The organism is Streptomyces sp. NPDC087845 (assembly GCF_044742755.1).
GTDB lineage: Bacteria > Actinomycetota > Actinomycetes > Streptomycetales > Streptomycetaceae > Streptomyces.
Window position 1 is genome coordinate 57155 of record NZ_JBIUVC010000011.1, and the last position, 56978, is coordinate 114132.

A 56978-nucleotide genomic window follows, 5' to 3' on the forward strand; every position below is an offset into this window, starting at 1 on the left:
TCGTCCGGTCCGAGACCGGCCGCAGCGACCGCCTCGCGGTAGCCGTCGAGGCGGCGCCGCGCACCGTAGACGTCAAGGCGCCCGGTGATCGTCGCGATGGAGCGGCGGCCCCGGGAGATCAGATGGCCGACCGCGGCACGGGCACCCCCGAAATTGTCGGAGTCGACGGCGGCGAGCGGCTCGGAGGCGGACCTGCGGCCGCTCATCACGGCCGGCATGCCGAGCTGCTCCAGCAGGTCCGGCAGCGGGTCGTCGGCATGGACGGAGACCAGCAGCACGCCGTCGACGCGGTGCGCGGTCAGGTACTGGGCCAGCCGCCGGCGCTCGCGGTCGCTGCCGACGAGAGTAAGCAGCAGCTGCATGTCGGTGTCGGCGAGCGCCGCGCCGACACCGCGGACGATGTCGGAGAAGTACGGCTCGGCGAAGAAGCGGGTCTCCGGCTCGGGCACGACCAGGGCTACGGCGTCGGTGCGGTTCCCGGCGAGCGCGCGGGCCGCGCGATTGGGTACGTAACCCAGTTCGGCGACGGCCGCCTCCACCGCTTCACGGGTCTGCGCGCTGACCCGCGGGGATCCGTTGATGACCCGCGAGGCCGTACCGCGCCCCACCCCCGCCCGTGCCGCGACCTCTTCGAGCGTGGGCCGCCCGCCGCTCCGTACTCGCGCTGCCGTCATGGCTGCCTCCCGTTCGCGGTCAATTTCTCACAGTCGGATAACCGAACCAAGTCCTGGTGTGGGATCCCCCGACCCTCGTCCGGGCCCGGCGGCCTCGCCGGGTCCATAGTATGGGAGCGCTCCCAAACCGTGAGGTGCCGGCCCTCGGTTCCGTGGGCCGCGGCCCGGACGGGGACGACGGAGACCCGGCGCGACGGGCGGCCGGGTCTCAGGGGTCGTACAGGGGGGCGTACAGGACCGTGCGGGGTGTGCGGGGTTCAGGCGGGGTCGGTGACCGGGGGCAGTGCGTGGCGGCGGATGACGTCGGCGTACCAGTGGGCGCTCGCCTTGGGGATACGGCGCTGGGTGGCGTAGTCGACGTAGACGGCACCGAAGCGCTTCGAGTACCCGTACGCCCACTCGAAGTTGTCCATCAGGGACCAGAGGAAGTAGCCGCGCACGTCCGCGCCGTCGGCCACGGCCCGCTGGACGGCTTCGAGGTGGCCACGCAGGTACTCGACCCGCTCGGGGTCCTCCACCAGGCCCTCGGGCGAGACGTAGTCGTCGAAGGCCGCACCGTTCTCGGTGACCATCAGCGGCAGGTCCGGGTGGTCCCGGGAGACGTCGAGGAGCAGGTTGTACAGCCCGTCGGGGTCGATCGCCCAGTTCATCGCGGTGCGCTTCCTGCCCTCGGCGAGGTGGAAGGCGACGTGCTCGGAGCCGGGCCACGGGGAGTGGTCGCTGTTGCCGTGGCCGTCGTCGCGCGAGTCGCCGGAACCGTCCGCGGGCGTGGAGACCAGCGTCGGCGTGTAGTAGTTGACGCCCAGGACGTCGATCGGACGGGAGATGGCGGCCAGGTCGCCGTCCTGGACCAGCTCCGACCAGTTCACCAGGTGCGCGGTGTCGGCGATCAGGTCCTCGGGGTACGCGCCGCGCAGCATCGGGCCGGTGAAGATCCGGTTGCCCACCGCGTCGATCCGGCGGGCGGCGTCCGCGTCGGCCGCACTGTCGGTCAGCGGGCGGACCTGGTGGAGGTTGAGGGTGACCGAGGTCTGCGCGGCGGCGGGGAGCCGGTCGCGCAGGATCCCGACCGCCCGGCCGTGGGCGAGGTTGAGGTGGTGGGCCGCGCGCAGGGCGGAGGCCGGCTCGGTGCGGCCGGGGGCGTGCACGCCGGAGCCGTATCCGAGAAAGGCCGAGCACCACGGTTCGTTGAAGGTGGTCCAGGTGGAGACGCGGTCGCCGAGGGCGTCGGCCATGATGGCGGCGTAGTCGGCGAACCGCTCGGCGGTCACCCGCTGGGGCCAGCCGCCGGCGTCCTCCAACTCCTGGGGCAGGTCCCAGTGGTAGAGGGTGGCGACGGGCGCGACACCGGCTTCGAGGAGCTCGTCGACGAGCCTGCGGTAGAAGTCCAGTCCGCGTTCGACGGCGGGGCCGCGGCCGGTGGGCTGCACCCGGGACCAGGAGACGGAGAAGCGGTAGGCCCTCAGGCCGAGTTGCTTCATCAGCGCCACGTCGTCGCGGTAGCGGTGGTAGTGGTCGGCGGCGATGTCTCCGGTGTCACCGTTGCGGACCTTGCCCGGAGTGCGGCTGAAGGTGTCCCAGATGGAGGGGGTGCGGCCGTCCTCGGCCGCGGCGCCCTCGACCTGGTAGGCGGCGGTGGCCGCCCCCCAGACGAAACCGGTCGGAAAGTCCGCTGCCTCGGGCGCCTGCTTCGGGGCGATGTCAGGTCGTACAGCAGTCATGCGGGAGCGCTCCCAGGAATGGACGAACAGGGGCAGGTAGGGGGTGTGGCTCCGGGGCCCGTACGGCCCGCGGTCAGGGAATCAGGCCGTACGGGTGCCCGGGGAACGGCGGGTGACGCGGTGTCACCCCTTGACGGCGCCGGACATGATCCCGCCGACGATCTGCTTGCCGAAGATCACGAAGACGACGAGCAGCGGCAGCGTGCTGATCAAAGCGCCGGCCATCACGATGCTCTGGTCGGGGGTGTAGGAGGCGCTCAGCTGGCCGAGGGCCACCTGGAGCGTGGGATTCTGCTGGTTGAGGGCGAGGTAGGGCCAGAAGAAGTCGTTCCAGGCCTGTACGAAGGTGAGCATTCCCAGCACCATCATCGCGGGGCGGGCCACCGGGAGCACCACGCTCCGCACGATGCGGAAGTTGTTCGCGCCGTCGATCTTGGCGGCCTCGATGAGTTCGTAGGGCAGCGCCTCGGTCAGGTACTGCCGCATGAAGAACACCCCGAACGCGCTCACCAGGGTCGGGAAGATCACCGACTCCAGCTTTCCGCCCCAGCCGATGTCGGACATCATCATGAACAGCGGGACGACGCTGAGCTGCGGCGGGATCGTGAGCGTGGCGATGACCCCGGTCATCAGCGCACCCCGGCCGGTGAAGCGCATCTTGGCGAAGGCGTAGCCGGCCAGGGTGCAGAAGAAGAGCGTCGCCGCCGTGATGCAGCCGGAGACGACGACGCTGTTGACGATCGCCTTGCCGAGGTGCGCCTGGCTCCAGGCCGCGTCGAGGTTGTGCAGCAGCCGCCCGCCCGGCAGGAACGGCGGTGTGGTGGCGAGCACTTCGTCCTGGGTGTGGGACGCGGCCACGAGCGTCCAGTAGAGCGGCAGGAGCGAGCCGATGCCGACGACGGCCAGGGCGATGTAGGCGAACGGGCCGCCCTGCAGTTGCCGGCCCGCGCCCGGCCTGAAGCGGCTCGGGCGCCGCGCCGCCCGGTGGGGCGTGCTCGGGAGGCCGAGTTCCGGGGCTTTGGTGGGGCTGGTCATGGTCATGGAATTCGCTCCCGGTCAGACCGCGGATGTGCGTACGAAACGGCCGATGAGCCAGTTGACCGCGGCGATGATCAGCAGGAGGGCGAGCATCGCCCAGGCCACTGCGGCGGCCGGACCGAGGTGCCCGAGATTCCAGCCGTAGTTGTAGAGGTAGACGCTGAGCGTCTCGTACTGATTCTCGTTGCCGCCGGTGGCTCCTAGGGTGCCGCCCTCCAGCAGCAGCGGCTCACCGAACAGCTGCATGGAGCCGATGGTCGATATGACGATCGTGAAGAGGATCGTGGGCCGCAGCGAGGGGATGGTCACCTTGCGGAACTGCTGCCAGCGCGAGGCGCCGTCCAGCGAGGCGGCCTCGTACAGATCGGTCGGTACGGCCTGCATGGCGGCCAGGTAGATCAGGGTGTTGTAGCCCGTCCAGCGCCAGATCACGATGACGGAGATCGCGATCTTCGACGTCCAGTGGCCGTTGGCCCAGTTGGTGTCGCCGAGGCCGATGAAGTGCAGCGCCCAGTTCAGCAGGCCGCCGTCGGCCCGGAACACCAGGGCGAAGACGAGGGCCGCGGAGGCCACGGAGGTGGCGTACGGGGTGAGGACGACCGTCCTCCAGAACGTGCTGGCGCGCAACCGGTAGTTCAGCAGATGGGCCAGACCGAGCGCGACCAGCAGCTGCGGGACGGTGGACATGACCCCGATCAGGAAGGTGTTGCCGAGGGCCGTCCAGAACTCGGAGTCGTGCAGGATCTTGTCGAAGTTGTCCCAGCCGACCCACTCCATCCGGTCCAGGCCGGTCATCTCCACCCGGTGCAGGGCGATCCAACCGGTGTACAGCAGCGGATAGAGCCCGAAGGCACCGAAGACGAGGAAGAACGGGGCTATGTAGGCGTACGGCGATGCCTTGTCGTCGAACCGCCACAGCCGGCTCCGCCAGTTCTGCCGACGGGACCGGGCCGTCGTCTGCTGGGAACCGTCGGGCGGCGGGGCGTATGCGTCCCGGGTGGGAGTCGAGGTGGCCACGGGCGGGAGTCCTTCCCTGCGTTGCTGAGTTGGCCTGCACGAGGGGTGCGGGGGGATACGGGCCGGGGCGGTCGTCCGGGCGCGGGCCGGTGCGGGGGTACGGGCCGGGGCGGTCGTCCGGGCGCGGGCCGGTGCGGGAGGCTCCTGGGGGCCGCCCGCACCGGCGACGATCTACCCGATCGCCTTGTCGATCGCGTTGGCCGCCGCCTTCCACGCGTCGTCGGGGCTCGTGCCGCGCTGCTCCATGTTGTTGATCTGGGTGGAGATGGTGTCCTTGATGACGCCGTCCTTCGCGCCGAGGACCGTCTCGGGGATGGACTTGGCCTCGTCGGCGTAGATCTGCCCGATCGGCGCGTCGTTGAAGTAGGGGAGCTTCGCGTTCTTCACGTCCGGCAGGTCGTACGCGCCCTTGTTGGACGGGAAGACACCGATCGCCTTGAACACGGCGGCCTGCTGCTCGGGAGCGGTCAGCCACTTGACGAGCTTGGTGGCCTCGTCGACGTTCTTGCCCGACTTGGGCACGGCGACGAAGGAGCCGCCCCAGTTGGCGGCGGTCGAACCGGGTGCGGTGGTGATGTCCCACTTGCCCTTGTTGGCCTCACCGGCGTTGGTCGAGATCTGACCGGCCATCCACGCGGGGCAGGCCACGGTGGCGACGGTGCCCTTGCGCAGAGCGGCGACCCACGGGTCGTTGAACTGGGCGAGACCCTGGGTCAGCTTCTTCGACGCGGCCTCGGCGGCCAGGTTCCAGCCCTGCTGGACGCTGGGGCTGTCCTTGTAGACCGGCTTGCCGCTCTCGTCGTAGTACTGCTTCGCGTTCGAGCTCACCACGGCGTTGAACATGGCGCTCGCGGAGTCCATGAAGTACGTGCCCTCGGGGGCCTTCTTCTTGTACTCCTCACCGAGCTTGAGGTAGTCCTCCCAGCCCCCGGCGACCTTCTTGGCGACCTCCGCGCGGTCGGTCGGCAGACCTGCCTTCCCGAACAGGTCGGTGTTGTAGCAGAGGGACATCGGACCGATGTCGGTGCCCGCGCCGATCACCTGACCGCCGGACGTGGTGGCCTGCTTCTCCTTCCAGGACACCCACTCGTCGACGTCGATCACCTTGCTGAGATCGGCGAAGGAGTCCGCCTTGGTGTCGACGATCTCCTTGATCCGGCCGACCTCGATGCCCTGGACGTCGGCGAGGCCGCTGCCCGAGTTCAGCTGCTGGAGCAGCTTGGGGTAGTAGACCTTCTCGTCGGCGGTGACGTCCTCCTTGACCGTGATGTTCGGGTGCAGCTCGTGGTACTTGGCGAAAAGGCCGGCCTCCTTGTAGCCGAACTGCCCGTAGTCGGCGACGGTCAGCGTGATCTTCCCGTTCGCGCCGGAGCCCGTGTCGTCCGACGAGTCCGAGTCGCTGCTGCAGCCGGCCAGCAACAGGGCCGAGGCTGTCAGGCCCGTGGTGGCCAGAACCGCGGCTCTGCGGCTCCGGCCGGCGACGGTGCGGGTGATGCGCATTCCACTACTCCTTGTTCCAGGGTGGGACTGGCGTTCTGACTGCGCGGCATACGCGCTGGTGGGAGCGGATGCCGGGTGGCTCAGGGGGGAGGACACGGGCAGTGCCGTTCGAGCGGGAATCCCCCGCACGATGTGGGAGCGCTCCCATGCGTCGATGTCGGAAGGTTCCTGCCTGCGAGGGGTGGGTGTCAAGAGTTGAAGGCGCTTCCGTTGCCCGAGTGTGTCCTGCAAGTCACGAGACCGTGTCCCGCCGAAGTCTTGCCATAGCCCGCGGAGACCGGCCGGAGGCTCGGCCCCTTTCCGATGATGCGCAGGTCAAGGGCGCGCCGGGTGGGAACCCGCTACGCCGGTCACCCCGGGGCGGGCCGGCCGGGCCGCATGTCCGCCCGGTCCGGGAGCGGTTCCCGCCCCCCGGTTCACACGCGATCGCGCACCGGAAGGTGAACGGGGCATCGCGCGAGGGGGCCCGCCGGGGGCGGCCCGGGGCGCATCCGCGTTCTTTCCCCGAACCCGACGCGTCGTCACGGGCGCGCCGGGGGGCGGCGGGAGGCGCGTCGGGGACACCGAAGGACGATGCGGGGACGCCGAAGGGCGACGGGTACGCCGGGGGGCGACCAGCGGTGCAACGGGAACGGGCAACAGAAGGCGCGACGGGGACGGGCGGTAGAAACGGCCGGCGGGAGGCGCAACGAGAACAGGCGGCGGGAACGGGCGACAGCAGGCGCACCCGAGAAAGGCGGCGGGAAGAGGCGGGTCGGGGTCGCGGGGCTACACCGCCCGCAGGCGCGCCAGGGTGGATTCCAGTTCGGCCTGTGCGGCGCGGCCCGCCGAGTCCGCGTCGCCGGCCACCACGGCCCGTACCAGCGCGTCATGGGCCGCGTCGCCGTGGTCCGGATCGTCGCGGCGCAGGCCGAACAGCTCCACGAGGTCGATGAGCCCCTGCCGCAACACCGGGGCGAACTCGCCGAAGAGGTCGGTGAGTACGGGGTTGTGGGCGGCGACCACCACGGCCCGGTGCAGGGCGATGTCCGCGTCGACGAACCCCGCGTCTCCCCCGGCCCCCGCCGCCCGCCGCGCGGTGAGCGCCCCGTCGAGGGCGGCCAGGTCCTCGTCCGTACGGCGCCGCGCGGCCAGGCGGGCGGCCTGGACCTCGATCAGCATGCGCACTTCGTAGACATCGGTGACCGAGGCCCTGCGCAGCCGGGCCGGCCAGTCCTCGGTCGCGTGGTCGGCGATGACGAAGACGCCCGCGCCCTGCCGGGACTGGAGCAGCCCGAGCGTGGCCAGTGTGCGTACCGCCTCGCGGACCGTGGAGCGGCCCACACCGAGCGTCTTGGCCAGGGTCGTCTCGCCGGGAATCTTCGTGCCGACCGGCCAGTGCCCCTCGGTGATCTGCTCGCGCAGATGGTGCGTGGCCTGTTCGACCAGGGGGCTGGGGCGGAGCGGACCGAGCGAGGACACGAATTCACCTGTCAGGTTGTCTGAGGACTTGCTTTCTGGCTACTGTACCCGGCATGACGCACAGCGGTCTCCTTCTTCTCGGCTGCCGCGGCGGGGCCTGAAGCGACCGGCACCCCGCCGCGGGATGCCGTGCGGTGCCGGTCGCATCCGGCGATGCGAGAAGAGTCCGCTTCATGTCCGACCGTCTGTCACCGATGCACAGCTTCCCCACGATCTGCACCCCGCGCGGGCCCGTGCCCGCCGACGCGCCCCGCTGGAACCCGCAGCGCGCCAGCTCCATGCCGTCCCACCGCTACCGTTCCGCCTTCGACCGCGTCGAGGTCCCGCTGACCGGCCGCACCTGGCCGCAGGCCCGTATCGAGAAGGCCCCGCTCTGGGTACCCGTGGATCTGCGGGACGGCAACCAGGCGCTGGCCGAACCGATGGACACGCCGCGCAAGCGCCGGATGTTCGATCTGCTGGTCGCCATGGGGTTCAAGGAGATCGAGGTCGGCTATCCGTCCGCGAGCCGCACCGACTTCGACTTCGTCCGGCATCTGGCCGAGAGCGGCGCCGTGCCGGCCGACGTCACCGTGGTCGTCTTCACCCCGGCCAAGCCGGATCTGATCGAGCGGACCTTCGAGTCCATCGAGGGAATGGGCCGCGCGGTCGTCCATCTGTACACCCCGACCGCCCCCGTCTGGCGCGATGTCGTGCTCGGCCGCAGCCGCGCCGAGGTGCACGCCCTGGTGCTGGACGCGGCGGCGCGGATGGAGCGGCTGGCGCGGGCGCGGCCCGGCGCCGACATCCGGTTCGAGTTCTCCCCCGAGGTCTTCATCCTCACCGAGCCGGACTTCGTCCTGGAGCTCTGCAACAGCCTCACCGGCCTGTGGGACGCCTCCCCGGACCGGCCTGTCATCCACAATCTGCCCGCCACGGTGGAGATCGCCACTCCGAACGTGTACGCGGACCAGATCGAGTACATGCACCGTCACCTGGACCGACGGGACGCGGTGATCCTCTCCGTCCATCCGCACAACGACCGCGGCACCGGCACCGCGTGCGCCGAGCTCGCCGTCCTGGCGGGTGCGCAGCGCGTGGAGGGCTGCCTGTTCGGCAACGGGGAGCGCACCGGCAACGTCGACCTGGTCAACCTGGCCCTCAATCTGCATGCCCAGGGCGTCGACCCGATGATCGACTTCTCCGACATCGACGAGATCCGCCGCACGGTCGAGCACTGCAACCGGCTGCCGGTGCCGCCCCGCCACCCGTACGGCGGCGACCTCGTCTACACGGCGTTCTCCGGCACCCACCAGGACGCCATCAGCAAGGGCTTCGCCCATCGCGCGAGCAGTGGTGCCGAGCTGTGGTCGGTGCCGTATCTGCCGATCGACCCGGCGGACGTGGGACGGACGTACGAGGCGGTCATCCGGGTCAACAGCCAGTCGGGGAAGGGCGGCATCGCCCATCTGCTGCAGAGCAACTACGGGATGCACCTGCCGGCCCGGCTGCGCGCGGACTTCTCCCGTACGGTGCAGACGGCGACCGACGACAGCGGCCTGGAGGCCACCCCGAAGGATCTGTGGGAGCTGTTCGAGGCGGCGTACCTGGTCCCCGGACGGGACGGGAACGTGGCCCTGACCTCCTGGTCCACGGACCGGAACCCGGCCGGTGAGCACCGGTTCATCTGCACGCTGCGGGTGGGCGAGCGGGAGGGCGACTACGAGGGCACGGGCAACGGCCCGGTGTCGGCGTTCACGCGTGCGCTGGCAGCCGCGGGGATCGAGGTGGACATCCTCGACTTCACCGAGCACGCGACGGCGGCGGGGCAGGGCAGCCCGGCGATGGCGTACGCGGAGTGCCGGGTCGGCGGGGAGCTGCACTGGGGGGCCGGTCAGGACACGTCCGTCCTGACGGCGTCGATCCTGGCGGTGCTGTCGGCGGTGAACCGGGCCGGATAGCGGGCCGGTTGCCCGGTGGATGGGGCGCACCCCGGCCGGGGGTGGGGGTGGGGGTGGGGGCCGGCCGGGGTGCGGAGGGGGTGGTGGTCTGCGGGGCGGTGGGCCGCGGGGTGACGGCGACGGCCAGGACCACCTTGACCAGGGCCCATCTCATGCGGGCCGCTCCGGGGCGGGTGGCTGGAGCTTCACGCCGACGCCGCGCAGGGTGTGCAGATAGCGCGGCCCGGCGGCCGTCTCGCCCAGCTTCCTGCGCAGCCAGGAGAGATGGACGTCGATGGTCTGGTCGTCACCGTAGGACTGCTGCCAGACCTCGGCGAGGAGTTCCCTGCGCGGGACGACGACCCCGGGCCGCCCGGCGAGCAAGGTCAGCAGGTCGAACTCGCGGCGGGTGAGGTCGAGCGCGGTGCCGTCCAGTTCGGCCCGGCGGCGCAGCGGGTCGATGGAGAGGCCGCCGACCCGGATGACCCGCGGCGCCGGCGCCCCGCCCCCGGCGGCGCGCGAGCGGCGCAGCACGGCGGCCATCCGCGCGGACAGGTGCTCCACCGAGAACGGCTTGGTCAGATAGTCGTCGGCGCCGTCGTTGGGCAGCCGGACAATCTCGCTCTCGTCGTCCCGCGCGGTCGCGATGATCACGGGTACGTCGGTGGTGCCGCGGAGCATCTTCAGCGCCTCGCCGCCGTCGAGATCGGGCAGGCCGAGGTCGAGGATGACCACGTCGAAGCGGAGTGGGCGACCTCGCGCAGCGCTTCGAGCGCGGTGCCGACGCTCCGCACCGTGTGCGACGCCTCGGTCAGGTGCCGGATGAGGGCGGATCGTACGAACTGGTCGTCCGGGGGCCTGCCGCACGCCGATCCACCAGGGACTGCGGGACAGCCCTCAGCCGAACGCCGAAGGCGGCGGAGCCGGTGACGGTCTGGCGTCCGCGTCGCTCACCGCCGCCGCGCCGCCGGTGAAGTCGGCGAGGGCGCGCCCGTGTTCGACGCGTCCGGGGTGCGGGTCGGTCGCGACCCGGCGGGTCAGCTCCGCGACCTTCAGCGGCAGGTCCGAGGCGAGCAGCACCGCGTTGCCGAAGCGGCGGCCGCGCCACACGGTCGGGTCGGCGGCGAGCGCGAGTTCGGGGAAGACCGTGGCCGCGGTGGCGATCTGGCCGCGGAGATGGGTCAGCGGCGGCCCGTCCGCGAGGTTGGCCACGTAACTCCCGCCGGGCTTCAGGACCCGGCGGACCTCGGCGAGGAACTCGGTGCTGGTCAGGTGTGCGGGGGTGCGGGCGCCGCTGAAGACATCCGCGATGACGAGGTCCGCCCAGCCGTCCTGGACCTTCCCGAGCCCGGCGCGGGCGTCGGTGGCCCGGACCCGGATCCTGGCCTGCGGGTCCAGCGGCAGCTCGCGGCGGACCAGTTGGACGAGCGCGGCGTCCACCTCGACGATCTGCTGGGTGGAGCGGGGCCGGGTCGCGGCGATGTAGCGGGCGAGGGTGAACGCGCCGCCGCCCAGGTGCACCACGTGCAGGGGCTGCCCGGCGGGTGCGGCAAGGTCGGCGATGTGGCCGATCCTGCGCTGGTACTCGAAGGACAGGTACGTGGGGTCGTCCAGGTCCACATGGGACTGGGGGGCGCCGTCGAGCGTCAGTGTCCAGGCGTGCGGGCGCTCCCGGTCGGGCACCAGCTCGGCGAGGCCGCCGTCCACCGGCACCGCGACGGGCTCCGCCCGGCGCCCGGTTCCGCGTCCGGCTGCGCGTTCGGCCCTGCCGTCAGCCCTGCTGTCGGTCCTGCTGTCGGGCCTGCTGTCGGCCTTGCGGTCGGACCGCTTACGGGCGCCCGTGCCCCCGCCCGACGCTCCTCGACGTGCCACTGCTGTTCGTGCCTGCTCACTGCTCATCGCTCCGGGCCGGTACGGAACCGGCCGCGCCGGAAGGTCCCGGCCACCGGCCCATTATGGGCACGCGGAAGGACCCGGCGGTCAGCGGCAGCTGTCGGCCGCCTCGATCAGCCGGGCCGCCTGGTCGAGAGCGGCCCGCAGCACGGCCGGGTCGGTGACCGGGGCATCGTCCTCGGGCGGCAGCAGCCAGCCGCTGCCGGTGACGGGAGGTTCGGCGGGGATGCGCAGCCCGCGGCCCGCGGTCTGCGTACAGGCGCTGCCCGGTACGTCCCACGCCGCCGCGGTTCCCGGGGGCACCAGGAAGCCGAGGGTGTCGCAGGCGCCGTCGTGCAGGACCGGCCCGACGGCCTCCTGATCGGCGCCGCGGCGCAGGATGTCCACGGCCTCCAGTCCCTGACGGGCGGGGACGGTCACCAGGTCGCAGGGTTCGGCGCCGTGGTCCACCGGGGGCGCGGTGGGCGCCGTGGCACCCGTTGCGGCCGGGGTCGTCGCAGTCGTCCGCGAGCCGGTCTCCGTGCCGAGATGCAACAAGGGACCTCTCCTCTCATCGCCGGGCGGAGCCGGATTCCGTCTCCACAGCAACCAACGCGCCGACCGCGTCAAGGGCTACGGTGCCACGCCGCCGCAAAGGGTGGCAGTTCATGGCGGATCGTGGGCGAGATGCCCCTTTTGTTGGCAAACACAGAGTGTGTGACCGCTCACAGCAGGTACGTTCTTGCTCCGCCGGGACACCGGAAGCAGGAACCCCGGCTGCAGAAGAGAGGTCCTCGCCCATGGTGTCGACAGGGGCAGTTCCCAACCTCGCCTTCCGGCGGCTGCGCGGTCAGCGCTCCGCCGGGGAGTTCGCTGCCGCGGTACGCAGGTCCGCCCGCGAGATCGGCGAGCAGGTCGCGTGCGACGCCCGGTACATCGGACGCGTGGAGTCCGGCGAGATCCGCTGCCCCAACTACGCGTACGAGCGGGTCTTCCTGCACATGTTCCCCGGGACGACCCTGGCGGACCTGGGCTTCTCGCCGCGCGAAACCGTACGCGGCCGGGGGGCGCGGGCCACCGCCGAAACCCCACCGCCCCCCACGCTCCACAGCGACACCGACGAGGAGAGCGACGTGCTGCGTCGCGTATTCATGACGAGCGGCACCACCACGATGGCGACCGCGACCCTGGCGTTCGGCCTCGGCGGCACGTCCGCCGCCGCCCCCCTGCCCGAGCCGCGCCGGGTCGGCGAGGCCGAAGTGAGCGCCGTCGAGAAGGCGGTACGGCAGATCCGGCTGCTCGACGACCGGCACGGCGGTGACGGCCTGTACCGCAAGGCGTCGCAGCCGCTGCGGGCGGCGTACGCGCTGCTCGACTCCGGAGCCGCCACCAAGCGCTCCACCGCCGACCGGCTGCACACCGGGGCGGGCGAACTGGCCATCTCGGTGGGCTGGCTGGCCCACGACTCGGGCCGGTTCGAGGACGCCCGCTCGCACTACGCGGAGGCGCTCGCCACGGCGCGCGTGGCGGGTGACGCGGCGCTGGAGGCGCACGCGTTCTGCAACGCGTCGTTCCTGGCCAGGGACACGGGGCGGCCCCGCGAGTCCGTACGGGCGGCCGAGGCAGGGCAACGGGTGGCGCGGCCGCTGGGCTCGCCGCGGCTGCTGGCGCTGCTCGCGCTGCGGGAGGCGGGGGGCCGGGCGGGGCTCGGGGACCGTACGGGCTGCGAACGGGCGATCGGCCGGGCGCACACCGCGTTCGGACGCGGTGCGTCCGACGCCGATCCGGAGTGGATGACGTTCTTCCGGGAGGCGGAGCTGGAGATGCTGGAGGCGCAGTGCTGGTCGGCGCTGGGCGACTGGTCGCGGGCGGCCCGCCACGCGCTGCGCGCGACGCGCCTCCAGGATCCGCACTTCACCCGGAACCTGGCGCTCTACCGGGCCGAGCTGACCACGGACCTCGCCAGGGCGGGCCGGGCCCCGGAGGCGGCGTCGGCCGGCCACCAGGTGCTGGACCTGCTGGACCGCGTCCAGTCGTCCCGCATCCGGGCGATGCTGGCGGGCGCGGCGGGGGTGCTGGCGCCGCACCGGGGCGCGGCGGAGGTACGCGGGTTCCTGGAGCGGTACGGGGAGGCCGCGGGGGCGGATGCCCCGGCGGGCGCGTAGGCGGCGCCCTTCGCAGACTCGCGGCGCGGTCTGCAGGCGACGCTCTTCGTAGACCCGCGGCGCGGTCCACCAGCACGGATGCCCGGCGGACGCGTAGGCGACGCTCTTCGTAGACCCGCGGCGCGGTCCACCAGCACGGATGCCCGGCGGGCGCGTAGGCGGCGGACGCGCGGGCGGCGGCCGACAGGACCGCCGCGCCCGGCAGAACCACCGCCCGGCCGGCGGCGGCTACCGGTCCAGGTGGCCCGTGTCGTTCCAGCGTTCCACCGCGGGCGCCCCGTACGCCCACCCCAGTACCGACAGCGACGTCGGGTCGAGCCGGATGCGCGCCGCGAAGGACACGTCCTCGCCCAGCCATCGCGCCCCCAGTGCCCGCAGGATGTGGCCGTGGGCGAAGACCAGGACGTCGCGGTCGGCCGAGCGGGCCCAGTCGACGATCTCGTCGGCGCGGGCGGACAGTTCGGCCAGGGTCTCCCCCTCCGGCACCCCGTCACGCCAGATGAACCAGTCGGGGCGGATCGCCCTGATCTCGGCCGGAGTCATCCCCTCGTACGCCCCGTAGTCCCACTCCAGCAGCGCGTCCCACGGCTCGGCCCGGTCCGCGAAACCCGCGATCTCACAGGTCTCCTTGGCCCGCAGCAGCGGGCTGGTGCGGACTTCGAGGCCCGGCAGGTCCGCCCACGGCCCGCGGTGCAGCCGCTCACCGAGGAGCTTGGCGCCCGCCCGGCCGGTGTCGAGCAGCGGGATGTCCGTCCTGCCGGTGTGATTGCCCTTGACGGACCATTCCGTCTGGCCGTGCCGGGCGAGCAGGATACGCGGTGCCATGACGGCTCTCCCTGAACTGAGATCTGAGGCCGGAGATCGAGACAGAACGGATCGTCCGGTTTTCCCATCATCGCGCACGGGTCCGGGAGGCAACCCCCGGGGCGGAAGCGGCGTCCCTCTCTGCGCGGAGAAATCCGTACACACAGGGGGCAACCGACAAGGACCCCCGGGGGAATCGCGACCGACCCGCACCGTACGGTTGAACGCCCGCCGTCAGTCGCATGAACACATGATGGAGAGCTTCCGGATGCAGCCTGTCAGCACCGCGCCCGTGGCGCACCCGCGGCCCCGTTGGTGGACCGAGCTGCCGCTGCTGGCCCTGGTGTACGCAGCCTACTCGGCGGGCCGACTGGTGGTGCGCGGCGACGTGTCGACGGCCGTCGACCACGGTCTGCGCATCCTGCACCTGGAGAAGACGCTCCACATCAACTTCGAGCACCCGCTCAACCGGCTGTTCACCGCGCACTCCTCGATCGGCATACCCGCCGACTTCGTGTACGCGTCCCTGCACTATCTGATCACCCCGGCCGTTCTGGTCTGGCTCTTCCGCCGCCGGGAGGCCCTGTACCGCAGGGCCCGCACCTGGCTGATGACCTCCACGCTGCTGGGCCTGATCGGCTTCACGCTGCTGCCGACCTGCCCGCCCCGGCTGCTCGACGCCACGCACGGCTTCGTCGACACCATGGCGCAGTACAGCTCGTACGGATGGTGGGGCACCGGGGCGAGTGCCCCGCGCGGCATGAGCGGAATGACCAACCAGTACGCGGCGATGCCGAGCCTGCACGTCGGCTGGGCGCTCTGGTGCGGAATCCTGCTGTGGCGCCACGGCCGGCACCCGCTCGTACGGGCCGCGGGCATCGCGTACCCCCTGCTCACCACGTTCGTGGTGATGGGCACGGCCAACCACTACTTCCTCGACGCGGTCGCGGGCGCCGCGGTGATGGGCGTCGGAGCCCTGCTGGCCGGACCGGTGATGCGGCTCGGCGACCGGGTCAAGGAGCGGCTCGGGGCCCGCTTCCCGCGGCTCGCCCCGACCACGAAGTCCCCGGTTGTCAGTGCCGGATGCAAGACTTCGGCGGGTGAGCGAATCCCTGGCCAGCGGACCACCTCCGCAGACTCCACCGATGCCGCGGCATCGGCCGACGCAGACGCCTCGGCCGGTCGCACACCCCGGGCCGACGCCGCTGCTCCCGCAGACGCGCGAGCAGCGGGGGGCGACGCTCCGGCAGCGGCTCGCTGAGCTGCGGGGCCCGGCCGTCGCACCGCGTCCGCTGGACGCCCGCGCGCTGGCCGCCCTCGCCGCCAACCCCGGCTGCCGGCGCCGCGCCCTGCTGGACGGCGCCGGGGTGGACAAGACCGCGCTGGCCGCGGCACTCGGCTCGCCGGCCCCCTTCGGCCAGTCGCAGTTCGCTCTCGTCCGGGGCAACGCCTTCGAGGCCAAGGTCAAGGCCGACGGCGGTACGGAGCTGATGCGGCTGCTGTACGAGCACCTCGGCGGCGGTGCCGCGGCGCCGCGCGAGGTCCTGGTGCCCGACCTGGCCGCCGCCGGACCCGAGGGCCGCGCGGCGCGTACGGCGCTCGCCCTGCGGGAGGCGACCGAGGCGGGCGGCTGGGCGCTGCTGGACCACCCGATGCTGGCCCTGGAGGTGGCGGGCTCCCCGGCCTATCTGGAGCCGGACGCGGTGGCGGTGCACCCCGACGGCACGTGGACGGTCGTCGAGATCAAGTCCTTCCCCATGGTCGACGGCTCGGCCGACGCGGCGAAGGTCGGTGCGGCGGCCCGGCAGTCCGCCGTCTACGTACTGGCGCTGGAGCGGATCGCGGAGCTGACCGGGGGCGCCCGGGTCGGGCACCGGGTGCTGCTGGTCTGCCCGAAGGACTTCTCCAATCTGCCCACCGCCTCGATCGTGGACGTACGGAAGCAGCGTGCGGTCACCCGACGTCAGCTGACCAGGCTGGCCCGGGTCGAGGACATCGCGGCGGCCCTGCCCGAGGGCACCACCTTCGATCCGGAGTGCCCCCGGGAGCAGCTCGACGCCGCGGTCGAGTCGGTCGGTGCCGCGTACGCCCCGGAGTGCCTGGCCGCGTGCGAGCTGGCCTTCCACTGCCGGGCGAAGGCCCGTGCGGCGGGCGCGGTGGAGGCGCTGGGGCGGAGTGTGCGCGGTGAGCTCGGCGGGCTGACGACGGTGGGTGCGGTGCTGGCCGCCGCCGCGGGCAAGGAGGGCGACCCGGCGGATCCGACGGTCGCGGCCCTGCGGCGGGCGGCGGCGCTGCGCGCCGAGGCGCTGGAGGGCGGTGCGGCATGTCGCTGATCAGCACGCTGGCCCGGCTGGAGGCCGTGGAGAGCGGCCGGGCGCAGCCGATGACGACGGTCCGGCACCGCCATCTCACCGACCGGCCGCTGGTCCTGGTGCCGCTGACCACCGCAGGTGAGGCGGGCGCCCCGCTGGGGGCGCTCGTCGGGACCGACCGGGAGGCGCCCCGGCTGCTGGCGGTGTCGCAGCCGCGCGACCGGGATCTGCGGTTCGCGTTCCTCGCGGAGCTGGCCGAGGCGGTGCTGCCGCACATCGAGGCGTACGAGGACGTCGTCGAGCCCGCCGAGCGCAACGAGACCGATCCGGAGACCGGGAAGAAGGCCAAGGTCGAGGTCGAGCTGTGCGCGGACGCACCGCAGTTGGTCGTGCCGAGCCGTGCGGGCATCGAGTTCGTCCGGCTGCTCGGCCGCTCCATGCGGTTCCGGCGCACCGCGGAGGAAGATCCCGACACCCCCTACCCCGCCCCGGCCCGGGTGCCGCTGCTGGGCCGCTGGCTGACGCACTACGGGGAGCGGGCCAGGGTGCCGGGCTCCTCGCTGCTGCTCGCCGCGACGGACCTGCTGAACCGGCACTGGGCGACCGGGCAGAGCAGCCTGGAGGATCAGCATCTGGGCGCGCTGCTGGCCTGGATCGACGCCCCGGCGGACGAGTCGGGGGCGGCGGCGGCGCTCCGTGCGGAGCTGGACCGGGACGGCGCGGGCCAGCTGCTGTGCCCGCCGGCCGGTCCGGCCACGGACCCGGCGTTCGACAACCGGCTGCTGGCACCCGCCATCGAGAAGTACGACCGGGCGCGCACCTCGCTCGCCGCGGCCGAGGACGGTCTGGCGGCCGATGCCCGGCTCGCCGAGCTGACCGGCGCCGAGCGGGAGATCAGGGCACTCCTGGCCGGGGTGATGCGGCCGACGTGGGACGCGGTGTGGCGGGGGCTCGATCTGCTGAAGGAACTGCCCGAGGGTTCTCGGGCCGAGGACCGCTGGACCAGGGACCGCTGGTCGTTCACCGGCCACCGGGACCGGGTGCGGTCCGGTGAGCCGCCGCAGCCGCGCCGGGACGACGCGGTGACGGCGGCGCAGAAGCTGGCCTCGCGGGAGACGGCGCAGGCGCAGCTGGAGGCGCAGGAGGCGTTGGACGATCCGCTGGTGCTGGCCGGGCGGCGGCTGGCCGGTGAGGCGTTCGTGGGGGAGGTGACGGAGGTGGTGCGGGCATACAGCGAATCGAAGCGCCCGTCCCCGCGCCCGCTGGTCACCGTCCGCACGGACGAGCGCCCGCATCTCGGCGAGCGCACCAAGGTGTACCGCTCGCTGGACGGCAGGCCGCAGACCGCCGAGTTCGTCGGGTACGCCGAGGAGCCGGAGGACGGGGGCGCGCCCGCGCTGGTGCTGCGGATCACCGACCGGATGGGCCGGAGCAAGGAGCCGGCCCCGGGTTCGGTGCCGGAGCCGGGCGACCGGATCTCCTGGACGCTGTTCGAACACGATCAGCGCGGCGGCCCGAAGCTGCCGGATCCGGAGGAGACGCCCTGGACCCATGGCGGGCCGCCGGGCGCGGCCGGTGAGCGCGCCGAGCACCCCGATCCCGTGACCGCGGAGGACCTTCTGTGACGGCCGTATTCGACCCCGGCGCCCAGGCCGCGCGGGCGACCGACGCGATCCTCGCCGACACCCTGGGCGGTACGTCGCGCGGGATCGTGGTGGACTCCCCGCCGGGCGCGGGCAAGTCGACGCTCGTGGTGCGCGCGGCGCTCGAACTCGCGGCGGCCGGGCACCCGTTGATGGTGGTCGCGCAGACCAACGCCCAGGTCGACGACCTGGTGGTGCGGCTGGCCGAGAAGGACCCGGGACTGCCGGTCGGAAGGCTGCACAGCAACGACTCCGACCCGTACGACAAGGTGCTGGACGGCCTGGCCAACGTACGGAAGTCGGCCAAGGCGTCAGATCTCGCCGGGCTCGACGTGGTCATCTCGACAGCCGCCAAGTGGGCGCACGTGAAGAACGTCGAGCCGTGGGGCCACGCGATCGTCGACGAGGCGTACCAGATGCGTTCGGACGCGCTGCTGGCCGTCGCGGGGCTCTTCGAGCGGGCGTTGTTCGTCGGTGATCCGGGCCAGTTGGACCCGTTCTCGATCGTCGGCGCGGACCAGTGGGCGGGGCTGTCGTACGACCCGTCCGCGAGCGCGGTCTCCACCCTGCTCGCGCACAATCCCCGACTGCCGCAGCACCGGCTGCCGGTGTCGTGGCGGCTGCCCGCGTCCGCCGCGCCGCTCGTCTCGGACGCGTTCTATCCGTACACCCCGTTCCGCAGCGGTACGGACCACGGCGACCGCCGGCTGTCGTTCGGCGTCGGGTCCGACGGCTCGGCGCCCGACCGGGTGCTGGACGAGGCCGCGGAGTCCGGCTGGGGCCTGCTCGAACTCCCGGCCCGGCACACCCCGCGCACCGACCCGGAGGCGGTACGGGCCGTGGCCCTGGTCGTCCGCCGGCTCCTCGACCGGGGCGGCGTGGCAACCAGCGAGCGCTCCCCCGACCCGGCCCCGGTGACGGCGGACCGGGTCGCGGTCGGCACCGCCCATCGCGACCAGGCGGCGGCGGTGCGGGCGGCGCTCGCGGAGCTGGGTGTGACGGGCGTGGCGGTGGACACGGCGAACCGGCTCCAGGGCCGCGAGTTCGATGTGACGGTGGTCCTGCACCCGCTCTCCGGCCGGCCGGACGCCACGGCGTTCCATCTGGAGACGGGCCGGCTGTGCGTACTGGCCTCGCGCCACCGGCACGCGTGCGTCGTGGTGTGCCGGGCGGGCGTCGCGAAGCTGCTGGACGAGCACCCGTCGACGGAGCCGGTGCAGCTGGGCGTCACGGTGAAGTTCCCGGACGGCTGGGAGGCGAACCACGCGGTGCTGGCGCATCTGGCCGAGCACCGGGTGCGGTGGGAGGCGTGAGGGCGCCCGGTCCCGGCAGGTCGCAGCATCGTTTCCGGGAATCCGCGGAGCCCCCTTGCGGGACGTTGGACAATGGAGGGTGGCCGTCGGGCTCACCGGAGGCCGGGCCCACCGAAGGAGGAAACACCACATGGCACAACCCGAGCGGAACGAGCGGCAGCGGCTGCGCCCCGCGCCCCTGCTCTTCGAGCCGTCGGCGGCAGTCGCCGATCCCGAGCACTTCTTCGACCTGGAGTCGATGGACGATCCGCAGGAGCTGCTGGCCCGCGCCACCGAGCTGACCCTGGCGTTCCGTGCCGCGACCGACCGTGCGGTCGAGTTCCAGGCCGTCGCGGCCGCCCAGCTCGCCGATCCGCGCCGGTTCGACCGGCTGACGACCGCGGACATCGCGGAGCGCGCGGAGTGGACCGAGGACTATGCCAAGAAGATGGTCGAGTTCGGCCGGAGCCTGCTGGGCGGCTCCGCGCCCTGACGGCTGCGGCGACGGCCGTACCGGCCCGCCTCCCGGTCACCGCACCGGATCGCGCATCGGCCGGACCACCAGCCTCCACCGCGCCCCTGTCCCCCCGGGTACCACCAGTGGCATATGCCCGCGGGCAAGATACTCCCCCGCACCCCCGCGTGTCCCAATTTCCGGCAACTCTCGGAATCCAATTGATCACTCCCGGTAGACATGGGCACATGACCGCATGGCTGCCAGACGAAACGACCCTGCACCACGGCGACGGCTCCCACCACGGCGCCGATCTCTTCGCCCTCCTGCGGGACCGGGCCGCGCATCAGACGGCTCAGGTCACGGCGGCCGGCGCCGCCTGGCTCGCCGGCGCCGCGGCCTATCCGCGCAGCACGCTGGCACAGTGGGAGGCCCATCCCTCCTCACCCGGGGTACTGCCGTGCGGTTCGGCCTTCGACGTGGTGAACGTGCCCACTCTTTTCGGCCGCCGGATGCTGGAGCACCTGTGGGCCGACGGCCCCGGTTCCGGCCCCGTCGCCACGCACCGCGGGCGGATGCTGCTCTTCGCCTCCCCCGGCACCGCCCAGCGGCTGCCGTCGCTGCTCGACTGGGAGGAGTGGGGCGGCGGCCTCGAACCGCGGCGGCGGGAGGACGGCGACACCAGGGTCCCGCCGCTGCTCTGCCACGGCACCGGGGACGCGGTGACCGTGCCGCCGCTGACCTGCACACCGGCCACCCCCGGCCCCCGCTGGGTGGTGGCCCCCGACACCCGCAGCCCCTGGCTGCCGGGCCCGGACGTACTGCTCTGGGCCTGTGTCCGGGTGGCCAGGTCGATGCCCTCGTCGGTGGCCCGGAATTCGATTTTTCCTCCCGCCGATCAGGATGCTAATGTCTACGACGTCAGCAGGCGCCGCTAGCTCAGTTGGTTAGAGCAGCTGACTCTTAATCAGCGGGTCCGGGGTTCGAGTCCCTGGCGGCGCACCGACGGAAGAAGCCCCTCGCGGAAGCGAGGGGCTTCTTCGTGTGCGCGGACGTCTACGTTCCGGTGACGATCCGGACCGTCCAGGCGCCCGACGGTGTCCGGTCGGCGACCTCGACCCTGGAGTGCGCGCCGGGGATGCTGTACGTCTCGCCGACCCGCAGCGGGGCGTCCGCGAGCGGCGCGTAGACGGACCGGTCCCAGCAGGCGTCGGAGCGGGGGTGGGTGTCGATGACCTCGACCGGGCCGCCGCCGGACGGGGTTCCGTTGCGCACCCGGTAGAGCAGGACGCCCTCGGCGCAGGTCGTCCGGTCGTTGCCGGTGGCGCCGCGGGCCTCGACGGCCACGGCGCTGCCCTCACCGGTCCTGATCACCGCGAGCCGGGTGCCGAGGGAGGAGCCGGGCGAGGGCACGGCGGCCATCGGCTCCAGGGTGATGTCCCGGCTGCGCTGGACACAGACCACCTGCCTGCGGTCCAGCCAGCCCAGCTTCCACTTGTGCCAGCCGAAGAAGTCCGGCGCGAGACCGAACTGGCTGCCCATCACGTCCCAGTCGCCGACGTAGGTGTCCCAGTCGCCCTTGCCGTCGGACGGCCGGTGGTAGAGGTCCGGCAGGTCGAAGACGTGCCCGGTCTCGTGGGCCAGCACGTTGTGGTCCGGCGGGTGCTGTTCGAAGACGGTGACGACGCGCCGGATCTCCGCGCCGTCGGCGTGCAGCGGCTGGTCGAAGTTGACGACCTTGGTGGCATCGGAGTCGACCCCCGGGGCGTCCGGATCGGCGACCAGGTAGACGACGTCGAACCGGGAGAAATCGACCTTCGGGTCGGCCACGGCGATGGCATCGCGCAGATAGGCGCTGCGCCGTTCGTTGTTCCAGTCGCGCCGTATGCCGTACCACTGGGACGCCTTGGGCATCTGGATCCACTGCTGCAGCGGGTGCGGGCGCAGGGTGAACTTCCCGTACGAGGCACGCTGGAAGAACCGGCTGGTGGCGGGGAAGTAGTCGGCGGTGAGTTCCCGGGGGGTGGCGGTGGGGCGGTGGTCCGGGAAGGAGAGGAAGATCATGACCGCGTCGAGGGAGTGGACGGGCCGGGGATAGGCGTCGTCCCAGTCCCCCACACCGAGCGAGTGGTGGACCTCGGTACGGGGCAGCGCGCACGGACCCGCTTCGCCGGTGGCGGCCACGGCCGGTCCGGCGACGAGGGAAGTGGCCGCGAGCGCCGTCAGAGAGGTCGCCGCCGCGGCCACACCGCGCAGGCTCGGCCTCTCGACTCTCCCGGCTCCGTGCTGGCGCGGCACATCCACCTCCGGGTGCGAGCTGCGGTCACCCACTCACCCTGTGACGGTTTCGAGGCTTTCGTCCTGTTGGGCTGCCCCAGTCGAGTCAGCAGCCGTCCACGGCGTTCACCCTCACGGACAGTCACAATCAATCACAGGGACGTCGCGAGAGAACGGAACCGCTCAGAAACGATCACTCAGGGGCAAAGCAGATCGGTGCGGGACTGGCCCATGCGGGGCGAACGCGGGGCTCGGAGGGGTCGGGCGCTGGAACGGCCGACGTGCCAGCCTCTATGCTTCACCAGGCTTTCCCGCGTGGTTTCCGCCTTCCACAAGCGGCACTCCGCGCGGCGGGCCAGTCCGGCCACACCTGTTCAGGACAGAACTGCACGGCGGGAGCGAACGGTGAGCGGTACCTCCGAAGGACCCAGGTCCGCGGCGGTCGGATCCCCCCACTCCACAGGACCAACGGTCACGGAGCGTCACGCCCCGCGACCTCCTGCCGGAGCCCGGGGATCCGAGCCGCACGGCTATCGGGCCGCCTTCCGGGCCGCCACGCTCCCGATGGCCGTCGTCGACCACGAGGGCCTGGTCGTCGCCGCCAACGACGCACTCGGCGGCCTCCTCGGCCTCTCCGCCACGGCACTCACCACGCAGTCGGCGGCCGACCTGCTCGATCTCGTGGCGGACGGCCGCACCTGGCACGCGTACCGCGAGGTGCTGCACGGCCGGCGTTCACGGTTCCGCTGCACCCGCAGGTTCAAGCACCCCGACGGACGCTCGCTGTGGGCCGAGATCACCGTCGTGCCCATGCCCGAACCGGAGGCCGGCCGGGCCGACGCCCCGCGGCACGGCCCCGGCCGGGTCCTGCTCTCCGTCGCGGACATCAGCGACCGGCGCGAGCTGCAGAAGCGGCTGCGCCACCTCCAGATGCACGACCCGGTGACCCGGCTGCCCAACCGGGCGCTGTTCTTCGAACGGCTCTCGGCCGTCCTGGAGACCCCGCCGTACCAGGACGGCACTGCCACCGGGCAGGGCCGGATCGGGCTCTGCTACCTCGATCTCGACGGCTTCAAGGCCGTCAACGACACGATGGGCCACCGGATCGGCGACCGGCTGCTCACCGCGGTCGCCGCACGGCTCACCGACTGCGCGGCCCAGGACCGCCCGCACCGTCCCGGCGCCCATCTCGTGGCACGCCTGGGCGGCGACGAGTTCGCGATCCTGGTCGAGGACTCCGCCGGTACGCAGCAACTCACCGAGCTGGCCCGCACGGTGCTGGCCGCTTTGCAGAAGCCCTTCGACCTGGGCGGGCAGCGGGTCTCCGTCTCGGCCTCGATCGGGGTGGTGGAACGGGCCGTGGCCGACACCTCGGCCACCGGTCTGATGCAGGCCGCCGACACCACGCTGTACTGGGCGAAGGCGGACGGCAAGGCCCGCTGGACGGTCTTCGACCCGGAGCGCAACGCCCACCGGATGACCCGGCAGACGCTCTCCTCCAATCTGCGGCCGGCCGTCGAGCGCGGCGAGTTCACCATCGAGTACCAGCCGCTCGTCGGCATGGCCGACGGAGTCGTACGCGGGGTGGAGGCCCTGGTCCGCTGGAACCACCCCCAGTTCGGCCTGCTCTCGCCGAATCGGTTCGTCGCGATCGCCGAGGAGGACGGCTCGATCGTCCAGCTCGGCCGCTGGGTGCTGCGGTCCGCGTGCCGCCAGGCCCGGCGCTGGCAGCTCGACCACCCGGCCGAACCGCCGCTGTTCATCAGCGTCAACGTCGCCGTACGGCAGGTCTGGGACTCCGACCTGGTCACCGATGTCGCGGAGATCCTCGCCGAGACCGGCCTCGATCCCGCGCTGCTGCAGCTGGAGCTGACCGAGTCGGCGGTGATGGGCTCGGCCGGGCGGCCGCTCCAGGCCCTCCAGTCGCTCAGCGACATGGGCGTGCGGATCGCCATCGACGACTTCGGGACCGGCTACTCGAACCTCGCCTACCTGAGCCGGCTGCCGGTCTCCGTACTGAAGCTGGACGGTTCGTTCGTCCGCGGCTTCCGCTACGACGACGGCGACCGCTCCAGCCCCGCCGACGAGACGATCGTCGAGGCGATGGTGCACCTGGCGCACCGCCTGGGCCTGACCGTCACCGCGGAGTGCGTGGAGACGGCGGGACAGGCCGAACGGCTGCGCAGGATCGGCTGCGACACCGGGCAGGGCTGGCTGTACTCACGCGCGGTGGCCCCGGAGCGGATCGCCGAACTGATCGGCAGCCGGAAGCTGAAGGTCTGAGCCCCGGTGTCCCGTCCCCCGCGGGGCCGGGACACCGGCGGCCCGGATCAGGCCGTCGGCAGCCCGTACGCGTCCGCGATCAGTTCGTAGCTGCGCAGCCGGGCCTCGCCGCCGTGGGCGTTGGCGGTGATCATCAGCTCGTCGGCGCCGGTGCGCTTGGCCAGCGCGTCGAGGCCCGAACGCACCTCGTCCGCCGTGCCGTGGACGATGTTGACCAGCCAGTTGTCGACGAACTCGCGCTCCATGGGGCTGAAGGCGTACGCCTCCGCCTCCTCGGGCGTCGGGACCAGGCCGGGGCGGCCGGTGCGCAGGCGGACCATGGACAGGGCGCCGGAGAGCACCTGGCGGCGGGCCTCGCGCTCGTCGTCGGCGGCCAGGGCCGAGACGCCGATCAGCGCGTACGGGGCGTCGAGCACCGCCGACGGCCGGAACGACTCCCGGTACAGGTCGAGGGCCGGCACCGTGTTCTGGGCCGAGAAGTGGTGGGCGAAGGCGAACGGCAGGCCGAGCACTCCGGCCAGCCGCGCGCTGAAGCCGGAGGAGCCGAGCAGCCAGACCGGCGGGCGGGCCGCCGACTGGACGCCACCCTCGGCCGTGGCCTGGACCGGGCCGGGAACCGCGTGGATACGGGCGTAGGGGTGGCCGTCGGGGAAGTCGTCGTCCAGGAACCGGGTCAGCTCGGCGAGCTGCTGCGGGAAGTCGTCGGCTCCCTCGTCGAGGCGGTCCGCGCGGCGCAGGGCCGCCGCCGTCGCGCCGTCGGTGCCGGGGGCGCGTCCGAGGCCGAGGTCGATGCGGCCGGGGGCCATGGCCTCAAGGGTGCCGAACTGCTCGGCGATGACGAGGGGTGCGTGGTTGGGCAGCATCACACCGCCGGAGCCGAGCCTGATGCGCTTCGTGTGTGCGGCGAGGTGGGCCAGGATCACGGCCGGCGAGGAGGAGGCGACACCCGGCATCGAGTGGTGTTCGGCGACCCAGTAGCGGTGGAATCCGCGGCGCTCGGCGAGCTGCGCGATGTCCACGCCGGTGCGCAGCGCCTGGGTGGCGGTGCGGCCCTGGCCCACGGTCACCAGGTCCAGCACGGAGAGCGGAACGGTGGCCGTCCCCTCCGCCTTGCCTCGGATCTCGTCGGCTCGAATCTCGTCCACGTCCTGGCCCTCTCCGGTGATGCGCATGCGTCCTGCTCGTACGTCCGGCTGGTACGTCCGCCCGCACGTCCGGACATGCACAACAGGAGGTGGTCTCCGTTTATTCCTCCCACCAGCCGGGCCGGACCTGCTTTCCGGGCCGCCCCTTCCTGCCGCTCCGTGCCCATTCCCGGCCCTCGCCCCATCGGGCGACCGGGGCCGGGGGCGCCTCGCGCTCGGCGAAGATCTTGCCGAGCCGCGGGGACCAGGTCCGGCGGTCCGCCAGCCGCAGTCCCTCCCGGACCGCCACCTGGTTCCCGGTGAGGACCGGCTTGCCGAGGAGTTCCTCCAGCTCCGCCACGTGCGAGGCGGTGTGCAGGGCCGTGTCGGGCAGCAGCACCGCCTCCGCCTCCGGGCGGTCCGCGGCCCGGACGAGTTCCTTCACCTCGTCCAGGCCCCAGGAGGCGGCCTCGGCGGCGGAGGCGAGAGCCGCGGCATGGGTGGCGGCCACCTCGATGCCCGCGGAGTGCAGGAAGGCGGCGAACAGTGCGGCGATGTGCTCGGGGTAGGTCGCGGCCACGGCGACGCGGGCGGCGCGCAGCTCCCGTACCGCGTGCACGAAGCCGAACGAGGTACTGGAGGCGGGCACGCCGGCCGCCCGTGCCAGGGCGGCGATCTGTTCGTGGGCGCCCTCCCAGCCGTACAGGAAGCTGCCGCTGCTGCTCGTCCAGACGACGGACTCGACACCGGCGCGCTGGAGCTCCGCCACCCCGGCGGCCAGCCGTTCGGGCGCTCCGGTGCGCATCAGCACGTCGGTCGTGTAGGCGTCCTCGTCGGCGTCGGTGTGGTTCACGACCAGCCTGACGGCGTCGAGCAGGACCTCCATCCGCGGGAAGTCGTCCTCCGCGAAGTGATGGCCCGGGTAGAGAAATCCGAGGGTCGTCATGTCCACCCTTCCTGTCCCTGCGAGTGCCCGTTTTCCCCCATCCCTCCCCAGTATTCCCCCATACGTCACCACCCCCACCGCGACCTGTTGACGAAGGCGGGCGCGGGTGCGAGCGTGGTCGGGTCGCACATCTTCAGACGCAGCGGAGCGACCGCCTCTCATGCCAGAGCCCACCCTGCTCGTCCTGGACACCGACCCGTCGCCCCGCCTCGGCCGGCTGACCGGCCGGGCCGCCGTCCGGTACACGGACGGGGCCGGACTCGCCGCGCGGCTCCCGGAGGCCGACGTGCTGCTGGTGTGGGACTTCGCCTCCGACGCGGTACGGGCCGCCTGGCCCGGCGACGGACCGCGCCCGGCGTGGGTGCACACGGCGAGCGCGGGCGTGGACCGGCTGCTCTGCCCGGAGCTGGCGGCCTCGGACACGGTCGTGACCAACGCGCGGGGCATCTTCGAGCGGCCCGTCGCCGAGTACGTGGCGGGCCTGGTGCTGGCGTTCGCCAAGGACCTCCCCGGCACGCTGGAGCTCCAGCGCCGGCGGCTGTGGCGCCACCGCGAGAGCACGGAGCTGGCGGGCAGCCGTGCGGTGGTCGTCGGCGCGGGACCGATCGGACGGGAGATCACCCGGCTGCTGATCGCCCTCGGGGTCGAAGTGGCGCTCGTGGGGCGCAGGGCGCGGCGCACCATCCACGGGGTGGCGGATCTGGACCGGCTGGCCGCCATGGCCGACTGGGTGATCTGCGCGGCGCCGCTGACCGACTCGACCCGTTCGATGTTCGACGCGCGATTCTTCGGGCTGATGCAGCCCTCGGCCCGTTTCATCAATGTGGGGCGCGGCCCGTTGGTCGTCGAGGCCGATCTGGCGGCCGCACTGCGCAAGCGCTGGATCGCGGGCGCGGCACTCGATGTGTTCGAGCAGGAGCCGCTGGGGCCGCGGAGCCCGCTCTGGGACGTACCGGACCTGATCGTGTCGCCGCACATGAGCGGCGACACGGCGGGCTGGCGCGACCGGTTGGGCGAGCAGTTCGTGGAGATGTTCGAACTCTGGGCGGCCGGGGAACCGTTGCCGAACGTGGTGGACAAGCAGCGCGGTTACGTCCCCGTCCGGGACCGGAGCGACTAACCCCGACCGGCGGGGGGCGATGGCCACTTCATCCCCCATGACGGACATCCGTACATGACGCCCCGTCATGGGGCGCCCCGCGCCGGGGAATACGCGCCGCGCACCAGCCATCGCACTCCGCCCGCAATCGGACACGGGAAGGTCACCTTCCGGCCACCGTTCGATCACAGGCAGCCGCTTCCTGCATAGACGTACGGGATCGGGCAGGCGCTCCCCCTGTCCGGACTGTTCGATCCCTCCAGGAGATTGCGAACCATGGCTGACTTCCCGAACCTGTCCCGCCGGGGCTTTCTCAACCGATCGGCAGCCGTGGGCGGCCTGCTCCTCGTTCCCGGTCTGCTCTCCGCGTGCAGCAAGACCGACGCCGGTTCCGCGGACGGTGCGGGGGCACTCGACAAGCTCCGCAAGCAGGGCTTCGTCCGGGTCGCGTACGCCAATGAGGCCCCGTACGGATATCTGGAGGGCAAGACGCTCAAGGGCGAGGCGCCCACGCTGCACCGGGAGATCTTCAAGGCGCTCGGCGTCGACGAGCTGAAGCCCACCCTCTCCGAGTGGGACGGCCTGATCCCCGGGCTGCAGGCGGGCAAGTACGACGTGGTCAGCGCCGGCATGGCGATCACGCCGGAGCGCTGCGCCAACGCCCTCTTCTCGGAGCCCGAGTTCATCTCGCCGACCGCGCTGATGGTGCGGAAGGGCAACCCGAAGAAGGTCACCGACCTGGCGTCGGCGAAGGCCGCCGGGATCACCGTCGGAGTGATGTCGGGCGCCGTCGAGGGCTCGTACGCCGAGGGCGCCGGCATCGCGAAGGACCGGATCAAGTCGTTGCAGAAGCCGCAGGACGGCGCCGACGCGGTCAAGGGCGGCCGGATCGACGCGTTCCTGCTCACCGGCATCTCGCTGCGCTGGCTGGCGAAGACCAATCCCGGCACCGAGGTCACCGACGCCTTCGTGCCGGAGCTCGGCGGCACGAAGCAGTACAGCCCCGGCGGCGCCGTCTTCCGCAAGGGCAACGAGGATCTGCGGGACGCCTTCAACCGCGAGCTGAAGAAGATCGTCCAGGACAGGTCACGCTATGTGGGCCTGCTCCAGGAGTACGGCTTCGGGGCCACCGAGCTCCCGCCGGCCACCCTGAAGACGGCCGATCTGTGCAAGGGCTGACGGGGACGGAACGCACCGCATGAGTGATTTCTTCTCCGCCTTCCTCGACGATCTGCCGCAATTGCGCGCGGGACTGTGGGTGACCCTCCAGGCCACCGTCCTCGGCGCGCTGCTCGCCCTGCTCCTGTCGTTCGTCCTCGGCCTGATGTCGGTCAGCCGGCTGCTGGTGGCGCGCGCGGTGTCCCGCGTGGTCGTGGAGTTCTTCCGCGGCACCTCGCTCTACATCCAGCTTTTCTGGCTCTACTACGCGATGCCGCCGCTGACGGGGTACGAGCTGACGCCGCTGCTCTGCGGCGTCGTCGCCTTCGGTCTCAACTACGGTGCGTACGGCGCCGAGGTGGTGCGCGGGGCGGTCAACTCCGTACCGCGTGCCCAGTACGAGGCGGCCGTCGCGCTCAACATGACGCCGCTGCACCGGATGCGGAAGGTGATCCTTCCGCAGGCCTGGGTGCAGATGATCCCGCCCTTCACCAATCTGCTGATCCAGCTGCTGAAGTGCACCCCGCTGCTGTGGCTGATCTCCGCGGCCGACCTGATGACCGTCATCCAGCAGCTGCGCGACCGCACCGGTGAGACGCTCACCGCGTACACGACCCTGCTGGTCGTCTACTTCGTCCTGGCCTATGCGCTGACCCTGCTGATGAACCTGCTGGAGCGGAGCGCCAAGCGGCGGCTCGGCCTGGCGACCGGTGCGGGCTCGCTGCTGCGCAGCCGCAGCGCCACGGAAGCCGTCGCGGCGGCGGCCGGCGGTGGTGCCCGGTGAACGGCTTCGACTGGAACGCCGCCGGGGACGCGCTTCCCCTGGTGCTCAGGGGTTTCGAGGTCACACTGCTCGCGACCGTGCTCGGCACGCTCGTCGCCGCGGTGCTCGGGCTCGCCATCGCGGTCGCCGGACGGGCCCCGAGCAGGTTCGTCACGGTGCCGGTGCGGGTCCTGATGGAGTTCATCCGGTCCACCCCGCTGCTCGTCCAACTGGTCGGCGCGGCCGCCCTGTTCACCTCGGTGGAGCCGCTCACCATCGGCATCGCGGTGCTGGGCGTCCACTACGCCGCGTACACCTCCGAGGTGTACCGCGCCGGAATCGACGGTGTACCGAAGGGCCAGTGGGAGGCCTGCCGGGCGCTCTCGCTCACCCCGCGACGGACCTGGCAGGCCGTGATCCTGCCGCAGGCGGTGCGCAAGGTGCTGCCCGCCCTCGGCAACTACGCGGTCTCGATGTTCAAGGAGACCCCCTTCCTCGCCGTGATCACCGTGCAGGAGATGGTCTTCGAGGCCCGCAAGTACGGTGCCGACCACTTCGCGTACACCGAGGCATTCACGCTCGCCGGACTGGTCTTCCTGGTCGCGAGCTACCCCACGTCGCTGCTGATGAGAAAGCTGGAGAAGCGCCTTGGCCACTGAACCCCTCCCCTTGCAGAAGACGGCGGCCGCGGGCCCCGAGGGCTCCGTCGCGGTCGCGGCCGCCGCGGCGGCCGGCCCCCCGCTGATCCGCTTCGACGACGTCGTGAAGCGGTACGGCGACCATGTCGTCCTGGACCGGCTGGGCTTCTCCGTGCGGCGCGGCGAACACGTCACCCTGATCGGGCCCAGCGGTTCGGGCAAGACCACCATCCTGCGGCTGCTGATGACCCTGGAAAGGGTCAGCGACGGGGTCATCTGGGTGGACGGCGACCCGCTGTCCCACACCAGGGCGCCCGACGGCTCACTGAGGCCGGCGACGGAGAGGCATCTGCGCGAGGCCCGGAAGAAGATCGGCATGGTCTTCCAGCAGTTCAACCTCTTCCCCCATATGCGGGTGCTGCAGAACATCACCGAGGCCCCGGTCAGCGTGCTGGGCATGGACCGCGACGAGGCGGAGGCCCGCGCCCGCGACCTGCTCGAACTGGTCGGACTCTCGGGGAAGATCGACGCACATCCCTCCCAGCTCTCCGGAGGCCAGCAGCAGCGGGTGGCGATCGCCCGCGCGCTGGCGATGCGGCCGGAGATCCTGCTGCTGGACGAGGTGACGTCCGCGCTCGACCCGGAGTTGGTGGCGGGAGTGCTGGAGCTGCTGAGCGACATCGCCAGGAACACCGACATCACCATGCTCTGCGTGACCCACGAGATGAATTTCGCCCGCGACGTCTCGGAGACGGTACTGATGTTCGACTCCGGACGTGTGGTCGAGTCCGGTTCACCGGAAAAAATCTTCTCCGATCCCGAGCATGAACGCACGCGCGAATTCCTCACCGCAGTGCTGTGACCTCGCCACTCGTCTCACGTCAATGACTCTGGCATATGCCAGACGGATGCGCCCCAGCTGACGGAGCCGGGGCGCATCGGCATCTCGCCAACAGCCGCCCCGCGCAGGGCCCTTGGCGGCTATCGTGAAGGCAGAGCTTGCGGTCACAACCTGGCAGGGGGAAACCGTGGCGTTGAAGCCCGAACCGACCGCACCGTTCCTTTCGGTGCAGTACGCCCTTCGCGTCCTCGAAACGGTCTCCGGACACGGCAGCGGCGTGACGGACACCCAGATCTCCCGGGAGACGGGAGTGCCCGTCGGGCATCTCACCTCCCTGCTGCTGACGCTGCGCCGCGAGGGGTACGTCGAGCAGATCACCGACGGCGCGTACGTCATCGGGTCCTCGCTGCTGCTCCTCGGTTCCGGCGCGGCCCGCAGGCAGGCCCTGGAGGCCAGGCTCCAGCAGTCGCTGGCGCAGCTGCGCGATTCGGTCGGCGCGGCGGTCTACATCAGCCGGTACGTGGACGGCGAGATCCGGGTCACGCAGTACGCCGACGGTCCCCGCACCCCCGCGGTCAACGAGTGGGTGGACTTCCGCTCCTCCGCACACGCCTCGGCGGTCGGCAAGTGCCTGCTGGCCCAACTCGACCAGAACGGGCGCCGCGACCACCTCTCGCGCCACAAGACGGCCCGGCTCACCTCGCGGACGATCACCAACGAGAAGGTGCTCTTCTCCAAGCTGGACAGCCAGCCGGCGACCGTCCCGGTGCTCGACCTCCAGGAGTACGCGGTCGGCACGGTGTGCGCGGCGGTACCGCTGACGGCCGGGTCGTCGGCGGGATGCCTGGCCCTGTCCCTGCCGATCGAGGATGCGCATCGCCTGCGCGCGGCGGCGGACACCCTGAACCGGCGGGCGGCGCCGGTGCTGCTGTCGCTGGCGCTCTAGGAACGGGGATCCGGCGGGACCCGTACGCACCTGATCGATTCAGCCGGATACACCCCCTTTGTTCCGGGTGTCATTGGCACCCCTCAGGACCGGGTATTATTTTCGAGTCAGCAGGCGCCGCTAGCTCAGTTGGTTAGAGCAGCTGACTCTTAATCAGCGGGTCCGGGGTTCGAGTCCCTGGCGGCGCACAGACAACGCACTGGGCGGTTCACGTACACACGTGAACCGCCCAGTGCGTTTTTTGCTGCCCCGCGAGATGTACGAACGTTTTACACAGACGTACTAGACAAGCGTTTTACACGCTCGTACATTTCCAGGCATGACGAACGTCAAACGCACCACCGCCGAGCTCGGCCCCCTCGCCGGCCGCCGGGAATGGACCGCCTTCGTGGTCCTCCTGCTGCCCCTTCTCCTCGTCTCGATGGACGTCTCCGTCCTCTTCTTCGCGATCCCGTCCATCGACCGGGATCTCGCCCCCAGCGCCACCCAGCAGCTCTGGATCTTCGATGTGTACGCCTTCGCCCTGGCCGGCCTGCTCATCACGATGGGCTCGCTCGGCGACCGGATCGGCCGCCGCAAGCTGCTGCTTCTCGGCGCGTTCGCGTTCAGTGCCGCGTCCGTCGCCGCCGCGTACGCCACCAGCCCCGAGATGCTGATCGCGGCCCGCGCCCTGCTCGGGATCGGCGGAGCGACGCTGATGCCCTCGACGATGGGGCTCGTACGGAACATGTTCCGCGACGAGCGCCAGCGCGGCCGAGCCGTCGGTATCTGGTCGGGTGCCATGGCCGGCGGGATCGCGCTCGGCTCGGTGCTCAGCGGGGTCATGCTGGAGCACTTCTGGTGGGGCTCGGTCTTTCTGATCAATGTGCCGGCCATGGTGCTGCTGCTGGTCCTGGTGCCGGTGCTGGTACCGGAGTTCAAGGACCCGGACCCCGGCCGGTTCGACCTCCTGAGCGTGCCACTGTCGATGGGGGCTGTGCTGCCCGTCGTCTACGGGGTCAAGGAAAGTGCCGCCCACGGGCTCGATGTGCGCAACGCGCTGATCACCGCCGCCGGTCTGCTCATCGGCTGGTTCTTCGTCCGCCGCCAGCGCGGCCACGGCGACGCGATGATCAGCCGGGAACTGTTCCGCAACAGCGGCTTCGCGGCCGGGATCGGGCTGAACGCGCTGGCCGCGTTCGCCATGATGGGATCCTCGTTCTTCACCACGCAGTATCTGCAGTCGGTACTCGGCATGGGCACGATGGAAGCCGCGTTGTGGAGCATGGCCCCGTCACTGGCGGTGGGCGCCGCCGCCCCGACGGCCACGGCGATCGCCCAGCGGACCGACCGCACACGCGTCATCTGCGCCGGTTTCGTGATCGCCGCCGCCGGTTTCGCCGTCCTCGCCCTGACCGGCACGGACTCGCTGTGGCTGCTGCTCGGCGGTTGCGCCGTGATGAGCTGCGGCATCGTCACGGTGATGGCGCTCGTCTCGGACCTGGCACTGTCCACCGCCCCGCCGGAGAAGGCGAGTTCGGCGGCCTCGCTGCTGGAGACCGGGCAGGAGTTCGGCGGTGCGATGGGGATGGCCCTGCTGGGTGCGGTCGCCACGGCCGTCTACACCGCCGACATGCCGGGCTCCGCTCCCGAGGGCGCCCGTAAGACCCTGGCGGGCGCGGTGGCCACGGGGGACGGTTCGCTGATCTCGGTCGGGAGGGATGCCTTCGTGCACAGCATGCAGTACGCCTCGGCGGCGGGGGCCGCGCTGCTGCTGGTGGGTGCGGTGCTGGCCGTGACGCTGCTGCGGCGGCGGTCCGCGGTGGCGGACCGGGACGAACTGGCCCTGACGAGCTGATGACCCGCGTCAGGAGTTCCCTGGTGATTCGGGGGTGAGTGGTCGAGCACCAGAAGATCCCGGGGCAATCTGCTGCTCTTCTTCCTGTCGACCGTCGTGCTGTGGAACGCCCGCCCGAGCGTCGCACCGGCCGACGCCGACGCCGGTGCCGGCACGCTCGCGCCGAGCGCGGCCGGGCCGAGCGCACCGGGCCGGTGAGGCCGGGCCGGCCGCCTTCCCCGTGCTCGACGGTCCTTCACGAAGAGAACCACCTGGAAGCGTCCGGCTCGGGTCACCCGCGCGGGTCGCCGGCCGCCTCGCCGGCGTGTCCGCGATCGCGGGACGGGCTCGATCCGCCGGCCCGCCCCCGGCCGCGGTGGCGGCGTACCGCGTCGCGGTTGGCGCACCGCTGGGAGCAGTAGCGCTGCCGCCCGGTGCGGGAGGTGTCGGCGAAGACCGCCGTGCACTCGGTCACCGCGCACCGCCGGAGCCGGTGCATGCCTCGCCACGCCAGGTGCAGAGCGGTACCGACGGAGATCAGCGAGAACAGCAGGGAGCCGAGCGGCTGCCGGTCGTCGCGGTAGTGCAGGTGCCAGCCGGTGCCCGCGTGGTCGGTCAGCCGCGGGTGCGCGGAGGCCACCTCCAGCATCCGGTTGAGCAGCTCGGCCCGCTCCCGCTCCGCTGTGGCATCGACGACCTTCTCCCACGCGTCCAGTGCGTCCTGGATGCGATCGAGGTCCTGCGGCGTGACCGGGCACTCCAGCACCAGCCCGGCGGCACGGCAGCGGTCCGCGAGCTCCTCGGCGCTCACCGGACGCCGGTTGGCCAGATCCGCGGCCAGGTTCACGACATCCGCGCCGTAAGGGTTGAGATGCATAAGCCCATTACATCAGTCTGAACGGCATGGGACAACGCACGGGAAACCACACCGGGTTGCGGCAGGCGGCCGAGGACGACATCGCGGAGCTCGTACGCCTGCGGGCCTTGCTGTTCGAGGACCTCGGCGGCGACTTCTTCGCCCCCGCGGCGGGAAGCGACGACTGGCTGGACGCCCTGGCCTCGGTGCTGAAGGAACAGATGACCGCGGACGCCGTGCGCATCCTGGTCGTCGACGGCGCCGCCGGGCTCGCCGCTTGCGGCATCGGCACGGTCGAGCAGCGGCTGCCCGGCCCGCACCTGCGCAATGGACGGATCGGGCAGGTGATCGGCGTGGTCACCGACCCGGCGTACCGGCGGCGCGGTCACAGCCGCGCGATCCTGGAGGGCCTGCTCGACTGGTTCCGGGAACGCGAGGTGGCCCGGGTGGATCTGTACACGTCCGCCGAGGGCGAACCGCTCTACCGCGATCTCGGCTTCGTCAACCACCCCGACCCCTCGCTGTACTGGCGTCCCGCGGCCGTGAAGGGCGCGGGGCGTTGACACGCGACGCGTGGCGGTACCGATGGATCGTCCTCGGCATCGCCACGTTCACCCAGGCCGCGTCCGGCTTCTTCGTGCAGGGCATCGGGGCGATGGGCATCCACTTCCAACGTGATCTGGACCTGAGCACGGCCCAGTTGGGCCTGCTGGTCTCGGCGGCCCAACTGGTCCCGCTGGCCGGGTTGCTGGTGGCGGGGGAACTGCTGGACCGCCACGACGAGCGCTGGGTCGTCGGGATCGGCGCCTGTGTGGTCGCCGCCGGTCTGGGTGCGGGAAGCCTCGCGCCGGGTTACCCGTCCCTGCTGTGCTTCCTGCTGGTCGTCGGCGCGGGTTACAGCACCGTTCAGCCCGGCGGGAGCAAATCGGTGGCGTCCTGGTTCGACGCGTCCCGGCGGGGGTTCGCGATGGGCGTCCGCCAGGCGGGGCTGCCGCTGGGCGCCGCGCTCGCCTCGGCCGTACTCCCGCTTCTCGCCGGGGCCTTCGGCTGGCGGGCGACTCTCGTGGCCGGGGGACTCGTCGCGCTGCTGGGGGCCGGCGTCTTCATGGGCTTCTACCGGCAGCCGCCCACCCGGGCGACCCACCGGGCCGAGGAGCCGCGTGTCGCGCTCGGGTCGCAGCTCGGCGGGCGGCTGCGGATGCTCCGCGAACCCTCCATGGTGAAGATCATGCTGTCCGGGACGAGCCTGATCTCGGTGCAGTGCGGTGTGGGCATCCTGACGGTGCTGTACCTCCACGAGGTGGCTTCCGTGGGGGCCGGATCGGCGGCCCTCGTCCTGGTGGCGGCCCAGGGTGCGGGCGTCGTCGGCCGTATCTGCCTGGCGGCCTGGAGCGACCGCAGCAGGTCCGGGCGTCATGCCTCCGTCACCGTCTGCATGGTTGCCGTGATCGCGGGGATGGCGGTGCTGATGACACCCCTGGGCTGTTCGCCCTCGGCAGCCTGCGTCGTTCTGGTCTGGCTCGGTTTCTTCGGATTCGGCTGGTACGGCCCCTGGGTCGCGTACGTGGCCGAATCGGCCCCGCCGGACCGGACCGGGTTCGCCCTCGGCCTGGCCATGTCCGTCAACCAGGTCGCCATCGTCCTGGTGCCTCCCGCGCTCGGCCTGCTGAAGGACCTCACCGGCAGCTTCACACCCGCCTGGGGGCTGCTGTCCACGATGACCGCCGTCGCCCTCGCGGTCTCGGCCGGTGCGGGGCGCCGGAGCCGGCGCGGTCCGGCTCGCGTCGGGCGGCCACGGCAGCGGCCGGACCGGGAGCAGCCGGAAAGCGCCGGGGTGACCGGGCCGCCGACCGTGCGGCGGCCCGGCCGGGTCCGCCGCAGGGTCGGCGGCCCGGTCGTCCGGTGGCGGCGTTACGGTCGGGGCTTGTCCGCGAACACCCACCGGTTGCCCGCCAGCGCGTCGTTCGGCTCGGGCATCGGGCCGCGTCCGTGGTGGCGGGTGAAGTCGAAGGGGGTCCGAACCGATGTGGACCAGCCCTTGCTCGCCAGATCACCGGCGGAGTCGGGCCGCGGCTCCCGGTCGAACAGGTTGAGCAGGTCGATGCCGATCTGGTGGGTCGTCGAGGTGTAGAGCGGGCTGTCGCGGTATTCCAGCAAGTCCTTGTCGAGCTTGACCTCGAACGCCAGAGCGCTTCCTCCCGTGCTCAACCGGTCCACCATGTCGATGAGGTACGTCTCGGCGGCGGCGGACAGATAGAACAGCAGCCCCTCGGCCAGCCAGACGCTCGGTGCCTTCGGGTCGAAGCCGGCGTCGGCCAGCGCTCCGACCCAGTCGGCGCGCAGATCGACCGGGACGGGGACGCGCGCCGCGTTCGGGGTGGCCGACAGTCCGTCGAGCACCTTGTGCTTGAACGCCAGCACGCCTTCCCTGTCGATCTCGTAGATCACGCAGCCGGGGGGCCAGTCGAGCCGGAACGCCCGCGAATCCAACCCCGCCCCGAGCAGGACCACTTGCCGGGCTCTGCCCGTGTGCACCGACCGGAGGAGGAAGTCGTCGAGGACCCTCGTCCGCAGACCGAAGTAGCGCGCGAACCGCCCCCACAGCGGATTCGTGTCTCCGTCCGGAACCTGTTGCAGGCGGACCGGCCAGCCGGCGGACGCCGGTGCGGCGAGCACGAAGTGCTCCGCATAGGCATCCCGTGCCAGGGCGTCGTGGCGGTGGGTCTCGATCGCCCGTGCCGCGGCGACCAGGAGAGCGGTCAGGCCGACACCTCCTTCCACGCCTTCCACACCGGTGCTCCGAGGCGCTGTACCGACCACATGTCCTCCCTTGGACGAGTTGGGACCACGAACAGCAAGGAATACGAACAGCAAGGAATACGAACGATGGATCAACGGTGGACGCACGGCGCCACGCGCTGGGCGCCCCGTTCCCCGGGAAGCGCCCGTCGGCGCGCAGCCCCGCGGCCATCCGGTTCCTCGGTCGGGCCGGCTCGGCAGGGGGCGGGTCGCCGCGCGGGCCGGCCGCGGCGGTGCGGTGTGCGGGGCCTGCCGTCGCACGGCGGGCGACCGGAGTCGGCCGGATGGGCAGCGGCGTCGAAGGCTCTGCTCATCGGCTCCTCCCCTGCGGAAGCAGGACGGGTTTGACCACGCGGCCCGCGTCGCAGTCGCGTTCGGCCTCGTTGATGTCGGCGAGCGGATACGTACGGATCAGCTCGTCGAAGGGAAACCGCCCGGCCTGCCACAGCCCGGTCAGCCGCGGAATCAGCAGTCCCGGCACCGCGTCCCCCTCGCAGATGTGGGAGATTCTCCTGCCCCGGTCCAGTGCCCCCGGTTCGAGCGGCAGCGCGGTGCGGAGCCGTGCCACCAGACCGAGGTGGCCGGTCGGACGCAGGGCCCGGAGCGCGTCGTTGATCAGCGGGGCGGAGGCCGTGGTATCCAGCGCGTACTGCGCGCCGCCGTCGGTCAGTTGCCGGATGCGGCCGGGCAGGTCGGCCGATGCGGCGTGCAGCGGGATTGCGCCGAACCGTTCGGCGAGGACCAGCCGTTCGGGGTGCCGGTCGACGGCCACGGTCACCGCTCCGGAGGCGGTGGCCGCCATCACCGCGGCCAGGCCCACCGCTCCCGCGCCGAAGACCGCGAGGGTGTCGCCGGGCCCGGCGCCGAAGGAGTTGAAGACCGCTCCGGCGCCGGTGAGGAAGCCGCAGCCGAGCGGCCCGAGCAGTTCGACGGGCAGCGCGGGGTCGGCCCGGACGGCGTTGCGGGCCGGAACCACCGCGTACTCGGCGAACGAGGACTGGCCGAACCACCGGGGGGCCAGTTCGTCTCCGGCCGCGTCGGTGAACCGCGCGGCGTTCTCCTTGCGCCCCCCGAAGAGGTTGAGCGAGGCGAAGGAGTCGCAGTAGGCGGGGGCAGCGCCCGTGCAGCTCCGGCAGTGTCCGCAGGAGTCGAAGCTCAGCACGACGTGGTCGCCGTTGCTCAGGCCGGTGTGCGGGCCGCCCGTCTCCACCACGACCCCGGCCCCCTCGTGGCCGAGCACCGCCGGCAGCGGTGAGCGGCCCGCCGAACGCCGGACCGCGAGATCGGTCCGGCACATCCCGCAGCCCGCGATCCTGACCAGGATCTCGCCGTCGGCCGGTCCCGTGTTCAGGATCACCTCCTCGACGGCGAATCGGCTCTCGTACGAGCGCAGTACCGCCGCGCCGAACCTCATCGTCACGCCTCCTCCGGGCGGTGCACGACGAACGGCCTGAGGTTCCCGTAGAGCCCCCACAGCCCGCCCGCGACGCCGACCCCGCTCTCCTTGATGCCCGCGAAGGGCTGGGCGAGGGACAGTTCGGCGTGGTGGTTGATCCACGCCGTCCCGCACTCCAGCCGGTCGGCCACTGCCTCGGCCCGGTCGAGATCGGTCCCCCACACCGAGCCGCCCAGTCCGAAGCCGGTGCCGTTGGCCGCCTCGACGGCTTCGTCGAGGCTCCGGTACGACAGCACCGGCAGGACCGGGCCGAACTGCTCCTCCGTCACCACCGGGCTGCCGGGCGGGACATCGGCCAGGATCGTCGGGGCGTAGAAGTAGCCCGGCCGCTCCAGCCGGTGGCCGCCGGCCACGGCTCGGGCACCGGCTGCCAGGGCCTGGGCCGTGTAGCGCTCGACCCGGGCCAGTTGGGGGGCGTTGTTGACCGGGCCCAGCTGCGTGCCCGGGTCGAGGCCGGCTCCGACGACGGCGGTCTTCGCGCGCTGCGCGAGGGCCTCGACCACGTCGGAGTAGAGCCGGGCCGGGGCGTAGACGCGCTTGACCGCCATGCAGACCTGCCCGCAGTTGCGGAACGCCGCCCAGAACAGCCGGTCCGCGATCCGCTCCACGTCCACGTCCTCCAGCAGGATGGCGGCATCATTGCCACCCAGCTCCAGGGTGACGCGGCCGAGCGACGCCGCCGCGCGCTGCGCGACGGCCCGTCCGGTGGGAATCGAACCGGTGAAGGTCACGTGACGGATCCCCGGATGGGCGGCCAGGCAGGCACCGAGGGGTTCGTGACCGGTGACGATCGTGAGTACGTCCTCGGGGAGGGCGGTGGAGACGACGGATACCAGCAGCCGGGTGGCGAGGGGCGTGAACGGGGAGGGCTTGAGCACCACCGTGTTGCCTGCGGCGAGCGCGGGCGCGAACTTCGCCGACGCCAGTTGGAGGGGGAAGTTCCACGGGACGATCGCGGCGACGGGCCCGATCGGTCGCCAGCGGATCTCGCTGCGTACCGGCCGGCCGTCCGTGAGGAGCTGGGATCCGGGGTCGAGCTCGGCGAAGCAGCGCAGGCGGGCCGCCGTGCGGGCGATCTCCGCGTACGACTCGGCCAGGGGTTTGCCCTGTTCACGGGTGAGCAGGGGGGCGAGGTCCGCCCCGGCCGCCTCCACGGCGTCGGCTGCCGCGAGCAGCGCGGTGGCGCGGGCGCCTCGGTCGGCCCGCCAGCCGCGCCATGCCTCGCGGGCCCGGTCGACGGCGGCGTCCAACGCGTCCGGCTGCTCGTCGGGGGCCTCCTCGAAGGGCTCGCCCGTTGCCGGATCGACGACGGCAAAGCGCTTGCCGAGGGTTCCGGGCGCGTGACAGGGCTGACGTGTCGCCATGCCGGCGGTCAGCTCGCGGCGGTGACGGCAGCCGCGTGTTCCCGGCCGTGCCGGTCCATCTCCGCCCGGAAGGCGGCCACCAACTGCGGCTGAATCCTTCCGCTGGTGCGGTCGCCCCCCTCGCAGACCGCCCCGCGCACCCCCACGATGTCCGTGCCGATGCGGGTCAGCGTGCCGAGGTCGCCCACCTTCACGCTGCCCGCGAGGGCGGCGAGCAGACCGGCCTCGTGGGCCCGCCGGACGAACTCTGCGCAGACCTCCGGCGGAACGTGGTCGAACAGCCGTGTCCCGTCCTTGACCGCGGTGTCGAGCATGGCCGCGTCGGAGCCGGAGCGGAGGGCGATGTCGGGCAGTGCGAGCGGGTTGACGCAGCCGATCCGGTGGGCGTCGGCGTAGCCCGAGGCGACGACGAAAGCGTCCGGCCGGTAGTCCTTCACCGCCCGGACGACCCCTCGCATGACATCGACGGCTTGCTCGGGCGTCGTGCATCCGTAGAGGCCGACCTTGATGTACGTGGCTCCGGACACCGCCGCGCCGAGCGCCGCCTGGGCCACCGTGCCGGGCTTGTACGGAACGTCTCCCACGGTGGCGGACACCGGCTTGTCGGCCGGGACCGCGTCACGGATCTCCCTGATGACCCACGGGAAGTTCGCGCCGAGCGAGCCCTCGTCGGGCTTCTTGACATCGACGATGTCGAGATGGTCGGCCGCCTTCGCGCAGTCGAGGGCCTCCTCGACGCCGTCCGGGGAGATGAGAAGCAACAACGTGGACTCCTTCCACTGCATGTCCACCTGGCCGGGAGGCAGATGGGCGGAGCCGCCTGGATCCCTTGCGGCCCGCTCATCATTGCTGCGGCCCATGGCCACCGGTAGGGCGTGCGGAGTCCGAACGGGTATGGTCACGGCGTATCCAGTGCGCCGTGCGCGCCGGTTCGAAGCAGCTCCCGCCGGTGATCCCGCCACCGGCTGCCACGCCGGTTGCCGACCGGCAGGAACGGCCGCACCCGTTCCCGCTCGGCATCACTCGGACCACCCCGCCCCATGCCCGCGCCAACGGCCCGGACACGGCGCAGTCATGTGGTCGCCCGGACACGTCCTAGGCGTCAGAACTGCACATCGGAGCACGCGTAGAACGCGTTCGCCGTGTCGGCGATGTTCCAGACGCTCAGGATGATGTGCTTCCCGGTCTTCTGTGTGGGGATGGTGCCCTGCTGGGTCAGGGTCGCCGGCGGCTGCTTGCCGCCGTAGGGCACCGTCATGAAGGGCTGCGGCTCCAGGTCGGCCCTGGTGAGCGGCTTGGTGGGGTCCCAGCCGTCCTTGGTGATGTAGTAGCGGAAGTCCGTCGTGGCGTGGCGGGCGGTGAACTGCCAGCGGAAGCCGAAGCCCTGACCTGCCGTCACATGGGTGGCGGGCCAGTTGCCGCCGCGCGGGTCGTCGAGCTGGGCGAACTCGGAGTGACCGCCGGAACAGATCTTCCCGTCGGCCGGGCCCGCCGCCGGGAAGCCCTTCGGGCCCTCGACGCTCTGCGGTTCCCACTGGATGTTGCCGCAGCCCGTCACCGTGCCGTTGGCACAGAGCTTCTGACGGCTGATGGGGTTGTCGGTGTAGCCGTGGCTGCCGGCGGTGCTCGTCGCGAACATCGAGACGCCCGCCACCGCCAGGCCGACTACGGCCGCACTTGCCCTTTTACGCATTGCTGTCGCTCCTCAAGAACGTGGGGGAGGTTCCATGAGCCCTGCTGTGCGCGCATGCTGCGGTCTAGACCAAGACTTAGATTATTGACGGGATATGAACATGTCCAGACCAATGGGAGTTGGATTCCGCATCGCCGCCGGAGCACCCCCTGCGGGCCGTCAGGCACCCTCTCCCCCACTGCGTCCGGTGTAGAAGGCCACCGTCAAGTCCTTGACCAGCGACTTCCGTTCGTAGTCGTCCAGCTCCACGAGCCCCCTCGCGGTCAGCCGGTTCACCGTGTCGTCCACCGCGTCAACCACCGATGTCAGGACACTGTCGCGGTGCTTGGCGTCGATGGCGGCGATCCGGCGGCGCTGCATGGCCGCGGCGACCTCCGGCGCGTATTCGATTCCGGTCGGCTGCGCCGAGTACACCTCGACGCCGACGGGTTCGCAGTCCGCCTTCAGCATCCGGGTCAGCGCGTCACCGACCGCCTCCGCGTTGCGCAGGGTGTGCGCGTCCTCGTGGAAGGCGTCGGCGGGCAGTTGCGACAGGACCCGGGCCATCGCCGCCTCGACCTGCTCGCGCAGATACGTCTCGTGGTCCTCGACCCCGAGCGTCGCCCGGACGGTGTCCTTGATCCGCCACACGACGAGGACGACGACGCGCAGCGCCGTACCGTTGGCGTCCACGGCGGGCAGCGGTTCGCTGCGCCAGTGCCGCAGGCGCACGTCGACCCGGCGGCGCAGCAGCAGCGGGCTGATCCACATCAGCCCGGTCCGCCGCACACTCCCCCGGTACTCGCCGAAGAGCGTCAGCACCCAGGCGTAGCCGACCCGTCCCCGGCTCAGGCCGCCGAGCGCGAAGAGCACCGCCGTCCCCAGCGCGGCGAGCGCCGCCCAGGCGCCGAGACCGATCCCCTCGTACGGACGCGAGCCGATCCCGAGCCGGGTGAGCACGGTGGCGGGCAGCGCACCGACCCACCAGAGGACGGCGCCTGCGGCGGCGGTCCCGGCCAGCCCGGCGAGCAGCGCCGCCCAGCCGGGCAGCGCGGGCCCCGGCCGCTCGGCAAGCCGTGGATCGCCGACCGGCGCCGGCCGGGTCGGGGGCCGCACCTGCGGCCCCCTCGGCGCGGCCGGCCGCGGCACCCCCGCGGCCGGCCGGCGGCCACCGGCTCCCCGCCGCAGCACACCGGCGGGGAGCGCGGCGGCATCGGCGCGCTCGGCGTCCTCGCGGAAGAGCAGGTGTACGGGGATGGACGCGGTCTGCTCCGTGGCGATGACCGCGTGCCGCCGCCCGGTCCCCCGCAGGGCGTTCACGGACTGTCCCTCCCCGACGCTCCCGGGTCCGGGAAAGGGCGCGGCACGGTGCGGGGAGGGGAGCGCGGCCAGGGGCGAGGGGCCGGAACCGGGCCCGGTGCGGTGACCGGCCAGGGCCGGCACGGGTGCGGTGTCCGGCTCCGGGTCCTCGGCGGGCACGGCGCCCGGCGTCGCGGCCGGACCGGCTCCGGTGCCCGCGGCCGGAACCGACACCGAGGCCGAGGTCGCGCCGAGGGCGGAGACCTCGTCCTCACCGGGAACCAGGTCCAGCACGAGATCGACCACGGAGTCGGGTCCGGCGTCCCGCCCCGCACCCGGGGCCGCACCGTTCCCCGGCCCCGGCCCCGTACCCGCGCCGCCCCTCGGAGCCGGAGCCGGTCCCGTACCCGCGCCGGTCGCCGACCACGCGCCGTTCCCCGGGGACGGGGCCGGTCTCGTACCCGCGCCGCCCCCCGGGGACGGAGCCGGGGCCGGGGCCGGGGTCGGGGTCGGGGTCGGGGTCGGGGTCGCCTCATGGTCCGGGTCCGCCGCGCCGTCGTGCCCCGCCGGCCGTTGCGGACCCCGCACCGGAGCCTTCTTTCCCGCCCCGGCCTCAGACCCTGCCCCAGCCCCTGCCCGTTCCCGCTCCCGTTCCCGCCCGTCGTCCGGGGTTCCGGAGCTGTCCGACACCGTGGATCCCATTCCCGCCTCCGTCATGCATGTCCGTCGTGTCACGCGAAGAGTCGCCGCCAGGTCTCCGGACCGGGGTGGCCGTCAGCCGCTCCGCCCCGCCAGCCCTGGGCCCGCTGGAAGGCCTCGACATTGCGCCGGTCCGCCTCGGTCCACCGGGGCCCCGGTCCCGTCAGGTAGTACTTGCCGTATCCCTTCTTCACCAACTGCTTGCCGAGCCTGTCGACATGGCTGTTCGACTGACCGGGCCGGAAATAACCCCGGCCGGGAAACGTCGTGTCCGAGTTCGAGCCGCCCCCGCCCCCACCCCCGCTTCCGCCTCCGGCAGCGGGGATGTCGTGGCCGGTCCCGCTCGCCAGGAGCCGCCAGGTGTCGGGCCCGGGGATGCCGTCGGCCTCCTTGCCCTTCCAGCCCTGGGCCTTCTGGAACGCCTGGGTCGCGCGCCGGTCGGCGTCGCCCCAGCCCGGCCCGGGGCCGACCTTGTAGAAACGCCCGCCGCCCCGTTCCATGAGCATCTGCCCGAGCTGGGTGACGTACTTGTTGCCGGCTCCGGGGCCGAACTTCCCGGCGCCCGGGAACCCGGTCGTCGACGAACCGCTGCCGCCGTTTCCGCTGCCGCCGTTTCCGCTGCCTCCGCCGCTGAGCCCCTTGTAGCGGTAGGCGACGTAGTTGCCGGAGTTGCTCCAGTACGCCATGGGCGTCGTCTGCTTGCGGGTGTGCGGCTTCGTCTGCTCGTACGCCGTGTAGTGGGTGTGCGTGTAGTCGGTCCAGCCGCCGAAGATCGTGACGTGCGAGCCCTTCGAGGGGTTGGCCGGATTGTGGAAGAGCAGGATGTCGCCGGGCTGCAGCTCCTCCCGCGCGATCCGTGTCCCGTACTTGGCGAGGCTGCCGGTCCACTCGTTGCCGGGCAGGTCCCAGGCCATCGACACGTAGCCGGAGCAGTCCTGCCGGTACCCGTCGGACCAGTACCTGCTCATGCTGTACGGAACCTGCGCGGACACCCACTTCTTCGCGCGGTTGATGATGGCGGCCCGGCTGGTCTTGCGCAGCGGGGCGGTGGTGGTGGACGAGGGCGGGCCGGAGGCCCCCGAGCCCCGCACCGGTCCGGGGGCGCCCTGCGGGCTGTCCGGATCCGCGTCCGCCACACCTGCCATACCCGCCGTATCCGCCACACTTGTCACACCCGCCGCGTCCGCCGCCCCCGACGCGTCCTCCGACGCCGCCGCCGTCCCGTCCGTCCGGGTTGCTCCGGCCGCCCCCGCCGCCCGGTCGCCCGGCGCGCTCACCGCCTCGGCCACGCCGGTGCTCAGCACCACTCCGGCCGCGGTGACCAGCACCAGCGCGCGCCGCGCGCCATGCGCGGCCGGATGACCTCCGTACCGCAGGGGCAGGGCGCTCGCGGCGGCCCGCCGTTGCGCGGCACACCCCGCACAGGTGCAGTCGATGGCGGGTACGTACTCCTCGAAAGCCGGCACAGTCATGCGATTCCCCTCCGCATTCGTCAAGATCTTTGGGCGCATCTGCACGGGCGTCAGTGTCTCAACTCTTGTGACATGTCGCATTTTGACGGACAGAAGAGAAAAAACGACCATCCGACAGGCCGTGATGGCCGGGAAATGGTCAGGAGCACACTTCGGATTCGGGTAGAGTTCTCCAGGTCAGCAGGCGCCGCTAGCTCAGTTGGTTAGAGCAGCTGACTCTTAATCAGCGGGTCCGGGGTTCGAGTCCCTGGCGGCGCACGCAGAGTCAAGGCCCCCTCACTACACGTGAGGGGGCCTTGTTCGTTTCCGAACCCGGCCCCCACGCCGCCACTTTCACGGGACGCACAGGCAATACACAGCGGACACACAGTCACGCACCCGTCACGCAGCGGATCGAAGGCGTCCCGCATGCGCCTTCACTCAGCCCCTCGACGAGGGATTCATAAATCGTATATATGACTGGCAACTCACCCATTTCACCCCTGCGCTCAGGACCGGGATCGGGCAGCCCGCCCGGGGGGATCGGCGCCAACCACGCTGATGCGGCTTGCAGTTGAGGGTGCACAGGGGGCGGGGGCGGGGGAAGTTCCGGTTGTCCGCTGCGCGGGGCACGCCGTGGAGTCGTCCGCAACGAGCGACGTGTTCACGACGGCGCGGGAACCGAGGATCACCGAGGCGCGGCCGATGCGGCTCGGCGCGGTCATCCATGTCACGGACACCGGTCGGCGGTCGATGGCCGGTGGCGCCGGGCCTGAGACAGACGGCAGACGGCAGACGGCAGACGGGATCGCAGGGAAAGGATCACAGGGACGGGACCGCGGAGACGGTTCCGGGGAACCGGGCGTTGGTCCCGTCAGGGCGGTACATGCTGTTCGTCACGGACGACAGGGGGAAGCCGTCCGAGGTGCTTGCCGCCGGCCTCCACCGAGAGCCGCTCGCCGTAGTCCGTACTGACCGCCGTGGTCCGTACTGACCGCCGTGGTCCGTGCTGACCGCCGCAGCCCGGAAGTTGGAGACGTCGACGGCGAAGCCGCCGGCCGCTCCCCCTGGGGAGGGCAGCGGCCGGTGGAACGGGAGACCGGGGGTCGCGGGCGTCAGGCCCGGCCGCCGCCCCCTGACCTCTCGCCGGTCAGATAGGCCGAGACGACCACATTCGCGTCGTACGAGTGCGAGGCCCGGTCGTAGGTGCCGCCGCAGGTGATCAGGCGGAGTTCGGCGCGGCCGTTCTTGCGCGGGCCGTAGGCCTTGTCGGCGTTGAAGCGTTCCCGGGTGAAGACCTGGACGTCGTCGACGGTGAATTCGGCGACCGTGCCGTCCGCGCGGGTCACCTCGACCTTGGCGCCGGGGCGGGCCGCGCTCAGTCCGTAGAAGACGGCCGGCTTGGTCTCGGTGTCGACGTGGCCGACGAAGAGGGCGGGGCCCTTCGCGCCGGGCTCGGTGCCGTTGCCGTACCAGCCGACGGTCTGGGGTGTGTCGAACGGCGGCGGTTCGATCGCCCCGTCCTCGTCCAGGCCACGGGCGACCACGGGGGCCTCGACGCCGATGGACGGGATCTCGACCCGCTTCGGCATCGCACCCTCGATCGGGTCGTGCGGCGGGGGCAGCGGGACGCCGAGCGGGCGCCCGACCGCGGCGATGTCGCCGGTGGTCGGGGCGGAGCTGGCGCCGGAGCCGTCGGTGATGTCGCGGCCCCAGAGCCACAGGCCCGTCAGCAGGACGGCCCAGGTCACTCCGGTGAGCAGTCGGCCGTGGCCCTCGGGGCGGTCGCCGGCGGACACGTCAGTCCGAGGCCGGGCGGCGACGGCGCACGCGGCGGAACGCGACGGTGACGGCCGCGACGGCGGCCAGGGCCAGGCCGATCACCGCGTGCACGAGGCCGGGGCCGTCCTCCTGGACTTCCTTGTCGGTGAGGGCGGCGGTGCCCCCGCCGCCCGCGCGGACCGGCGCGAGGGGTGTGGCCTGGTCGCGGTCGGCGACGGTGACTGTGCCGGACGTTTCGGTGCCCTTGTCGTCCGTGCAGACGACACGGATCTTGTGTTCACCCGGGGAGGCGTCCGAGCTGATCCGGGCCTCCGCGAAGAGGCCCCCGTCCGCGGCGGGCGAGAAACGCGCCTCGGAGACGAAGACGTCGGAGGTGCCCTTGGCCTCCTTGCCCCCGCAGCTGTCCAGCCGCAGATCCACCTGGCCGCCGGGGGCCAGGGAGGGCGGGGACACCGAGAGGGCGGTGCGGGAGCCCGAGCCCGTCCCGCGGTCGGACCCGGTACCGGAGTCGGCCAGTGCCGCGGAAGCCGGCACCAGGGCCGCCGCGACGACCGCGACAGCACAGAACGTGAGCGGTATGGAACGCATCGTGAACCTCCTGAGGGAAGGTTCCCGCCTGCTCCGGCTTTTCGCATCCGCAGGAGCGCGGGGGCGGCCCGGCAAGAACCGCCCGGCCCCCTCTCCCCCCGGCCCTCGGACCGGTGCCCTGCCGGGCTCAGGCCACGTCGATGAGGTCGACCAGGTCGGCGATGGAATCGACGACCGTGGACGGCCGGAAGGGGTACTTGTCGATGTCGGCGACGGTGGTGAGCCCGGTGAGGACCAGGAACGTCTGCATCCCCGCCTCCAGCCCGGCCAGTACGTCGGTGTCCATCCGGTCGCCGATCATGGCGCTGGACTCGGAGTGGGCGCCGATCGCGTTGAGCCCGGTGCGCATCATCAGCGGGTTGGGCTTGCCCGCGAAGTACGGGGCCTTGCCGGTGGCCTTGGTGATCAGCGCGGCGACGGACCCGGTGGCGGGCAGCGGGCCCTCGGCGGACGGGCCGGTCTCGTCCGGGTTGGTGCAGATGAAGCGGGCGCCGCCGTTGATCAGCCGGATCGCCTTGGTGAGCGCCTCGAAGCTGTACGTACGGGTCTCGCCGAGGACCACGTAGTCGGGCTCGTGGTCGGTGAGGACGTAGCCGATGTCGTGCAGGGCGGTGGTGAGTCCGGCCTCGCCGATGACGTACGCCGTGCCGCCGGGCCGCTGGTCGTCCAGGAACTGGGCGGTGGCCAGGGCGGAGGTCCAGATGTTCTCCACGGGCACGTCGAGGCCCATGCGGTCGAGGCGGGCGTGCAGGTCGCGGGCGGTGTAGATCGAGTTGTTCGTGAGGACCAGGAAGGGCATTCCCGAGTCCCGCAGCCGCTTGATGAAGGCATCCGCCCCGGGGATCGGGGTCCCCTCGTGAATCAGGACTCCGTCCATGTCGGTGAGCAAGGATGAGATCGGCTTGCGCTCTGCCATGTGGGACTCCTGCCGTACGCCGTGTGCGGGGACGCCGGCGGCACCGCGTTGTGCAGCGCCGACGCCCCCGATTTTAGGCCGTCCGTTCGACCTGCGGTCACAGCCGGACGCCCGAGCGGGCAAGGAGGCTCGGACCAGACCCGTTACCCGTCCGCGATGATCCACGGGAGGCTCGTCCGCGCCGGTCACCGGGCGGCGGACTCTGTGCGGCGGGCGTCTGCGGGCTGGCGTCAGCTGCCGGTGGCCGACTTCCAGGCCTGGACGTACGTGTCCAGCTGGGTGCCGATGTCCGACCAGTCGGGCGTGAAGACCTCGACGCCGTCCATCAGCCCGGCCAGCGCGACGGCGTTGGCGTCGGTGGCCTCGACGTCCTTGCGGGCGGGGAAGCCGCCGCCGACCGCGCTGACGTCCTTCTGGGCCTGCTCGGAGAGCATGAAGTCGAGCAGCTTCTTGCCGTTGGCGCTGTGCGGGGCCTTGTCGACCAGGCCGGCCGCGTACGGCAGGGCGAAGGTGGTGGGCTTGCCGCCCTCCTTCGCGGGGAACCAGATGCCGAGGTTCGGCATGTCCTTGGACTGCGCGTAGTTCATCTGGACGTCGCCGTTGGCCGCGAGCAGTTCGCCCTTGTCGACCTTGGGGGCGAGCTTGCCGGTGGAGGCGGACGGGCCGACGTTGTTGGCCTGGAGCTTCTTCAGGTACGCCATCGCCGGCTCCTTGCCGCCGAAGTCGTGCATGGCCTTGATGAGGACGGCCGTGCCGTCACCGGCGACTCCGGGGGTGGAGTACTGGATCTTGTTCTTGAACTTTCCGTCGAGCAGTTCTTCCCAGGTGGTGGGCGCCGACTTCAGCTCCTTCTTGTTGTAGATGAACCCGAAGTAGTTGTTGACGACCGAGGTCCACTTGGAGTCGGACGCCTTGTCGGCGCCGTCGACCTGGTCGGACCCGGCCGGGGCGTACGCGGTCAGGAGGCCCTTGCTGTCGGCCTGCTGGATGAACGGGGGCAGGGTGACCAGCACATCGGCCTGGGTGTTGGACTTCTCGCGGACGGCGCGCTGCACCATCTCGCCGGAGCCGCCCTCCACGTACTTGACCTTGATGCCGGTCTTCTTCTCGAAGTCCTTGAACACCTTGTCGTACCAGCCGTCGCCGTTCTCGCCCTTGAGGCCGTCGGCGCTGTAGACGGTGACGGCCTTCTCGTCGGAGGCGGCCGAGGAGCCGCCGCAGGCGGAGAGGGTGGCGGCGAGGGCGAGGCAGCCGGTGACGGCGGCTATGGGCCTGAGGTGGTTCTTGCGCATGGCAGTCGTATCTCCAGGATGTCGGCCGGAAGCCGGCCGGAGTCGGTACGGGGGGCGGGGCATCGGCGGGTCAGCGGAACGACGCCCTGGTGCGGATGCGGGCGACACCGAGCAGCACGAGCAGCGTCGTTCCCATCAGGACCACGGCGACGGCCGCTCCGGTGAACAGCGAGCCGCGGTCGGTGGCCGCGAAGATCTGCACCGGGAGCGGCGTCCAGTCCGGCGGGTAGAGCATCATCGTGGCGCTCAACTCACCCATGGACAGCGCGAAGCAGAGCCCTGCGGCCGCTGTGAGGGCGGGCAGCAGGAGCGGCAGCCTGATGCGCCACAGGACGTACGCGGGCCGGGCGCCGAGACTGGCCGCCGCCTGTTCGTACATCGGGTCGAGACGCACTATTGCTGCCGAAACCGACGAATAGGCAAACGCGGTGACAAGAATCGTGTGCGCCAGGATCACGATCCAGCGCGTCCCGTTCAGCAGCATCGGCGGTCTGCTGAACGCGACGAGCACGGCGAGGCCCACGACGACGGACGGCACGGCGACCGGCAGCATGAACAGCGCGTCGAGGAGCCTTCTGCCGCGCCTGCGCAGCGAGGCGGCGGCGAGCGCGGCCCAGGTGCCGATGGTGAGGGCCAGCAGACTGGCGCTGACGGCCGTGATCAGGCTGGTGGTCAGGGCCTGGAGGGAGTCACCGCCGGTCGCGGCCGCGTAGTGCCCGGTGGTCGGCCCCGAGGGGAAGGCGCCGGACCAGTTGGTGGTGAACGACGCGGCGAGGATGACCAGCAGCGGCACCGCGAACAGCGGGACGAAGAGCACGAAGAACACGGACCAGGCGGCCCACTTCCCCGTACGGCTATGCACCAACACGGCGGCTCACCATCCGATACAGGCTGTAGAGGCCCACGGAGATCGCGACGTTGACGACGGCGACGACGCAGGCCGCCGGGTAGTCGGACTCCAGGATCGCCTTGCTGTAGACGAGCATCGGCAGGGTCGTGACCCCTTTCGCGCCGGTGAACAGCACGATGCCGAACTCGTTGAGGCACATCACGAGGACGAGGCTGCCGCCCGCGGCGAGCGCGGGAAGCGCCTCGGGGAGGATCACCTGCCGCACGATCCGGACCGGCTTCGCGCCCAGCGAGGACGCCACCTCCAGCTGCGCGGTGTCGAGCTGCGAGAACGCGGCGAGCAGCGGGCGCATCACGAACGGGGTGAAGTACGTGATCTCGGCGAGCAGCACGCCCCATGGGGTGGTGAGGAAGTCGAAGGGGCCGCTCGACGCCCCGGTGACGTCCGTCCAGAGGCCGTTGGCCAGGCCGGTGTTGCCGTAGACGAACAGCAGGGCGAGCGTGATCAGGAACGACGGGAAGGAGAGGAAGACGTCGATGAACTTGGCGACCGCCCTGCCGCCGGGGAACGGCACGAACGCGATGACCATGGCCAGGACGAAGCCCAGCACCAGACATCCGGCCGTGGAGCCGGCCGCCAGCCAGACGGTGGTCGTCAGCGCGGAGCGGAAGGACTCGGAGGCGAACACGTCGCCGTACGGGGCGAGCGAGGTGCCGCCCTCGTCGGGGCTGACGGACTGCTGGACGACGAGGGCCAGCGGGTAGAGGAAGACGAGCGCGAGCACGGCCACCGGCGGCAGCGCCCAGACGAAGCGCGGGACGCGCCGGCCCTCGCGGGCCGCGGTCTGCGGGCCGGCCGCCGGGGGCATCGCCGCGGAGGGGTCCGGCCCCTCGCCCCCGGTGCGCTGCCGCGGGGCCGCGGCCGTCCTGATGCCCGGAGTGACGGGGTGCGCGGCGCTAGCCATCGGCCCCTCCTCCGGCTCCCGGTGCCGTGCCCGCGGGCAGCAGTACCGCGTCCTCCGCCGCGAAGTGCAGCGTGACCCGGTCGCCGAGCGCGGGCGTCTCGCGCAGTTCGCGCAGGTCCGCCTTGACCCGGTGCCCGTCGATGTCGACGTACAGCCGGTGCGTGGAGCCCCGCCACTGGACCTCGGTGATGGTGCCGCTCAGCGCGTTGGGCCCGTCGCCGAGCCCGACGAGGTGGGGCCGGACGCAGAGGGTGGCGGTGGCACCGCCGGCCGCCTCACCGGTCGGTACGCCGAGTGCGCGCCCCGCGAAGTCGACGGTGTCGGTGGTGCCGGCGACGGTGACCGGCAGCAGGTTCGCGTTGCCGACGAACGACGCGGTGAACTCCGTGCGCGGACGCCGGTACAGGTCCTGCGGGGTGCCGCAGTCCTGCAGGCGCGCCTTGTCCATGACGGCGATCCGGTCGGCGAGGGTGAGCGCCTCGACCTGGTCGTGGGTGACGTACAGGATGGAGACGTCCGGCAACTCCCGGTGCAGCCGCGCCAGTTCGGCGAGCATTCCGGAGCGCAGCTGGGCGTCGAGCGCGGAGAGCGGTTCGTCGAGCAGGAGGACGCCGGGGCGGACGGCGAGCGCGCGGGCGATGGCGACGCGCTGCTGCTGACCGCCGGAGAGTTCACGCGGATAGCGCTTGGCGTAGGCGGCCATGCCGACGAGTTCGAGGGCCTCGGCGACCCGCGCGGGGATCTCCGCCTTGGCCGCCCTGCGGGCCTTGAGTCCGAAGGCGACGTTGTCCTGGACCCGCAGGTGCGGGAAGAGGGCGTACTGCTGGACGACCATGCCGATGCCGCGCTTGTGCGGCGGCAGCCCGGTGACGTCGCGGTCGCCGAGGTAGACCCGGCCCGAGGCGGGCCGGACGAATCCGGCGACGGCCCGCAGGGCGGTGGTCTTGCCGGACCCGGAGGGCCCGAGCAGTGCCATGACCTCGCCGGGTTCGACGGTCAGATCGAGCCGGTCGAGGACGGTGTTCCCGCCGTACGCGACGCTGACCTGGTCGAACCTGATGCCGCTGCGGACGGCCTCGGCCGTGCCCGTCATGCCTCTGCCCGCGCGATCAGATCCGGGAGTTCGGCGACCGAGCCGAGGACGTGCGTGGCGCCGTGGCGGGTCAGCTGGTCCTTGTCGTGGGCGCCGGTGAGGACGCCCGCGACGAGTCCGGCGCCTGAGCGCACACCGCTGAGCATGTCGTACGAGGTGTCGCCGGCGACGACGGTCTGCCGGACGCCGTCGACGGCGCCGGTGCGCAGGAACGCGGCAAGCACCATGTCGGGGTAGGGGCGGCCGCGGCCGCCCGCGTCGGCCGGGCAGAGGGTCAGGGCGACCAGGTCCTGCCAGCCGAGCGCGGCCAGGATGGCGTCCTGGGTGATGCGGGCGAAGCCGGTGGACAGGACCACGGTCCGGCCCTCGGACACAAGCCGCTCGATGGCCTCGCGGGCGCCGGGGATCGGCGCGATACGGCCGCCGTCGACCAGTTCCCCGTACGCCTCCTCGAAGGCGGCGTTGGCCTGCTGGGCGCGGTCCTCGTCGCCGAAGAGGTGGCGGAAGACGGAGATCTTGGACTCGCCCATGGTGGCGCGTACGTAGTCGAGCTTCTCGGCGTGGTCGGCGGAGCCGGGCCGCACACCGAGGCGTTCGGCCGCGGCGGAGAATGCCTGCTCGACGAGGCCGCCGTCGGCGACGGTGGTGCCGGCCATGTCGAGGACGATCAGATTGAGGGGGTTGTGCGGGGTCAACTTCTTCACCAGCCCAGTTCGTTTGCGGTCGTTTCGGCGATGGCGGGCGAGCAGGTCATGCCGCGGCCGCCCGGCCCGGTGACCAGCCAGACGCCGTCCCGCACCTGCTGGCGGTGGACGACCCGGCTGGTGTCGGTGCACTGGGCGTAGACCCCGGCCCAGCGGTGGCGGATCCTCGGCAGCGGGCGGCCGAGGAAGGCTTCGACGACCCCGGTGAGGTGCTCGTACGGCTCCTCGACGGTGTCGAAGGAGAAGGGGTGCTCGTACTCGTGGGTGTCGCCGATGGTCAGTCCGCCGTCGCGCCGCTGCACCATCAGGAGCTGCATCTTGTGCTGGGCGGCGGTGGGCGCCTGCGCCTGCTCGGCGTCGAGCGTGTCCAATGCCTCGCTCCGGTACGCCGGGTAGTAGCGGAAGCTGTCGGCGTCGGCGACGGAGGTGGTGAGCGGCTCGCCGAGCGGATCGGTCTGCATCATCTGGAGGCGGACGCGGCGCACGGGCAGATCGGGGCCGGCCAGTTCGCGGACGAGCCCGCCGAGCCAGGCGCCGGTGGCCAGGATCACGGTGTCACCGGTGTGCACATCGCCGTGGTCGTCGCGGACGGAGGCGGTGCCCACCACCTCGCGGACCTCGCGCCCGCCGAGGTAGGTGTACCGCCCGGACTTCGACAGCTCCTGCTTCAGCGCGAGCTGGGCGGTGCGGGGCTCGACCGCCGCGTCCCGCTCGCACCGCAGGGCCGCGGCGAAGTCGCCGCGCAGCGCGGGGTTGACCGCGCGGGCCTCGTCGGCGGTGAGCAGCTCGTAGCCGCGGGCCGCCGCGTCGGGGCGGGCGACGGCCGCCTCGGCGACGGCGAACTCCAGCTCGGTGCGGAGCGGGGTCAGCGAGCCGCAGGGCCGGAAGCCGAGGCCGGGAACCCGGCTCCCGATGCCCTCCCACAGCTCACGGGCGCGCAGCGCGGTCTCCAACTCCTCGCCACCGGCCCTGCCGCTGACCCATATCTGTCCGAAATTGCGGAGCGATGCCCCGCGTGCCTCGCTCTCGCGCTCGATCTGTACGACCTCGTGGCCGCGGTTCACTGCGTGCCAGGCGTGCATGGTTCCCACCACGCCGGCTCCTACGACGATGACTCTCACGCCGGTCACGCTCCTCGGGGCCGGTGTCCCGTACGGATCGATACGGCGACGGGAGGGTGAACTGGGCCCCAAACTTGGCCTAGACCCGTTACCTTCTCGTTATCTTGATGAGGTGGGCGGCTCCCCGGAGATCTCTGCGCCGCCACCGCCGGGGCCGCACTCCCGGACGGTCCCGCCACCGATGGTTCCGCCACCGTCCGGACGCGCACGGCCCCCGGCTGCCCGCATCAGGCCGTGGCACCGGCCACCCGGTCAGGAGCCCTGTCGGTGTCAGGAGCCGTGTCCGTCAGGAGCCCTGTCCGTCCTGCGCGCCCAGGTGCGTGGTGAAGGAGAACCTGTCCCCGCGGAAGAGAGTGCGTACGCGCTCCAGCGGCTTCCCGTCCGTATCGCGCGAGATCCGGTGGATCAGCAGCATGGGCAGCGCGGGCGGCGTACCGATGAGCAGCGCCTCGCGCGGAGTCGCGAGCACGGTCTCGATCCGCTCGTCCGCGTCGCCGAAGGGGATCCCGAGCCGGTCGCGCAGGTGGGCGTAGAAGGACGAGTCGGGGTCGAACTCCGTGTCCAGGTGCGGTACGCGGGCGACGGAGACGTACGTGCTCTCCAGGCCGACCCGGTCGTCGTCGGCGAGCAGCACGCGCTCCAGGTGCCAGACCGGCTCGCCGGGCTCCGCCCCGATGTCGGCGGCCAGCGCCTCGGGGCAGGGAAACCGTTCCAGGCCGATGAGGTGACGGCCGGGGGTGCGGCCCTGACGGCGTACGCCCTCCGTGTAGCTCGCCAGCGAGAGCGGCTGCTCCAGCTTGGGGCCCGCGACGACGGTGCCGCGCCCCTGCCGGGCGAGCCGCCCCTCCAGCAGGAGTTCGCGCAGCGCCTGGCGCACCGTCTCGCGCGAGACTTCGTAGCGCTCGGCGAGATCGCGTTCGGTGGGCAGCATGCCCCCTTCGCCCAACTCCTCTATGAGGAGGGAGACATGAGCCTTGACGGCGTAGTACTTGGGGATGCGGCCGTGCTCCGGGATGCCGGAACGGATGGGTGCGCCAGGTGTCTGGCCGTGCGGGTAGTCCACGGCCCGATGGTGGCAGACGGACATGAACACGGGTGAACGCGCGGTTCAGTGGCGGGGCCGGGGGCGGGCGCGGCGCATGCGGCGGGACCGGATCACCAGGGCCCCGCCCCCGATCAGGAACCCGGCGACGGTGATGCCGGGGTACGGAGGGACGGCCGGGCCGGTGCGGGCCAGTTCGGGGACACCGCTCTCCGCCGGACTCCGGCCGGGGGCGACCGGCCGCGGGGCGATTCCGGTGCCGGGGACCTCACCGGTCCCGCCGATGTCTCCCGTCCTGCTGATGTCTCCCGTCCTGCTGCCGATATCTCCTCTCCCGCTGACGTCTCCCGTCCCGCCGATGTCTCCGCTCCCGCCGGTGTCTCCCGTCCCGCCGATGTCTCCTCTCCCGCCGGTGTCTCCTCTCCCGCCGATGTCTCCCGTCCCGCCGGTGTCCCCTCTCCCGCCGATGTCTCCCGTCCTGCTGCCGATGTCTCCGGTGTCTCCGGTCTCCTCGGGGTCCGCGGCACCTTCGGTGTCTCCCGTCCCGGCCGTCTCGTCGCTGTCGCCGCCCTCGACGACGGTGAACGGGTAGGCGTCGGACTCGCCGACCCACGCCCCGTCGTCCTTCCCGGCCCCGCCGCTCGCCACGTGCTGCCGCTGGACGATCGCCGCGTTGGCGGTGATCCGGCCCGGGGCCGTGTCGGAGGTGAACGCCATCCGGACCTGGACGGTGACGGTGCGGCCCGCGGGGACGGTGAAACCGGCGAAGTCGTCGGCGCCGTCGCCGCCGAAGACGCCGATGTGTTCGTCCTGGTCGGTGGTCTCCCAGGCGACGCGGTGCTCCACATCGGGACGGGACGGCTCGGCGAACTCCAGCTGGATCTGGTCGGCGGTCAGCTTCCGGCCCTCGTCGGTGAGGACCAGGACCGGGTGGATGGCCCGGCACGACTCGGTGGTGGTGTTGGTCAGGTCCAGGAACCAGGTTCCGTAGCCGCCGCCCGGTGCGTAGGTGTCCGGGCCACCGCGGATGCGGGTCCTGATCGGGAAGTCGTTCGCCTCCGGATCACCGCAGGCGGGCTGCTGATCGGCGGTGGTGGAGTCCGGCTTCGAGACGGGGGCGGCCGACTGCGCGGCGGAGGCGGCCGCGGCGGAAGCGCCGCCGAGGACCGCGGGGACCATGCTCGCCGCCGCCAGCCCGAGCGCGAGCCCGTGCCGCGTCCGGCCGGGCAGCGGGGACCAGGACGGGTGCGGCGCGGGAGGGAGGGCG

The 56978-nt window shown here is 72.0% G+C and carries 49 protein-coding genes, 3 tRNA genes and 2 pseudogenes (2 of these 54 running past the window's edge); 21 read left to right on the forward strand and 33 right to left on the reverse strand.

All coding sequences use genetic code 11. The features are described 5' to 3' along the window. The 6 genes from ACIOMQ_RS26845 to ACIOMQ_RS26870 all read right to left on the reverse strand — a co-directional run. On the reverse strand, positions 1-674 hold the 5' portion of the coding sequence (locus ACIOMQ_RS26845; protein WP_362208243.1) for a LacI family DNA-binding transcriptional regulator. 358 nt of this gene lie to the left of the window's left edge; only the first 674 of its 1032 coding nucleotides appear in the window; the start codon lies at positions 672-674; the stop codon falls past the left edge of the window. 257 nt (positions 675-931) lie between these two features. Next, positions 932-2395: a GH1 family beta-glucosidase gene (locus ACIOMQ_RS26850; protein WP_401268207.1), complete on the reverse strand. Its 1464-nt coding sequence runs from the start codon at positions 2393-2395 to the stop codon at positions 932-934. A 123-nt stretch (positions 2396-2518) separates the two neighbouring features. Beyond that, entirely contained in the window at positions 2519-3436 is a 918-nt protein-coding gene (locus ACIOMQ_RS26855) for a carbohydrate ABC transporter permease (protein ID WP_401268210.1), read from the reverse strand. Positions 3437-3451: 15 nt separating this feature from the next. Beyond that, positions 3452-4450 carry a carbohydrate ABC transporter permease gene (locus tag ACIOMQ_RS26860; RefSeq protein ID WP_402190711.1) on the reverse strand — a complete coding sequence of 333 codons (999 nt, stop codon included), beginning with the start codon at positions 4448-4450 and terminating at the stop codon, positions 3452-3454. A 171-nt stretch (positions 4451-4621) separates the two neighbouring features. Further along, a complete protein-coding gene (locus ACIOMQ_RS26865) occupies positions 4622-5950 on the reverse strand; it encodes an extracellular solute-binding protein (RefSeq protein WP_362208230.1) in 1329 nt (442 codons plus the stop codon). Positions 5951-6718: 768 nt separating this feature from the next. Then, a complete protein-coding gene (locus ACIOMQ_RS26870) occupies positions 6719-7411 on the reverse strand; it encodes a FadR/GntR family transcriptional regulator (protein ID WP_402190714.1) in 693 nt (230 codons plus the stop codon). A gap of 173 nt (positions 7412-7584) precedes the next feature. Here ACIOMQ_RS26870 and leuA point away from each other — a divergent pair, with 173 nt between their 5' ends. After that, positions 7585-9351 (forward strand): 2-isopropylmalate synthase, encoded by a 1767-nt coding sequence (leuA, locus tag ACIOMQ_RS26875; RefSeq protein ID WP_401268215.1) that lies wholly within the window; start codon positions 7585-7587, stop codon positions 9349-9351. A 150-nt stretch (positions 9352-9501) separates the two neighbouring features. Here leuA and ACIOMQ_RS26880 read toward each other — a convergent pair. The 4 genes and pseudogenes from ACIOMQ_RS26880 to ACIOMQ_RS26895 form a co-directional block, all read right to left on the reverse strand. Then, positions 9502-10154: pseudogene (locus ACIOMQ_RS26880) on the reverse strand (response regulator transcription factor). Between the two features lie 73 nt (positions 10155-10227). Continuing rightward, entirely contained in the window at positions 10228-11043 is an 816-nt protein-coding gene (locus ACIOMQ_RS26885; protein WP_402190718.1) for a spermidine synthase, read from the reverse strand. Then, positions 10977-11222, reverse strand: coding sequence for a PT domain-containing protein (locus tag ACIOMQ_RS26890; RefSeq protein ID WP_402190721.1), 246 nt, complete (start codon positions 11220-11222; stop codon positions 10977-10979). Before ACIOMQ_RS26890 ends, ACIOMQ_RS26885 begins: the two co-directional genes overlap by 67 nt. Before the next feature lie 88 nt (positions 11223-11310). Next, the gene (locus ACIOMQ_RS26895; protein WP_362208222.1) at positions 11311-11760 is read right to left on the reverse strand and encodes a hypothetical protein; all 450 of its coding nucleotides are present in this window, start codon (positions 11758-11760) and stop codon (positions 11311-11313) included. 242 nt (positions 11761-12002) lie between these two features. On the opposite strand from ACIOMQ_RS26895, the gene ACIOMQ_RS26900 reads away from it, so the two are divergent. After that, entirely contained in the window at positions 12003-13367 is a 1365-nt protein-coding gene (locus ACIOMQ_RS26900; RefSeq protein WP_362208219.1) for a tetratricopeptide repeat protein, read from the forward strand. A gap of 228 nt (positions 13368-13595) precedes the next feature. Here the strand turns inward: ACIOMQ_RS26900 and ACIOMQ_RS26905 are convergent, their stop codons facing one another. Next, positions 13596-14192 (reverse strand): histidine phosphatase family protein, encoded by a 597-nt coding sequence (locus tag ACIOMQ_RS26905; protein WP_362208216.1) that lies wholly within the window; start codon positions 14190-14192, stop codon positions 13596-13598. Between the two features lie 232 nt (positions 14193-14424). On the opposite strand from ACIOMQ_RS26905, the gene ACIOMQ_RS26910 reads away from it, so the two are divergent. The 7 genes from ACIOMQ_RS26910 to ACIOMQ_RS26940 all read left to right on the forward strand — a co-directional run bounded on the left by ACIOMQ_RS26910 (position 14425) and on the right by ACIOMQ_RS26940 (position 20874). Then, positions 14425-15432: a phosphatase PAP2 family protein gene (locus ACIOMQ_RS26910; RefSeq protein ID WP_362208354.1), complete on the forward strand. Its 1008-nt coding sequence runs from the start codon at positions 14425-14427 to the stop codon at positions 15430-15432. Further along, positions 15317-16504, forward strand: a complete 1188-nt coding sequence (locus ACIOMQ_RS26915) for a hypothetical protein (RefSeq protein ID WP_362208214.1) — start codon at positions 15317-15319, stop codon at positions 16502-16504. The genes ACIOMQ_RS26910 and ACIOMQ_RS26915 overlap by 116 nt, the downstream gene beginning before the upstream one ends. Continuing rightward, positions 16495-18108: a hypothetical protein gene (locus ACIOMQ_RS26920; RefSeq protein WP_401268221.1), complete on the forward strand. Its 1614-nt coding sequence runs from the start codon at positions 16495-16497 to the stop codon at positions 18106-18108. The genes ACIOMQ_RS26915 and ACIOMQ_RS26920 overlap by 10 nt, the downstream gene beginning before the upstream one ends. Beyond that, positions 18105-19439: an AAA domain-containing protein gene (locus tag ACIOMQ_RS26925; protein ID WP_402190724.1), complete on the forward strand. Its 1335-nt coding sequence runs from the start codon at positions 18105-18107 to the stop codon at positions 19437-19439. The genes ACIOMQ_RS26920 and ACIOMQ_RS26925 overlap by 4 nt, the downstream gene beginning before the upstream one ends. Before the next feature lie 130 nt (positions 19440-19569). Then, entirely contained in the window at positions 19570-19911 is a 342-nt protein-coding gene (locus ACIOMQ_RS26930) for a hypothetical protein (protein ID WP_362212288.1), read from the forward strand. 209 nt (positions 19912-20120) lie between these two features. Continuing rightward, a complete protein-coding gene (locus tag ACIOMQ_RS26935; protein ID WP_362212285.1) occupies positions 20121-20810 on the forward strand; it encodes a hypothetical protein in 690 nt (229 codons plus the stop codon). Next, positions 20801-20874: transfer RNA gene (locus ACIOMQ_RS26940), tRNA-Lys, on the forward strand. Before ACIOMQ_RS26935 ends, ACIOMQ_RS26940 begins: the two co-directional genes overlap by 10 nt. 54 nt (positions 20875-20928) lie before the next feature. Here the strand turns inward: ACIOMQ_RS26940 and ACIOMQ_RS26945 are convergent. Continuing rightward, positions 20929-22170, reverse strand: a complete 1242-nt coding sequence (locus tag ACIOMQ_RS26945) for a M6 family metalloprotease domain-containing protein (protein ID WP_401941403.1) — start codon at positions 22168-22170, stop codon at positions 20929-20931. 384 nt (positions 22171-22554) lie between these two features. Between ACIOMQ_RS26945 and ACIOMQ_RS26950 the strand changes: the two genes are divergently transcribed. Further along, positions 22555-24432: an EAL domain-containing protein gene (locus ACIOMQ_RS26950; protein WP_362212282.1), complete on the forward strand. Its 1878-nt coding sequence runs from the start codon at positions 22555-22557 to the stop codon at positions 24430-24432. A 47-nt stretch (positions 24433-24479) separates the two neighbouring features. Here ACIOMQ_RS26950 and ACIOMQ_RS26955 read toward each other — a convergent pair whose 3' ends face one another. After that, complete coding sequence (locus ACIOMQ_RS26955; protein WP_362212279.1) at positions 24480-25604, reverse strand: LLM class flavin-dependent oxidoreductase; 1125 nt, start codon at positions 25602-25604, stop codon at positions 24480-24482. Positions 25605-25677: 73 nt separating this feature from the next. After that, positions 25678-26502, reverse strand: coding sequence for a decarboxylase (locus ACIOMQ_RS26960; protein ID WP_362212276.1), 825 nt, complete (start codon positions 26500-26502; stop codon positions 25678-25680). A gap of 160 nt (positions 26503-26662) precedes the next feature. Here ACIOMQ_RS26960 and ACIOMQ_RS26965 point away from each other — a divergent pair, with 160 nt between their 5' ends. The 8 genes from ACIOMQ_RS26965 to ACIOMQ_RS27000 all read left to right on the forward strand — a co-directional run bounded on the left by ACIOMQ_RS26965 (position 26663) and on the right by ACIOMQ_RS27000 (position 33784). Next, positions 26663-27622: a D-2-hydroxyacid dehydrogenase gene (locus ACIOMQ_RS26965; protein WP_362212273.1), complete on the forward strand. Its 960-nt coding sequence runs from the start codon at positions 26663-26665 to the stop codon at positions 27620-27622. Between the two features lie 255 nt (positions 27623-27877). Next, entirely contained in the window at positions 27878-28780 is a 903-nt protein-coding gene (ehuB, locus tag ACIOMQ_RS26970; protein WP_362212271.1) for an ectoine/hydroxyectoine ABC transporter substrate-binding protein EhuB, read from the forward strand. A gap of 19 nt (positions 28781-28799) precedes the next feature. Next, the gene (gene ehuC / locus ACIOMQ_RS26975) at positions 28800-29543 is read left to right on the forward strand and encodes an ectoine/hydroxyectoine ABC transporter permease subunit EhuC (RefSeq protein WP_362212268.1); all 744 of its coding nucleotides are present in this window, start codon (positions 28800-28802) and stop codon (positions 29541-29543) included. Next, complete coding sequence (gene ehuD, locus ACIOMQ_RS26980) at positions 29540-30181, forward strand: ectoine/hydroxyectoine ABC transporter permease subunit EhuD (RefSeq protein ID WP_362212266.1); 642 nt, start codon at positions 29540-29542, stop codon at positions 30179-30181. Before ehuC ends, ehuD begins: the two co-directional genes overlap by 4 nt. Continuing rightward, complete coding sequence (ehuA, locus tag ACIOMQ_RS26985) at positions 30171-31022, forward strand: ectoine/hydroxyectoine ABC transporter ATP-binding protein EhuA (RefSeq protein ID WP_362212262.1); 852 nt, start codon at positions 30171-30173, stop codon at positions 31020-31022. Before ehuD ends, ehuA begins: the two co-directional genes overlap by 11 nt. 166 nt (positions 31023-31188) lie before the next feature. Further along, entirely contained in the window at positions 31189-31947 is a 759-nt protein-coding gene (locus tag ACIOMQ_RS26990; protein ID WP_362212260.1) for an IclR family transcriptional regulator C-terminal domain-containing protein, read from the forward strand. A 114-nt stretch (positions 31948-32061) separates the two neighbouring features. Beyond that, positions 32062-32135 (forward strand) — tRNA-Lys (locus ACIOMQ_RS26995). A 131-nt stretch (positions 32136-32266) separates the two neighbouring features. Then, on the forward strand, positions 32267-33784 hold the full coding sequence (locus ACIOMQ_RS27000) for an MFS transporter (RefSeq protein ID WP_402190727.1): 1518 nt from the start codon (positions 32267-32269) through the stop codon (positions 33782-33784). Positions 33785-34055: 271 nt separating this feature from the next. On the opposite strand, the gene ACIOMQ_RS27005 is transcribed toward ACIOMQ_RS27000, so the two are convergent. Next, on the reverse strand, positions 34056-34640 hold the full coding sequence (locus tag ACIOMQ_RS27005; protein ID WP_402190729.1) for a CGNR zinc finger domain-containing protein: 585 nt from the start codon (positions 34638-34640) through the stop codon (positions 34056-34058). Between the two features lie 26 nt (positions 34641-34666). Between ACIOMQ_RS27005 and ACIOMQ_RS27010 the strand changes: the two genes are divergently transcribed. Both ACIOMQ_RS27010 and ACIOMQ_RS27015 read left to right on the forward strand, forming a co-directional pair. Continuing rightward, entirely contained in the window at positions 34667-35182 is a 516-nt protein-coding gene (locus ACIOMQ_RS27010) for a GNAT family N-acetyltransferase (protein ID WP_402190732.1), read from the forward strand. Continuing rightward, positions 35179-36258 (forward strand): annotated as a pseudogene (locus tag ACIOMQ_RS27015) (MFS transporter); the annotation flags it as partial. The gene ACIOMQ_RS27010 and the pseudogene ACIOMQ_RS27015, both read left to right, overlap by 4 nt. A gap of 272 nt (positions 36259-36530) precedes the next feature. Here the strand turns inward: ACIOMQ_RS27015 and ACIOMQ_RS27020 are convergent. The 7 genes from ACIOMQ_RS27020 to ACIOMQ_RS27050 form a co-directional block, all read right to left on the reverse strand. After that, positions 36531-37439 carry a class I SAM-dependent methyltransferase gene (locus ACIOMQ_RS27020; RefSeq protein WP_402190735.1) on the reverse strand — a complete coding sequence of 303 codons (909 nt, stop codon included), beginning with the start codon at positions 37437-37439 and terminating at the stop codon, positions 36531-36533. Between the two features lie 289 nt (positions 37440-37728). Then, a complete protein-coding gene (locus ACIOMQ_RS27025; protein ID WP_362205034.1) occupies positions 37729-38832 on the reverse strand; it encodes an NAD(P)-dependent alcohol dehydrogenase in 1104 nt (367 codons plus the stop codon). A 2-nt stretch (positions 38833-38834) separates the two neighbouring features. Beyond that, complete coding sequence (locus ACIOMQ_RS27030; RefSeq protein ID WP_401941205.1) at positions 38835-40238, reverse strand: aldehyde dehydrogenase family protein; 1404 nt, start codon at positions 40236-40238, stop codon at positions 38835-38837. Between the two features lie 8 nt (positions 40239-40246). Next, the gene (locus tag ACIOMQ_RS27035) at positions 40247-41023 is read right to left on the reverse strand and encodes a (5-formylfuran-3-yl)methyl phosphate synthase (RefSeq protein WP_362205406.1); all 777 of its coding nucleotides are present in this window, start codon (positions 41021-41023) and stop codon (positions 40247-40249) included. A 317-nt stretch (positions 41024-41340) separates the two neighbouring features. After that, positions 41341-41931, reverse strand: coding sequence for a lytic polysaccharide monooxygenase auxiliary activity family 9 protein (locus tag ACIOMQ_RS27040; RefSeq protein ID WP_362205040.1), 591 nt, complete (start codon positions 41929-41931; stop codon positions 41341-41343). 159 nt (positions 41932-42090) lie between these two features. After that, complete coding sequence (locus tag ACIOMQ_RS27045) at positions 42091-43911, reverse strand: SPFH domain-containing protein (RefSeq protein ID WP_402190737.1); 1821 nt, start codon at positions 43909-43911, stop codon at positions 42091-42093. Positions 43912-43940: 29 nt separating this feature from the next. Beyond that, on the reverse strand, positions 43941-45380 hold the full coding sequence (locus tag ACIOMQ_RS27050; protein ID WP_401941209.1) for a peptidoglycan-binding protein: 1440 nt from the start codon (positions 45378-45380) through the stop codon (positions 43941-43943). A gap of 184 nt (positions 45381-45564) precedes the next feature. On the opposite strand from ACIOMQ_RS27050, the gene ACIOMQ_RS27055 reads away from it, so the two are divergent. Beyond that, positions 45565-45638 (forward strand) — tRNA-Lys (locus ACIOMQ_RS27055). Positions 45639-46474: 836 nt separating this feature from the next. On the opposite strand, the gene ACIOMQ_RS27060 is transcribed toward ACIOMQ_RS27055, so the two are convergent. The 11 genes from ACIOMQ_RS27060 to ACIOMQ_RS27110 all read right to left on the reverse strand — a co-directional run. Next, the gene (locus tag ACIOMQ_RS27060) at positions 46475-47158 is read right to left on the reverse strand and encodes a class F sortase (RefSeq protein WP_362205049.1); all 684 of its coding nucleotides are present in this window, start codon (positions 47156-47158) and stop codon (positions 46475-46477) included. A gap of 1 nt (position 47159) precedes the next feature. Beyond that, positions 47160-47729 carry a hypothetical protein gene (locus ACIOMQ_RS27065; RefSeq protein WP_362205052.1) on the reverse strand — a complete coding sequence of 190 codons (570 nt, stop codon included), beginning with the start codon at positions 47727-47729 and terminating at the stop codon, positions 47160-47162. Positions 47730-47856: 127 nt separating this feature from the next. After that, positions 47857-48645, reverse strand: coding sequence for an HAD-IIA family hydrolase (locus tag ACIOMQ_RS27070; RefSeq protein WP_402190740.1), 789 nt, complete (start codon positions 48643-48645; stop codon positions 47857-47859). A gap of 230 nt (positions 48646-48875) precedes the next feature. Next, complete coding sequence (locus ACIOMQ_RS27075) at positions 48876-49937, reverse strand: 2-aminoethylphosphonate ABC transporter substrate-binding protein (RefSeq protein ID WP_401756934.1); 1062 nt, start codon at positions 49935-49937, stop codon at positions 48876-48878. Positions 49938-50007: 70 nt separating this feature from the next. Beyond that, positions 50008-50805 carry an ABC transporter permease subunit gene (locus ACIOMQ_RS27080; RefSeq protein WP_362205061.1) on the reverse strand — a complete coding sequence of 266 codons (798 nt, stop codon included), beginning with the start codon at positions 50803-50805 and terminating at the stop codon, positions 50008-50010. Further along, positions 50792-51655 carry a 2-aminoethylphosphonate ABC transporter permease subunit gene (locus ACIOMQ_RS27085; RefSeq protein ID WP_401756988.1) on the reverse strand — a complete coding sequence of 288 codons (864 nt, stop codon included), beginning with the start codon at positions 51653-51655 and terminating at the stop codon, positions 50792-50794. Before ACIOMQ_RS27085 ends, ACIOMQ_RS27080 begins: the two co-directional genes overlap by 14 nt. Before the next feature lie 88 nt (positions 51656-51743). Continuing rightward, on the reverse strand, positions 51744-52844 hold the full coding sequence (locus ACIOMQ_RS27090) for an ABC transporter ATP-binding protein (RefSeq protein WP_401756932.1): 1101 nt from the start codon (positions 52842-52844) through the stop codon (positions 51744-51746). Beyond that, the gene (locus ACIOMQ_RS27095; RefSeq protein WP_362205067.1) at positions 52841-53548 is read right to left on the reverse strand and encodes a phosphonatase-like hydrolase; all 708 of its coding nucleotides are present in this window, start codon (positions 53546-53548) and stop codon (positions 52841-52843) included. The genes ACIOMQ_RS27090 and ACIOMQ_RS27095 overlap by 4 nt, the downstream gene beginning before the upstream one ends. Continuing rightward, positions 53545-54669 carry a TIGR03364 family FAD-dependent oxidoreductase gene (locus ACIOMQ_RS27100; RefSeq protein ID WP_401756986.1) on the reverse strand — a complete coding sequence of 375 codons (1125 nt, stop codon included), beginning with the start codon at positions 54667-54669 and terminating at the stop codon, positions 53545-53547. The genes ACIOMQ_RS27095 and ACIOMQ_RS27100 overlap by 4 nt, the downstream gene beginning before the upstream one ends. A gap of 286 nt (positions 54670-54955) precedes the next feature. Further along, complete coding sequence (locus tag ACIOMQ_RS27105) at positions 54956-55732, reverse strand: GntR family transcriptional regulator (protein WP_362205073.1); 777 nt, start codon at positions 55730-55732, stop codon at positions 54956-54958. A 45-nt stretch (positions 55733-55777) separates the two neighbouring features. Continuing rightward, positions 55778-56978 carry the 3' portion of a hypothetical protein gene (locus ACIOMQ_RS27110; protein WP_401756930.1) on the reverse strand. The gene runs 50 nt beyond the window's last position, so 1201 of the gene's 1251 nt are visible here — the last part of the coding sequence; its start codon lies beyond the right edge, outside the window — the gene reads right to left on this strand; its stop codon occupies positions 55778-55780.

Coding starts and splice junctions, on each gene's coding strand:
- ACIOMQ_RS26900 (WP_362208219.1), top strand. CDS start 12,003: ATGGTGTCGACAGGGGCAGTTCCCAACCTCGCCTTCCGGCGGCTGCGC.
- ACIOMQ_RS27075 (WP_401756934.1), bottom strand. CDS start 49,937: ATGCGCAAGAACCACCTCAGGCCCATAGCCGCCGTCACCGGCTGCCTC.
- ACIOMQ_RS27045 (WP_402190737.1), bottom strand. CDS start 43,911: ATGGGATCCACGGTGTCGGACAGCTCCGGAACCCCGGACGACGGGCGG.
- leuA (WP_401268215.1), top strand. CDS start 7,585: ATGTCCGACCGTCTGTCACCGATGCACAGCTTCCCCACGATCTGCACC.
- ACIOMQ_RS26865 (WP_362208230.1), bottom strand. CDS start 5,950: ATGCGCATCACCCGCACCGTCGCCGGCCGGAGCCGCAGAGCCGCGGTT.
- ACIOMQ_RS26855 (WP_401268210.1), bottom strand. CDS start 3,436: ATGACCATGACCAGCCCCACCAAAGCCCCGGAACTCGGCCTCCCGAGC.
- ACIOMQ_RS26960 (WP_362212276.1), bottom strand. CDS start 26,502: ATGACGACCCTCGGATTTCTCTACCCGGGCCATCACTTCGCGGAGGAC.
- ACIOMQ_RS26935 (WP_362212285.1), top strand. CDS start 20,121: ATGACCGCATGGCTGCCAGACGAAACGACCCTGCACCACGGCGACGGC.
- ACIOMQ_RS27025 (WP_362205034.1), bottom strand. CDS start 38,832: ATGAGGTTCGGCGCGGCGGTACTGCGCTCGTACGAGAGCCGATTCGCC.
- ACIOMQ_RS26930 (WP_362212288.1), top strand. CDS start 19,570: ATGGCACAACCCGAGCGGAACGAGCGGCAGCGGCTGCGCCCCGCGCCC.
- ACIOMQ_RS26850 (WP_401268207.1), bottom strand. CDS start 2,395: ATGACTGCTGTACGACCTGACATCGCCCCGAAGCAGGCGCCCGAGGCA.
- ACIOMQ_RS27040 (WP_362205040.1), bottom strand. CDS start 41,931: ATGCGTAAAAGGGCAAGTGCGGCCGTAGTCGGCCTGGCGGTGGCGGGC.
- ACIOMQ_RS27030 (WP_401941205.1), bottom strand. CDS start 40,238: ATGGCGACACGTCAGCCCTGTCACGCGCCCGGAACCCTCGGCAAGCGC.
- ACIOMQ_RS26910 (WP_362208354.1), top strand. CDS start 14,425: ATGGAGAGCTTCCGGATGCAGCCTGTCAGCACCGCGCCCGTGGCGCAC.
- ACIOMQ_RS26955 (WP_362212279.1), bottom strand. CDS start 25,604: ATGCGCATCACCGGAGAGGGCCAGGACGTGGACGAGATTCGAGCCGAC.
- ACIOMQ_RS27065 (WP_362205052.1), bottom strand. CDS start 47,729: ATGCGTTCCATACCGCTCACGTTCTGTGCTGTCGCGGTCGTCGCGGCG.
- ACIOMQ_RS27070 (WP_402190740.1), bottom strand. CDS start 48,645: ATGGCAGAGCGCAAGCCGATCTCATCCTTGCTCACCGACATGGACGGA.
- ACIOMQ_RS27010 (WP_402190732.1), top strand. CDS start 34,667: ATGGGACAACGCACGGGAAACCACACCGGGTTGCGGCAGGCGGCCGAG.
- ACIOMQ_RS27090 (WP_401756932.1), bottom strand. CDS start 52,844: ATGACGGGCACGGCCGAGGCCGTCCGCAGCGGCATCAGGTTCGACCAG.
- ehuB (WP_362212271.1), top strand. CDS start 27,878: ATGGCTGACTTCCCGAACCTGTCCCGCCGGGGCTTTCTCAACCGATCG.
- ACIOMQ_RS27005 (WP_402190729.1), bottom strand. CDS start 34,640: ATGCATCTCAACCCTTACGGCGCGGATGTCGTGAACCTGGCCGCGGAT.
- ehuC (WP_362212268.1), top strand. CDS start 28,800: ATGAGTGATTTCTTCTCCGCCTTCCTCGACGATCTGCCGCAATTGCGC.
- ACIOMQ_RS26915 (WP_362208214.1), top strand. CDS start 15,317: ATGCCGCGGCATCGGCCGACGCAGACGCCTCGGCCGGTCGCACACCCC.
- ACIOMQ_RS26965 (WP_362212273.1), top strand. CDS start 26,663: ATGCCAGAGCCCACCCTGCTCGTCCTGGACACCGACCCGTCGCCCCGC.
- ACIOMQ_RS27050 (WP_401941209.1), bottom strand. CDS start 45,380: ATGACTGTGCCGGCTTTCGAGGAGTACGTACCCGCCATCGACTGCACC.
- ACIOMQ_RS26920 (WP_401268221.1), top strand. CDS start 16,495: ATGTCGCTGATCAGCACGCTGGCCCGGCTGGAGGCCGTGGAGAGCGGC.
- ACIOMQ_RS27035 (WP_362205406.1), bottom strand. CDS start 41,023: ATGCAGTGGAAGGAGTCCACGTTGTTGCTTCTCATCTCCCCGGACGGC.
- ACIOMQ_RS27085 (WP_401756988.1), bottom strand. CDS start 51,655: ATGCCCCCGGCGGCCGGCCCGCAGACCGCGGCCCGCGAGGGCCGGCGC.
- ACIOMQ_RS27000 (WP_402190727.1), top strand. CDS start 32,267: ATGACGAACGTCAAACGCACCACCGCCGAGCTCGGCCCCCTCGCCGGC.
- ACIOMQ_RS26905 (WP_362208216.1), bottom strand. CDS start 14,192: ATGGCACCGCGTATCCTGCTCGCCCGGCACGGCCAGACGGAATGGTCC.